We start from the raw sequence: 57,671 nt of genomic DNA on the forward strand, positions 1-57,671 counted from the left end.
CGTCGATCGCACCGATCGCGGTCGACATCCCGAACGCACCCGCGGTCGCGGCGGCCACCAGCACACCACCGAAGCCGATCGTCAGCGAGCTGGTCAGCGCGTCGGAGATCTGCAGGCTGGCGCTGTTGCGGCCGCGGTCGGCGTCGGTGGAGTTCTCCAGCAGCAGCACCGACAGCGACGGCATCACCAACCCCATGCCGATCCCCCCGAAGATCCAGGCCGGGAACGCCACCCACGCCGAGCCCGGCACCCAGGCCACGACCGCCATCGACGAGCTCGCGATGCCGACGGCGACCATGCCGGTCCCGACCGCCACCGAGCGCGGCAGGTTCGGGTAGCGCCCCTGCAACCAGGACGCGCCCGACCAGCCGAGCGCGCCGAACGTCAGCGGAAGACCGGCGGCGACCGCGCTCCAGCCGTGCACCGAGCTGAGCGTCAGCGGCACCAACGTGTCCACCGCGAAGAACGAACCGGCCGCCAGCCCACGCATCAGCACCACGGCCGGCAGCCCGGCGGCCGCGGACGCCACTCCCACCGGCAGCAGCCGCCGCACGGCCACCACGACCGACACCAGGCCGACCAGCGCGACCGGGATCGCGACGAGGTCCAGCCGCTCCCCGGCCAGCTGCAACAGCACCACGCCGACGCCGGCCAGCAGCGCGTAGGGCCAGCGGGCCGCCGCACCGCCGCGGTAGGCGTTGGACGGCGGCGCCGGAACCGGCGCGGCAGCCGCGGACGGCGCTCGCCGCAGCCCGGGGACGATCAGCAGCGCGCCCAGGATCACCAGCGGTAACAGCCCGAGGAACACCAGTCGCCAGTGGGCGTGCTGGGCCAGCGAACCGGCCACGACCGGGCCGAGCAGCCCCGGCATCACCCAGCCGATCGCGGTCAGCCCGAACACCCGCGGGTGCAGCGACGGCGGGAAGCTGACGCCGATCAGCACGTACATGACGACGATCAGGATGCCGCCGCCGAGCCCCTGCACCAGGCGCCCGACGATCAGCTGCACCATCGTCGTCGCGGTGCCGGCGACCAGCAGGCCCAGCGCGAACGCCACCAGGCCGACCACCATGGGTCTGGTGGGGCCGAGCTTGTCGGCGAGCTCACCGGCCAGCACCATGCCGAGCAGGTTGGCGACCATGAACGCGGAGAACGGCCACGCGTAGTAGGCCATGCCGTCGAGCGACTCGACGACGATCGGCATCGCGGTGACGACCGACATCGCCTCGAACGCCACGATCGAGACGATCAGCAGCAGGCCGATGCTGGTGCCGCGGTACTGCTTGCCGAAGACGGAGACCGGCTCAGGTCGTGCGTCAGTAATCGAGTCGGTCACCCGGTGAACGTTACGACGTGGAAACGATGAATTTTCCGAACTGTTCGCACGATCACTCGACAAACCCTCGATCAGGTCGCTCATGACCTGACGCTATGACCTCAACCGCGCTTCACATCAAGACGGCCGGGCCCCCCACGGGGAACCCGGCCGTCCGAGCGCGGAAGGCTCAGCCCTTGCGCTTGCGTACCTCTTCGGCGGCCTGCGGGGCCACCGCGAACAGGTCACCGACCACGCCGTAGTCGGCGAGCTCGAAGATCGGCGCCTCGGCGTCCTTGTTGACCGCGACGATCGTCTTCGAGGTCTGCATGCCGGCCCGGTGCTGGATCGCGCCGGAGATGCCGAGCGCGACGTAGAGCTGCGGCGACACGGTCTTCCCGGTCTGCCCGACCTGGAACTGGTGCGGGTAGAAGCCGGAGTCGACCGCGGCCCGGGACGCACCCACCGCGGCACCCAGCGAGTCGGCCAGATCCTCGACGACCTTGAAGTTGTCGGCGGAACCGACGCCCCGGCCGCCCGACACGACGATGTTCGCGTCGGTGAGCTCCGGGCGGGAGCCGCTGGACTCCACCACCCGGTCCAGGATCTTCGCCTTGGTGGCGGCCTCGTCCAGCGAGACGTCCACGGCGACGAGTTCGCCCGCGGCCGGGGCAGCGGCCGCGTCGACCGCGCCGCCCTTCAGCACGAGGATCGGCGTCCCCGACGTGACCTGCGACTTCACGATCCACTGCCCGGCGAAGATCGCCTGCGTCGCGACCCCGTCCGCGCCCAGGTCGACGACGTCGTAGAGCAGACCGGACTCGAGCTTCACGGCCAGCCGGCCGGCGATCTCCTTGCCCTCCGCGGTCGCCGCGATCAGGATCGCCGCCGGACTGGCCGAGGCAGCCAGCGACGCCAGGATCGACGCCTTCGGCGCCACCAGGTACGACAGCACGTCCTCGGACTCGGCCGCGTAGATCTTCGCCGCGCCGTACTCCTTCAGCGTGTCCGCGTAACCGGCCGCGGTGCCCGGCGTGCCGACCACGACGGCCGACGGCTCGCCGAGGGCGCGCGCCGCGGTGAGCAGCTCGAGCGAGATCTTCTTGACGGCGCCGTCGACGTGCTCGACGAGAACCAGAACTTCAGCCATGAGTTGGGTCCTCCTCAGACGATCTTCTCGGCGGCCAGGTACGCGACCAGCTTGGAGCCGGCGTCGCCCTCGTCGGTGACCTTCTCACCGGCGGCGCGCGGCGGACGCGGAGCGGCGTCCACGACCTTCGACGTCGCGGCACCCAGGCCCACCTCGGCCGCGTCCACCCCGAGGTCCGCGAGGGACTTCGTGTCGACCGGCTTCTTCTTCGCGGCCATGATGCCCTTGAACGAGGGGTACCGCGGCTCGTTGATCGTGTCCCAGACGCTCACGATCGCCGGGGTCTGCGCCTCGACGACCTGGTAGCCGTCCTCCAGCTGACGCTCGATGGTGAGCGTGGTGCCGTCGACGGTGAGCTTGCGGGCACCGGTGAGCCCGGCGACGCCGAGCCGCTCCGAGAGCATCGACGCCATCGCGGCGGCGCGCCCGTCGGTCGACTCCGCCCCGGCGATCACGAGGTCCCACTCCAGCCCCTTGAGCGCCGAAGCGAGCACCTTGGAGGTGGCGAGGGAGTCCGACCCGTGCAGCGCGGGGTCGTTCACGTGCACCGCGCCGTCGGGACCCATCGAGAGCGCCTTGCGGATCGACTCGGTGGCCTTGTCCGGTCCCATCGTCAGGATGGTGACGGTGCCGCCGACGGCTTCCTTGACCTTGAGCGCCTCTTCGATCGCGTACTCGTCCATCTCGTTGATGACGAGATTGGCCGAGTCGCGTTCCACGGTCTTGTCGTCTGCGCGCAGCGACCGTTCGGTACCGGAGTCCGGAACCTGCTTGACCAGTACGACGATGTTCATGGGTCTGTTCAGACCTCCTGCTCAGATCGTCCTCGGACTCGTGCGTCCGCGCGCACGCTGGGTAAAACAGTCACCGTTGATGTTACCCGCCGGTAGAATCGCCTGCACCCGGCGTTCACCACGGAGCTTGTTAGCCATATCACCACGTCTGGGGACATCAGTCAGCATGGCGCCGGTCACGGTCGGCGGTCTCCACGCGTGCACTAATGTCCGCGCGGTGGAGTTGACGCTGACGCGCCCCGTTGATTCGGCCGAGAACTACTGGTTCCGGCGGCACGAAGTCGCCTACCTCGCGGCCCGCCCGTGGCTCCGCGGCGCCACCGTGCTGGAGACCGCGGGCGAGGGGCACGGCGCGGGCATCCTGGCCCGGGTCGCCCGCGAGGTGATCACGACCGGGTCGAACGTGGCCGACCACAGCGTCGACGTGGTGGTGAGCCTGCAGCTTCCCCCGGACGTCACCGAGTGCGCGCGGGTGCTGCGCCCGGCCGGCACGCTCATCGTGAGCACGCCGACCCGTCCGGGCGGAGCCGACGAGCTCACCGCCGGCCTCGCACCGCACTTCCGCGTCGACCGCCTGTACGGGGTCCGCCACCGGGGACGGCTCCGCCGGCTCGACCGCCGGTTCGCCGACGGGTTCGCGGCCGAGGTCGCCTCGCCCGCGGCCACCTGGCACCCCGCCCTGCGCCGCGAGGTGGTCCGGGTCACCCACCGCGACTTCACCTTCACCGAGGACGACGTGGACACCAGCCTCGACCTGTTCGCCGTCGCGATCGCCCGCTGACGTGGACGCCCGGCTACGCGCGCTCGCGGACCTGGACGTGGCCGGCACCCGCGAGGGAGCCGGCCGGCACGAGTACGACGGCATCGCCCAGGACCTCTCCCCCGACGCGATCCGGCGAGCGCTGCACGCCGTCGGGAACGGCCCCACGTACGACGACCCGCACGACGAGGCGCACGTGGCCGCGTTCGAGCGGAGCGCCCGGGTGAGCTACGCGGAGCTCCAGCTCCACCGCCGCAACCCGGTCCCGCACCTCAACAACCTCGACCTGGCCTGCTACGACCGCGACTACGCCCCGGCCGAGGAGCGGGCCGCCGCCAAGGCCCGTCACCTCGCCGCCTGGCCGGACGCGATCGACGCGAGCATATCCGCGCTGGACGCGGTGCCGCCGGACGTCGCCGACGCGTGCCTTCCCGGCGCGATCGGCCTGGCCGCCGGGCTCGACCCGGACGAGCACGCCGGGCCGCTGGCCGCGCACGCCCGGCTGGTCGAGCACCTGCGGACGAAGACCGACGCCCCGGTCGAGCTCGGCGCACCCGCCCTCACCGCCCTGCTGAGCAGCGCCGAGGCGCTCGACGTCGACCTGGGTGCGCTCGCCGCCGACGGCGAGCGCGAACTGGCACGCATGCGTGCGCTGCTCGACGACGCCTGCGCACGCATCGCTCCCGGTCGGACCACGGCCACCACGGTCGCCGAGCTGCTCGCCGACCATCCCGACGCCACCGGCGTGCTCGCCGAGGCCCAGGCGCTGACCCACGAGGTGATCGCCTGGAGCAACGCGTCCGGGTTGATGCCCGACACCGACGGCGAGTGCCTGGTCGGGCCGGCGCCGGAGTCGCGGCAGTGGGCGATGGCCATGATGGACTGGGCCGCGCCCTACGAGCGCGACGCGCCGTCCTGGTACCACGTGACGCCGCCGGACCCGTCGTGGCCGCGTTCGGAGCAGGACGAGTGGCTCTCGGTGTTCAACCGGTCGAGCCTGCCCGCGATCACCGTGCACGAGGTGGCTCCCGGCCACTACACCCACGGCCGGGCGCTGCGCCGCCTCGACTCCGACGTCCGGCGTCTGCTGCTCTCCGGCGCGTTCGTCGAGGGCTGGGCGCACTACGTCGAAGAGCTGGCGCTGGAGGAGGGCTTCCGGGAGGGCGACCCGCGCTTCCAGGCCGGCGTCGCGCTGGAGGCGCTGGTGCGCGTCGTCCGCCTGCTCTGCGCGATCGGTCTGCACAGCGGCGCGATGACGGTGGCGGACGCCACCGCCCGGTTCACCGCCGACGCGTTCCTGTCCGGGCCGGCCGCGGTCTCCGAGGCCCGGCGCGGCACGTTCGACCCCACCTACGGCCGCTACACCTGGGGAAAGCTCGTCCTGCGCGATCTCCGCGAGCGCGCCGGGACCACGCCGCGGCGCTTCCACGAGGAACTGCTCGCGCTCGGCGCGCCGCCGCTCGGCCTCGCTTGCGCGATCGTGCCAGGCTCCTGACCATGGGATCGATCACGACCGGCCAATTCATCTCCCTCGACGGCGTCATCGAGGCGCCGGAGACCTGGCACTTCCCGTACTTCGACGACGAGATGGGCGCCGCGGTCGGCGCGCTGATGGACAACGACGCGATGTTGCTCGGCCGCCGCACCTACGACGGTTTCGCCGAGTACTGGCCGAAGGCCGACGCCAACGACCCGATGACCGCGCAGATGAACGCCGCGCGCAAGTACGTCGTCTCGAACACGCTCACCACGGCCTCGTGGGAGAACTCGACGATCATCAGCGGCGACGAGGCAGCCGTCGCCGCCGAGCTGACGAAGCTGAAGGCCGACCAGCGGCTCGGCATCACCGGCAGCGCGGGCCTGGTCCAGTGGTTGCTGCAGCACTCGCTCGTCGACGAGCTGCACCTGCTGGTGCACCCGATCATCGTCGGCAAGGGGCAGAAGCTGTTCTCCGACGGCGCCTCGGTGCCCCTGAAGCTGCTCTCGTCCACGACGTTCGGCACCGGCGTCGTGCACGCGGTCTACGGCCCGGCCGACCAGCGGGTGTCCGGCCGGCCATGAGAGCGGGACACGTGGCACGAGTGTCGGCGTAGGCCCGGGAAGCTGTCGGGCCAGGAGACCGTGCCCTAGAGCGCCTTTCGCCGGGCGGTCAGGAAGTCGCGCTCGGCGGGGTTGTCCGCCAGGGCGATCGCCGCGTCGTACGCGCTCGCGGCCTCGCCCGGCCGGCCCAGGCGTCGCAGCAGGTCGGCCCGGGTGGCGTGCCAGGCGTGGTAGGGCACCAGGTCGAGCGCGTCGACCTCGGCCAGCGCCGCCGCCGGACCGTCGACCTCGGCCAGCGCGACCGCCCGGTTCAGCGCCACCACCGACGACGGCGCCACGATCGTCAGCTGGTCGTAGAGCGCGAGCACCTGGCGCCAGTCGGTCGCCGGTCCGTCGGTGTGCACGGCGTTGATCGCGGCCAGGATCTGGTAGTGACCGGGGCGCTGCCGGCGCAGGCATTCGCGGACCAGCTCGTGGCCCTCGGCGATCAGCGGCCGCGCCCACCGGCCACGGTCCTGCTCGGCCAGCGGCACCAGCGTCCCGCCGTCGAACCGGGCCGGCCGCCGCGCGTCGGTGAGCAGCAGCAGCGCGAGCAGCCCGAGGACCTCCGGCTCGTCGGGCAGGAGCCGGCGCAGCAGCCGGGCGAGCCGGATCGCCTCGTCGCAGAGTTCCTCGCGCACCGGGACGTCGCCCGTCGTGGCGAAGTAGCCCTGGTTGAAGACCAGGTAGATGACCGCGGCCACGGAGCTCACCCGGGCCGGGAGGTCGTGCGCGAACGGCACGCCGAACGGGATGCGCGCGGCCTTGATCTTGCGCTTGGCCCGGGTCAGGCGCTGCGCCATCGTCGTCTCCGGGGTGACGAACGCCGCCGCGATCTCGGCCATCGACAGCCCGGCGACCAGGCGGAGCGTGAGCGCGACCCGGGCCTCGACGGCCAGCGCCGGGTGACAGCACATGAAGATCAGGCGCAGCCGGTCGTCGTCGACCGCGCCGAGCGGATCGGTGGATTCCGGCGTCAGCACCAGGGCCTCCTTCTGCCGGGCGTCGCGGACCGACTCGCGCCGGATCCGGTCGATCGCCCGGTTGGCCGCCGTCGTGACGAGCCAGCCGCCGGGGTTCGGCGGCAACCCGTCCCGGCGCCAGCTCCGTACCGCGACGAGGAGCGCCTCACCGGTCGCCTCCTCGGCCAGGTCGAGGTCGCCGAACCGCCGGACGAGCGTGGCGACGACGCGCCCGTACTCGGCCCGGACGATTCGGTCGACCTCGGCGTCGATGACCGTCATTCGCCCTGGAAGGGCCGCACCTCGACCGGGCTGGCACAGGCTTTGGACGCCTTGGAGGCCCAGTTCAGCGCCTCGTCGAGGTTCGCGGCCTCGATGACCCAGAAGCCGCCGAGCACCTCCTTGGTCTCCGCGTACGGCCCGTCCACGAGCACGGTCTCCGCGCCGGTGCCGTCCACCAGCGTCGCGGTGTCACGCGGCATCAGACCGCCGCCGAACACCCACTTCCCGGCCCCGGTGATCTCCTTGTTGAACGCGTCGACCGCGGCGAACTGCGCCTGCATCTCGTCGGGGTCCACCTCGGGGTATCCGCCGGTGTGGTGGACCGAAAGCATGTACTGGGGCATCGTGTTCACTCCTCGATCTGTTCTTTGCCGTCCACCACGGTGTATCCGGCGGTGGCGTACGGTACCGGCTCCAGCGTCAGCGCGGTGACCCCCTTCGACGTGGTCTCGGCGCTCACCGTGCGGAACCCGGTCGGGGGTCCGTCCGCTCCGAACAGCCGCTTGCCGTCACCGACCACCAACGGGAAGACCATGATCCGGTAGACGTCGATCAAGCCGGCGTCGTGCAGTGCGCGGGCGAGTCGCGCGCAGCCGTGCAGCTGCAGCTCCTGGCCCGGCTGCTTCTTCAGGTCGCGGATCGCGGCCAGGAAGTCGCCGCTGAGGATCGTCGAGTTGTTCCAGGTGGCCTCGGTGAGCGTGTTCGACACGACGTACTTCGGCCGCGTGTTGAGCGACGCCGCGACCCCGTTCTCCGGGTCGGTCACCTGCGGCCAGAAGGCGGCCATGATCTCGTAGGTGAGGCGGCCGTAGAGCAGGGCCTCGGTCTGCTGGAAGTAGCCGTCGACGAAGCGGCCGAGGTCGTCGTCGAAGAGCGGCGCCACCCAGCCACCGCGGGTGAACCCGCCGGAGGTGTCCTCGTCGGGGGCTCCGGGGCTCTGGACGACCCCGTCGAGGGTCATGAACATGTTGACGCTGAGCTTCACCGCGCGCTCCGTTCGTAGGGTGCCTTCACCCTCCCCACGAAGCGCGCGGCCGCCCTACGACACCACGCCGGAAAAAACTTTTCAGGCGAGGTTCGACGACCGGGGATAGGCGTCCGCCGGGTCGGTGAGCACGTTGACCAGATAGGGCACACCGGCGTCGAAGGCGCGGCGGAGTGCGGGGCCGAGGTCACCCGGCTTCTCCACGGTCTCCCCCGCACCACCGAGCGCGCGGACCACGTCGTCGTAGCGGAGGCCCGGCTGCAGGTCGGCCGCGACGTCGTACCCGTAGACGGCCTGCATCGGGTGCTTCTCCAGCCCCCACACCCCGTTGTTGCCCACGACCATGACCACCGGCAGCTGCTGGCGCACCAGCGACTCGACGTCCATCAGCGAGAACCCGGCCGCTCCGTCGCCGAACAGCACGCAGATCTGCGCGTCCGGCCGCGCCACCCGGGCGCCGATCGCGTACCCGGCGCCGGTGCCGAGGCACCCGTACGGCCCCGGGTCGAGCCAGCAGCCCGGCGTGTACGAGTCGAGGTAGCGCCCGCCGTACGAGACGAAGTCACCGCCGTCGCAGATCACGACCGCGTCCCGGTCGAGCACCTGGCGCAGCTCACCGTAGATCCGGGCCGGCTTGATCGGGTCGGTGTCGGCACGCAGCAGGTCGAGGTCCTTCGCCCGGGCGGCGTTCTCGAGCTCACGCAGCGACGCGATCCAGTCCTCGTGGTCGGTGCGCGCGCCGGTGTGGTCCGCGAACGCGGTGAGGATCGTGGCCAGGTCACCGACCGGCGCCGCGGCCGTGGTGACGTGCCCGGCGCGCTGCGTCGGCGAGTCGACGACGTGCACGACCTGCGCGTCGCCGAACGTGCCGAAACCGAGCCGGAAGTCCAGCGGCGTGCCGATCACGACGACGACGTCGGCGGACTTGAACGCCGCTCCGCGGGCCCGGGCGAACGCCAGCGGGTGGTCGGCGGGGATGCAGCCGCGGCCCTGGCCGTTGCTGATCACCGGCACGCGCAACGCCTCCGCCGCCGCCACCAGCGCGAGCTCGGCCGAGCCCGCGTAGACGTCGGAGCCGGCGACGAGCACCGGCCGCCGGGCCGACGCGATCAGGTCGGCCGCCCGGGCGACCTCGGACGGATCGGCCTCCAGCAGCACCGGCACCTCCGGCGGCTCGATCCGGGACGTCGCCCGGTCGAACACCACGTCCATCGGCAGGTCGAGGAAGACCGGGCCGCGGTGCGGGCGCAGCGCCAGGTCGGCGGCGGTACCGACGTCGGCGGCCAGCGCATTGACGTCGGTCACCGTGGCCGCGTGCTTCGTGATCGGCGCCAGCACCGGGACGTGGTCGAACTCCTGCAGCGAGCCGGCGCCCCAGCGCATCTGCGGGGCCCGGCCGCCGAGCACGACCACCGGCGACCCGTTGAACTTCGCCGACGTGACCCCGGAGATCCCGTTGGTGACGCCGGGCCCCGCGGTCAGCACCGCGAGCCCGGGACGGCGGGTGAGCTTCGCGGTCGCCTCGGCCGCGAAGACCGCACTCTGCTCGTGCCGGACGTCGATGAGCGGGAAGCCGGTGGTGTGCGCCGCGTCGTACAGCGGGAACACGTGCCCGCCGGAGAGCGTGAACATCGCGCTGACCCCGCGGGCCCGCAGCGCGGCCAGGGCGAGTTCGCCGCCGTGGCCCTCCATCTCGGTACCGGTTTCGCTCATGGTTGCCGACCCTACTTGTCGGTAACCGCGGGCGTCAGCGAATCGTCCGCCAGAACTGCTCGATGGCGGCCGCGTCGCTGCTGGTCGCGTAGATCTCGCCGGAGACGGGCTTCCCGGGGACGTCCCAGTACGAGTAGCGGTTGTTGTCGCTGGTGTTGTGTCCGGTGATGTAGTTGCCCTGGCGCACCTGCTTGTCGTCGGTCCAGAACGTGTCCCCGTCGACGACGAGCGAGTCGTCGGAGAAGCCGGTGCGCGCCGACTGGGCGTACGAGTCGCGGTCGGTGAGCGTCTTGTAGCGCAGGAAGTAGACCTGGTAGTTCGAGCTGTAGAGGCACTTCACCGCCTCGGCCGCGTTGTTGCCGGCCGGGATCGTCGACGTGATCACCTCGCAGCGGTCGGACTCGCCGGCCGCGCGCCGGGCGAACTCACGCAGGTCGGGGTCCTTGAACTGGGCGAGCTGCGCGGGGTCGGTCGGGGAGACCGACGGGGCCGGCGACCGGCTCGGCGGGGCCGCGGTCGCGGTCGGGGTGGGATTCGGCTCGTCGGACAGCAGCGCCCAGGCGCCGATCGACCCGGCGATGACCAGCAGCACGACGGCACCGGCCACGATGCCGAGGATCAGGCCGGTGCGGCTCTTCTTCGGCGGCGGCACCGGCGGGTACCCGCCGTAGCCGGCGGCCGGGTAACCGGAGGTCGGCGCACCGGGATACCCGGAGGTCGGTGCACCCGGGTAACCGGACGTGGGCGCGCCCGGGTAGCCGGACGTCGGGTACCCGGACGTCGGGTACCCGGACGTCGGCGCGCCCGGCGGGTAGCCCGACGTGGGGGCGTTCGGGTAGCCCGGCGGTAACGGGCCCGGTTGCGCCGGCTGACCGGTGGTGGGGTCGTAGGCGGGCTGGTACGTGCCCGGTTGCGCGTAGGGATCGCCGTAGCCCCCGCCGTTGGGGTCGTAGCCGCCTGGTTGCTGCTGCCACCCTTGCGGGTCCTGTGGGTACGTCATCCCGCTCTCCTCCACCGGTACCGTGCGCACACGCTCGGCGCCGTCAGGGTAGGCGACACCTGTGAATCAGGGCACCGGGGGTCGGAAAACCGACCGCTCCGGGTTCGCTCACCGCCGTCGGTGGATACCTGAGAGCGGTGAGCTCGACACCCCTCGCCGAATCACGGCCGCGCCCCGGCACCACGTTCCCGTCCGCCGCAGGCCGGTTCCGGCGCTGCTCCGAACTCGACGTCCTCCGGTTGCTCGCCGCCCTCTCGGTCGTCGGGTTCCACTGGTTGTTCCGCTCGGCCACCGGCTCCGACCCGCTGGCCACCACCGGTTTCGAGGGCGTCGCCGAGTACTTCCGCTACGGCTACCTCGGCGTCGACGTGTTCTTCGTCATCAGTGGCTTCGTGATCCTGCGCAGCGCGTGGGGCCGCTCCCCCGGGGTGTTCCTGCTCAACCGCGCCGGGCGTCTCTACCCGGCGTTCTGGGCGGCGTGCACGCTGACCGCGCTGGCGGTGACCGTGCTGCCCGGCGACCGGCACGCGGTGACGTTCGGCCAGTGGGCCGCGAACCTCACGATGGGCAGCGAGGCGTTCGGTGTCACGTACGTCGACGGGGTGTACTGGACGCTCCTGGTCGAGTTGGCGTTCTACGGGCTGGTCGCGATCGGGGCGGCGTTCGGGCTGACCGCGAACCGCGTGCTGGCCGGGGCCGGGATCTGGCTCGCGATCTCGGTCGCGCACCACTACGCGCCGATGTCGACGGGCTGGGGCCGGCTGTTCGTGCCGGAGTGGGCGCCGTACTTCGTCGCCGGGGTCGGGTTCGCGCTGCTGGCCACCGACGGGCCCGGGACCGACCTGTCCCGCCGCCAGCGCTGGGCCGCCGTCGTGCTGACCGTGCTCTCGTGCGTGTGGGCCGTGCGGCTCGGGGTGTCGTTCGCCGGGTCGCTGACCGCGAAGTACGACGTCGAATTCTCCGGCGTGGTCGTCGCGTCGGTGCTGCTGGCGACGTTCGCGGTGTTCGTTCTGCTGGTCAACGGCGTCACCGTGCCGGGAGCGGCGCGGGTGGCGTTCCTGGGCGCGCTGACCTACCCGCTCTACCTGGTGCACGAGAACATCGGCTACTCGCTGCTGACCCTCGGCAACGAGCGGCTCGGGCTGAACCGCTGGGTCGTGCTGGTGATCGTCGCGGCGCTGGTCGTGGCGCTGGCCTCGGCGCTGCACCGGTTCGTCGAGGACCCGGCCGGCCGCCGGGTGTCCGGCTGGACCAAGCGTCTGGCCAAGCGCCGCCGGCAGCACACCCGGCGGCCCAGCCTCCCGGACCTCTGGCGACGCACCTGGCGCGCCGTTCCCACCGCCGCCCCGCGACGCACCGGGCACACCCTGCCCGCGGTCGCCCCGGTCAGCCCCGCACTACCCGGCTCGGCGGCGCTGCGGCCGGGGCCCGAGGGCGCGGCCGCGCCCGAGCCGCGGGAGCTGGCGGCCTACGCCGGGTTCACGGCGGTGAGCCGGACGCTCTAGGCGCCGGTGAACTTCGCCTTGCCCGGACCGCTGGCGAGGAACGACTCCATGCCGATGCGCTTGTCCTCGGTGGCGAACAGACCGGCGAACAAGTGGCTCTCCAGCCGCAGCCCGGTCTCCAGGTCGACGTCGAGGCCACCGTCGATCGCGGCCTTCGCGGCACGCAACGCGTAGGCCGGCCCGTTCACGAACGTCGACGCCCACTCGACCGACGCCGCGTACACGTCCTCGGCCGGTACGACCTTGTCGACGAGCCCGATCGCGAGCGCCTCGGCGGCGTCCACGAAGCGGCCGGAGTAGATCAGGTCCTTGGCCTTCGACGGGCCGACCAGACGCGTCAGCCGCTGGGTGCCACCCGCGCCGGGGATGATGCCGAGCAGGATCTCCGGCTGGCCGAGCTTCGCGTTCTCCCCCGCCACCCGGAAGTCCGCGGTGAGCGCCAGCTCGCACCCGCCGCCGAGCGCGTACCCGGTGACCGCGGCGATGACCGGCTTCGGGATGCGCGCGACCGCGCTCAGCGACCCGGTGAGCGCCTCGGCCCGCGACACCATCTGGGTGTAGGAGGTCTCGGCGAACTCCTTGATGTCCGCACCGGCCGCGAACACCTTCGGCCCGCCGTAGAGCACGACCGCCCGGACGTCGTCGCGGCGCGTCGCCTCCTCGGCCGCGGCGCGCAGCTCACCCTGCACCTGGGTGTTGAGCGCGTTCATCTTCGGCCGGTCGAGCCGGATCGTGCCGACCCCATCCGCCACCTCGAGGTTCACGAACTCACCGGTCATCCGCTCCGACCACCCTTCGACGACGCCGTTCGCCGCAGCCTACCGGCGGGTAGCCATCCGGGTCTCAGGCCGTGAGCGAGAGCACGGTCACCGTGTCGGACTCCCGGTTGGTCACGTAGCCGGTGCGCCCGTCCGGAGAGACCGCGACCACGTACGGGTCGACGCCCAGCTTGATCGACGCCGTCTGCTTCATCGTCGTCGTGTCGAGCACGGTGAGCGTGTCGTCGCCGGTCACCGCGAAGTACGCGTGCTTGCCGTCGGCGGAGACCGCGACGCAGCGCGGGTTCGTGCCGACCTTCGCGTCCGGACCGATCCTCTTCCTGGTCTTCGTGTCGATCACCGACGTCGTGCCGTCGTCGTAGTTGGCGGTGTAGACGCGGCTGCGGTCGGGGCTGGCCGCCACGCTGTGCGGTGCCGCGCCGACCGGGATCGTGGCCGCCACCGAGGTCTTCTTCGTGTCGACGACCGACACCTGGTTCGACTCGTGGTTGGCCACGTAGGCGGTGCTCCCGGCGAACGCCACCGAGTGCGGACGCGGGGCCACCGCCAGCCTGCTCGCCAACTTGTTCGTCGCGGTGTCGATGACCAGCACCACTTCGCGGTCGTGGTCGGGCACGTAGAGCAGCGACCCGTCCGGCGACACCGCGAGCGCGTAGGGGTGCGAGTCGGTCGCCTGCTCGACCGCGATGCTCGTGACCACCGTGGACTTCACGGTGTCGATCACCACGATCGCGTTGCCGCCACCGTTGTCGTTGTGGGTCGACACGTAGAGCCGGTCCAGGGTGGGGCTGGCCGCGACGTACTGCGGCTGGTTGGGCGTCCGGATGACCCGGGTCGCCCGGTGGTCCTCGTTGTCGACCACCGACACCGAGCGTTCGTTGCTGTTGGCGATGTAGACGCGCCTGCCGTCCCGCGAGAACGCGATGCCCTGGGGGCCGTTGCCGACCTTCACCTGCGCGAGGACGGTCGGCTTCGCGACGCTGGCCGGGATGCTGGGGCCCGGGGCCGCGGACGCCGACGGGGTCCGCGACGGGGCGGCCGTGACCGCGCGGTCGGGGCCGTCGGGGCGGAGGATCCAGAAGCCCGCGCCGCCGGCGAGCACCACCAGGGCGACGAGCCCGGCGACGAGCGCGATGCGGCGGGGACGGTCGGGCGCGGCCGGCGGCTCGGGGTCGCGGCGGTGGCTCACCAGCGTGGGTGGCGAATCCCGCTGCGCGATCGCCTCGGCGCGGGCCCCCGACGGGCTCTCGACCACGGTGGGCTCGACGAGGGCGGGTTCGACCACCGTGGGTTCGACCACCGTGGGCTCGGCCCGACGCGGCGAGGGCCCGGGTTCGGACGACACCGGCCGTAACGCCAGCGCCTCCTCCAAGCTCTCCCCCGACGGCGGCACGGGCCCGGCCGCCGGCGGTGTCGCCTCGCCGGACGCTTCCGGCGGGCCGGACGGCCGCGGCGGGAGGCTCGCCGGCCGGGTCGCCGCGGCGCCGGGCGGCTCGGCCGCCACCGGCGGAACCGCACCGGCGGGAGGCCCGGAGGGCGTGCCCTTGACCACCGTCGGGGTGTCGTCGGCCGGTTCGCTGACGTAGCGGTCGCGGACACCGGCGACCTTCCCCGGCCGGTCGGCCAGGCGGAACGGAATCTGCGCGGCCAGCCCGAACGCGTCACGCAGCTGCCCGACGAGCGCACCGCAACTGTCGGGCCGCGCGCTCGGCTCCTTCGCCATCGCCGACTGGATCACCGCGTCGACCGCGGGCGGCACGTCCGCGAGCACCTCCGACAGCACCGGCGGCGGCGAGCTGATGTGCGCCCACAGCATCGCCACGTAGTCGTCCCGCGCGAACGGCGCCGCGCCGGTCAGCACGTGGTACAGCACGCACCCCAGCGAGTACACGTCGGCGCGGTGGTCGACGGCCTGGCTGGCGATCTGCTCCGGCGCGACGTACGCGATCGTGCCGAGGAACTGGCCCGCGGTGGTGAGGCCGGTGACGTCGGCGCTGCGCTTGGTGAGCCCGAAGTCGGTGAGGTAGATGTGCCGCGCGACGAGGTTCATGTCGCCGTCGTCGCTGTCCTGGCCGGTGAGCAGGATGTTGCCCGGCTTCACGTCGCGGTGCACGAGCTGGCGCGCGTGGGCCGCGTCGAGCGCGGCGCCCACGGCCGTGAAGATCGTGATCGTCTCGTCCGGCGTCAGGCGGCCCCGGCGGCTCAGCACCGTGTCGAGGTCCTCGCCGTCGACGAAACGCATCGCCGTCCACAGCATCCCGTCGAGCTCGCCGGCCTGGTAGATCGGCAGCACGTTCGGGTGGTCGAGGGAGGCCGCGAGCTCGCTCTCCCGGGTGAACCGCGCCCGGAACGTCGTGTCGGCCGCGAGCTCGGGCGCGATCAGCTTGAGCGCGACCGGGCGCCCGAGGCGTCGGTCACGTGCTTTGTAGACGACAGCCATCCCGCCGCGGGCGATGAACGACTCGACGCGGTACCCGTCGACGTCCTCGCCGATGTCGAGGACCATCTGGTCGTGCCGGCCCATGGGTGTGCGCTCCCCGAAGATCTCCCGGTGTCCACTGTAAAGGGGTCACGCGGTAGCCGATCAAAGGGTTCTGTCACATTTCCGCCAGAACCGCACCCCGTTACTGTGCGCGAGCAGCGTACCGGTCGTCGACACGGTCGAGGCGGAGGGCCAGGCCGAACGTGCTCGACAGCGTCCGCGCGGTGAGCGCCTCAGCCAGCGGCCCGGCCGCGACGACCTTGCCCCCGCGCAGCAGCAGCGCGTGGGTGATGCCCGGCGGGATCTCCTCGACGTGGTGCGTGACCAGCACCAGCGCGGGCGAAGCGGGGTCGCTGGCCAGGATCGAGAGCCGGCGTACGAGGTCTTCCCGGCCGCCCAGGTCGAGCCCGGCGGCCGGCTCGTCGAGCATCAGCACCTCGGGGTCGGTCATCAGCGCACGGGCGATCTGGACGCGTTTGCGCTCGCCCTCACTCAGCGTCCCGTAGAGCCGGGACGCCAGGTGCTCGACGCCGAACTGGGCCAGCAGCGAGCGGCCGCGGTCGGCGTCCAGACCGTCGTACTGCTCGGTGAAGCGGCCCACGACGGCGTACGCGGCCGTGACCACCACGTCGGCGACCGTCTCGTCGGACGGGATCCGCTCGGCCAGCGACGCCGACGAGAGCCCGATCCGCGGCCGGAGCTCGAAGACGTCCACCTTGCCGAGCTGCTCACCGAGGATCGCGACCCGGCCGCGGGTGGGGTGCAGACGCGCGGCCGCGACCGAGAGCAGCGTGGTCTTGCCGGCGCCGTTCGGGCCGAGCACCACCCAGCGCTCGTCCTCCCGGACCTGCCAGTCGATCTCGTCCAGCAGGTCGTTGCCCGAGCGCGTGACCGTGACCCCGGCCAGGTCGAGCACCGCGTCCGGGTCGGGCTCGGGGTAGGTCCGCGGCGCCGGGGCGGCCGGCTTCGGCTTCGGACGCGACGCGGGCGTCGGCAGCGCCGAATCAGGCAGGACCGAGACGCCGCGGGTCACGGAGAAGACCGGGGAGACGGAGGGCACGCTCGCGCGGCCGACGGCGGAGGGACGAGAAGCGTCAGGCACGTACCCATCCAACAACACGCGGGCCAACCACGGACGTCCTCCCCCGCCCCGGCGCGCCGCTTGGTACCCAGGAGAACCAGGCGCTGGGCTACATCTCGGGAGGTCTCGGTACGGTTTCCCCGCGCAACCCCCTAATCTGTGCACAACAGGCTGCTTGGGGGTGCCATGAGCGTCGATGTCGATGGTCCCTGGCCCGGTCATCCGTTTCCGCTCGGAGCGACCTGGGACGGCGACGGCGTCAACTTCTCGCTGTGGAGTCCGCACGCGATCGGCGTCGACCTCTGTCTCTTCGACGAGGCCGGCCACGAGCGGAGGCTCCTGCTCGAGGAGAGCACCTACCACGTCTGGCACGGCTACGTGCCCGACGTGGGGCCGGGTCAGCGGTACGGCTTCCGGGTGCACGGCCCGTGGAACCCGCTCGGCGGGCACCGGTTCAACCCGGCCAAGCTGCTGATGGACCCGTACGCACGGGCCTACTCCGGCCAGGTCGACTACGACCCGTCCCTCTACGGCCACACCGGCGACGCCGCCCGCGGCTGGCCCGACCCGCGCGACTCCGCACCGCACACGCTGCGCTCGGTCGTGCTGGCCCGCTCCACCGGCCTCTCCCACACCCGGCCCCGGGTGCCCTGGGAGGACACGGTCATCTACGAGCTGCACGTGCGCGGCTTCACGATGCGCCACCCGGAGGTGCCCGAGCACCTGCGGGGCACCTACTCCGGCCTGGCCCACCCCGCCGTCATCGACCACCTGGTGAAGCTCGGGGTGACCAGCGTCGAGCTGCTGCCGGTGCACCACATGGTCACCGAGCCGACGATCGCCGCCCGAGGCCTCCCGAACTACTGGGGCTACAACACGCTCGGCTACTTCGCCCCCGACTCCCGCTTCTCCTCCCGGGGCGACGCAGGCGGCCAGGTCGAGGAGTTCCGCGACATGGTGGCCGCGCTGCACGCGGCCGGTATCGAGGTCATCCTCGACGTCGTCTACAACCACACCGCCGAGGGCGGGGCGGACGGGCCGACGCTGAGCTTCCGCGGCATCGACAACCGCGGGTACTACCGGCTCGCCCAGGACGACGGCAGCCGTTACGTCGACTACACCGGCTGCGGCAACACGCTCGACGCCCGGCAACCGGCGATGCTGCAGATGCTGATGGACTCGCTGCGTTACTGGGCGCTGGACATGGGCGTCGACGGCTTCCGGTTCGACCTCGCGTCGGCGCTGGCCCGGTCCATGCACGACGTCGACCAGCTCTCGGCGTTCATGGCGGTCATCCACCAGGACCCGGTCGTCAACCAGCTCAAGCTGATCGCCGAACCGTGGGACGTCGGCGCCGGCGGGTACCAGGTGGGCAACTTCCCTCCGCTGTGGACGGAGTGGAACGGGCGCTACCGCGACGCCGTACGCGACCTCTGGCGCGGCGCCGGCGGCCTCGGCGAGCTCGGGTACCGGCTCTCCGGCTCGTCGGACCTGTACCAGGACGACGGCCGCCGCCCGTTCGCGTCGATCAACTTCATCACCGCGCACGACGGCTTCACGATGCGTGATCTGTTCACCTACAACCACAAGCACAACGAGGCCAACCGCGAGGAGAACCGGGACGGCACCGACGACAACCGGTCCTGGAACTGCGGGGTCGAGGGCGAGACCGACGACGGCGCGGTGCTCGCGCTGCGCAACCGGCAGATCCGCAACGCGCTGGCGACGCTCGTGCTCTCGGCCGGCGTACCGATGCTCACCGCCGGCGACGAGATGCGCCGCACCCAGCACGGCAACAACAACGCCTACTGCCAGGACAGCGAGATCTCCTGGATGGACTGGAAGCTCGATCCGGAAGCGGAGAGCCTGCTCGCGTTCACGTCCCGGCTGATCGCGCTGCGGGGCAAGGCGCCGGTGTTCCGGCAGCGCTCGTTCTTCGTCGGCGCGCCGAACGACGTCGAGAACCCGGTGAGCGACCTGGCCTGGTTCCGGCCGGACGGCGGCCTGATGGGCCCGGACGACTGGAACCGCCACGACGCCCGGACGCTCGGCATGTTCCTCAACGGCGACCAGATCCGGAACCGGACGCTGCGTGGCGAGCGCATCGTCGACGACTCGTACCTGCTCTGGATCCACGCCGCCGACGGTGACCTCGAGGTGCGCCTGCCCGGACCGCCCTGGGCCGAGCGGTACCAGGTCGTGTTCGACACCGCCCGGCCCGACCTGCCCGACGGCAGCGAGACGCTCGACGGCGGCACGTCCCGCCCGCTCTCGGCCTGGTCGACGGTGCTGCTGCGGGCGACGTCGGGCTAGTTGGTGCTGGCGGTGCCCAGCGCGACGCCGAGGATGAAGATCAGGAAGAGGATTCCGCCCCCGACGAGTAACCAGAGGGCCGTGGTACGTCCGAAGAAGCCACGGTTCTCGGTGGTGATCTCGCGGTAGCCGTCGGACGTGTTGCCGGCCGGTGGTTCACGCAGCGCGACCCGGCGGGGACCGCGACCGAAACCGCCGCCGAAGCCGCCGAGCCCGGTGGGCGGGCCGCCGTCGACGAGCGTCTCGTCGGTCGCGCGGGCCGGCGCCGGGCCGGTGACGCTCTCCAACTCGCCGAAGATCGTCGCTTCCCGCTTGCGCAGCACGGTCAGCTCGCCGTTGAGCGCCCACAGCGCACCGAACGCGTGCCAGGCGGCGATGCCGACGATCGGGAGCGCGACGACGGTCAGCGCGCTGAACAGCATGCCGACCCCGCGGTCGCCGGACGTGAACGACACCGCCGCGAGGCCGGCGACGACGATCAGGCCGACGAACGCCAGCCCGAAGCCGAGCAGCCCGAACACGTCGATCGCGGAGCGCATCCGCGCCTTGACCTGGTCGATTCGGGTGTGGACGACCCGCAGTTCGTCCTCGAGGCCGGACAGACCCCGCCCGTCCGCCGCGGACTCGGGGGAGCCCGCGGCGGACCGCTCGGTACCGCCTGCTATCGCCATGCGTGAATTATGATCCAGAACTGATTCAGGCGGTCGTCACTAGCCCGAGCTCCACCGGATCCGTCAGCAACTCGTGGGTCGGGAGTACCCGCACGGTGTAGCCGAACGGCCCGGCCTGCTCCAGCGGGATGTCGGCCTCGTACCGGTAGGTGTCACCGCCGTTGCCCAGCGAACGCATCGGAACGGTGTGGACGTCGTGCAGGACGTCGTCCAGATCGACCGTTCCGTAGCAGGCCTGCACCGCCACCGCGTCCGGGCTCAACCCGCCGAGGTTCACCTCGGCCCGGATGTTCACCGACGCGCCTAGTTCGGGCGTGTCGCCGATCCCGGACGACTCCACGTGCGCCACCTTGACGCCGGTCCAGTGGTCGGCGACCCGGCCACGCCACTCGGCCAGCTCACGCGCGCCCGCGTAGTCGTTCGCGAGCACCCGGGCCGAGCCGCGCGCCGCCGGTGCGTAGAGCCGCTCGACGTACTCGGCCACCATCCGCTCCGCGGTGAGCTTCGGGCCGAGCGAGCTGAGCGTGTGACGCACCATCTCCAGCCAGCGGGCCGGAACGCCGTCCTCGCCGCGGTCGTAGAACAGCGTCCGGACGTGGGTGGTCAGCAGGTCGTAGAACGCCGCCGCCTCCAGGTCGTCGCGCCGGTCGGGGTCGATGACGCCGTCGGCGGTGGGGATCGCCCACCCGTTCTCACCGTCGAACATCTCGTCCCACCAGCCGTCCCGGATGGACAGGTTGAGACCGCCGTTGAGCGACGCCTTCATGCCGGACGTGCCGCAGGCCTCCAGCGGGCGCAGCGGGTTGTTCAACCAGACGTCGCAGCCCCAGTACAGGTACCGGGCCATGCCGATGTCGTAGTCGGGCAGGAACACGATCCGGTTGCGGACGGCCGGGTCGTCGGTGAAGCGCACCATCTGCTGGATCAGCATCTTGCCGCCCTCGTCGGCGGGGTGGCTCTTGCCGGCGATCACGAACTGCACCGGGCGGTCCTGGTCGAGCAGCAGCGCGCGCAGCCGCTCGGGGTCGCGCAGCATGAGCGTGAGCCGCTTGTAGGACGGCACCCGGCGGGCGAAGCCGATCGTCAGCACGTCGGGGTCGAAGACCTGTTCGATCCAGCCGAGCTCGGCGTCGGTGTGCCCGCGGCGCAGCGACGACTCACGCAGGCGGCGGCGGACCTCGCCGACCAGCTTCGCGCGGAGCGTCCGCCGGGTGGACCAGATGTCCTTGCCGGGCGCCTGGCCGATCGCGGCCCAGAGGTCGTCGTCGATCCGGCCGGTGCCCAGCTCCGCGGTCTCGCGCGCCACCCACGTCGGCGCGTGGACGCCGTTGGTGACCGAGGTGATCGGCACCTCGCCCGACTCGAACCCGGGCCACAGGTTGTTGAACATCTCCCGGCTGACGATCCCGTGGAGCTTGCTCACGCCGTTGGCGCGCTGGCCCAGGCGCAGACCCATGTGGGCCATGTTGAACACGCCCGGGTCGTCCTCGGCGCCGAGCGCCAGCAGCCGGTCGATCGGCACGCCGGGCACGTCGGCGAGCACGCCGGCGCCGAACACGTGCGCGATCAGGTCGCGGGAGAAGCGGTCGATGCCGGCCGGCACCGGGGTGTGGGTCGTGAAGACGGTACCCGCGCGCACGGCGTGCAGCGCCTGGTCGAACGTCAGTCCGGACCCCTGGACGAGCTCGCGGATGCGCTCAACGCCGAGGAAGCCGGCGTGGCCCTCGTTGGTGTGGAACACCTCGGGAGCGGGCTCCCCGGTCAGCGCAGCGTAGGCACGCAGCGCCCGGACGCCACCGACCCCGAGCAGGATCTCCTGCAGCAGCCGGTGGTCGGCGCCGCCGCCGTACAGGCGGTCGGTGACGCCCCGCTCGGCCGGGCCGTTGTCCTCGATGTCGGAGTCGAGCAGCAGCAGCGGAACGCGGCCGACCTGCGCCTTCCAGACATGCGCGTGCAGCACCCGGTGCTCGGGCAGGTTCACCGAGACACGCAGCGGCAACCCGTCGGCGTCCGCGAGCCGCTGCAGCGGCAGGCCGTGCGGGTCCAGCGGCGGGTAGTGCTCGGCCTGCCAACCGTCGGCGGTGAGCGACTGACTGAAGTATCCGGATCGATACAGCAGCCCGACGCCGACGATCGGCGCGCCGAGGTCGCTCGCGGCTTTGAGGTGGTCGCCGGCCAGGATGCCGAGGCCGCCGGAATACTGCGGCAGCACCTCGGTGATGCCGAACTCGGGCGAGAAGTACGCGATCGAGGTCGGCAGCGGCTCGCCGGAGTCGGCTCCTTCACGCGCCCGCTCCTGGTACCAGCGCGGCTCGGTGAGGTAGCGCTGCAGGTCGGCGTGGGCCTCGTTCAGGCGCGCCAGGAAGCCGTCGTCGGCCGCCAGCGCCTCCAGGCGATGGCCCGAGACCTCACCCAGCAGCCGCACCGGATCCTGCCTGACCTGGTCCCATAGCTTCGCGTCCACGGAGGCGAACAAGTCGACCGTGGGCGGATTCCACGACCACCGCAGGTTCATCACGAGTTCGCCCAGCGGGGCCAGTGGTTCGGGCAGCTTGGCCCGCACGGTAAAACGACGTAGGGCTCTCACGGCCCGCACCCTACAGACGCCGGGGTTGGTTCCCGTGTCACGGGCGCGAACATTGCCTCCGTGTCCCGCAAGTATTTTTACTTCGGGGCGGCTATACCTCCACAGGGACTCTCACGCATCGTGCACAGGGGACCCTGGGTCGGGGGCACCTGACCGTAACCGCGACCGTCCCTCTGACTCGATACGGTAGGCCTTGATGACCGGACGCTTCGCGATCGAAGACATCACCCCCGTCGTGGCCGCGGGTTTGTATCCCGCCCGCGCCGTCGTGGGTGAACTCATGCCCGTCTCCGCCACGGTCTTCCGTGAAGGCCACGACGCGGTCGGGGCGAACGTGGTGTGGACCGCCCCCGATGGGCGTCGAACACCGTTCGCTCCGATGGTGCGGGGTGAGAACGATCGGTGGCACGCGTCGGTGGTTCCGGACAGCCCGGGCCGCTGGACGTTCGTCGTCGAGGCCTGGGGCGATCCCTACGAGACGTGGCACCACGCCGTCGAGGTGAAGATCGCCGCCGGACAGTCCGCGGTGGAGCTCGCCAACGACCTGGAGACCGGCGCGCGGCTGCTGCTCAAGGCCGGCCGGTTCGCCCCCCGCCAGCGGCGCGACGAGCTGTTCGAGGCCGCCGCGGCGCTGCGCGACACCACCAGGCCGCTGGCCGAGCGGGTCGAGCAGGGCCTGGCGCTCGCCGACGTCATGCGCGAGCGGCCGGTCCGCGACCTGGTGACCCGCTCCCCCGCGTTCAGCGTCTGGGTGGACCGGGAGCGCGCGCTCTACGGCGCCTGGTACGAGTTCTTTCCCCGCTCGGAGGGCGCGGTCGTCCCCGAGGCCGGTTCGGACGCCGTCGGCGCGCCGACGCACGGCACGTTCCGCACCGCGGCCCGCCGCCTGCCGGCGATCGCCGACATGAACTTCGACGTCGTCTACCTGCCGCCGATCCACCCGATCGGCCGGGTCAACCGCAAGGGCAAGAACAACACGCTGACGCCGGGCCCGGAGGACGTCGGCTCGCCGTGGGCGATCGGCTCGGCCGAGGGCGGGCACGACGCGATCCACCCGCAGCTGGGCACGTTCGAGGACTTCGACGCGTTCGTCGCCCGCACCCGCGAGCTGGGCATGGAGGTCGCGCTCGACCTCGCCCTGCAGTGCGCGCCGGACCACCCGTGGGTCACCGAGCACCCGGAGTGGTTCACGACGCTGCCCGACGGCACGATCGCCTACGCGGAGAACCCGCCGAAGAAGTACCAGGACATCTACCCGCTCAACTTCGACAACGACCGGAACGGCATCTACGCCGAGATGCTCCGCGTCGTACTGCTCTGGGTCTCGCACGGCGTGAAGATCTTCCGGGTCGACAACCCCCACACGAAGCCGACCGACTTCTGGCACTGGCTGATCTGGGAGGTCAAGAAGGTCGATCCGGACGTGCTGTTCCTAGCCGAGGCCTTCACCCGCCCGGCGATGATGCACCACCTGGCGAAGATCGGCTTCACCCAGTCGTACACCTACTTCACCTGGCGCACGGCCAAGTGGGAGATCGAGGAGTACGGCCGCGAGCTGGTCGAGTCCGGGCACTACATGCGCCCGAACTTTTTCGTGAACACCCCCGACATCCTGCACGCGTCGCTGCAGTACGGCGGTCCGGCGATGTTCGCGATCCGCGCGGTGCTGGCGAGCATGATGTCGCCCACCTGGGGGGTCTACTCCGGCTACGAGCTCTACGAGCACGTCGCGGTGCGCCCTGGTTCCGAGGAGTACCTGGACTCGGAGAAGTACCAGCTGCGTCCCCGCGACTGGAAGCAGGCCGAAGCGGAGGGGCGTACGCTGGCTCCGTTCCTGGGTCGGCTCAACGAGTTGCGCCGTGCCCACCCGGCGCTGCACCGGCTCACGAACCTCCGCTTCCACCACGTCGACAACGAAGCGCTGCTCTGTTTCTCCAAGCAATCGGGGGACGACACCGTCCTCGTGGTGTGCACGCTCGACCCGCACAACACCCACTGGGGCAACACAGCGCTCGACATGCCGGAGCTCGGGTTCGACTGGCACGAGCGGTTCCGGGTAGTCGATGAGCTCACCGGGGCAAGTTTCGATTGGGGACAGCACAACGCTGTCCGCCTCGACCCGTACCAGCAGGTCGCGCACGTGTTCTCGATCCACCGCCAGACGTCCTGAGGGCGCACATGACCATTTCACTGCCTCACCCGCCCAGACTGCGGGCCCACACGCCGGACCGGTCCGTCGAGACCGCCGCGGCGCACCCGCACACCGCTGACGGGCATCTCGTCGAACCCCAGTCCGAGAGCTTCAAGCACGCGCGGCAACTGCCGCTCGATCCGGACTGGTACAAGCGCGCGGTCTTCTACGAAGCGCTCGTGCGGGCCTTCTCCGACTCCGACGGGGACGGCACCGGCGACCTGGACGGTCTGACCGCCAAGCTGGACTACCTGGCCTGGCTCGGCATCGACTGCATCTGGCTGCCACCGTTCTACGACTCGCCCCTGCGCGACGGCGGCTACGACATCAGCGACTTCCGAGCCGTGCTGCCGGAGTTCGGGACGGTCGAGAACTTCGTGACGCTGCTGGACGAGGCGCACAAGCGCGGGATCCGCATCATCACCGACCTGGTCATGAACCACACCTCGGACCAGCACCTCTGGTTCCAGGAGTCGCGGCGGGACCCCGAGGGTCCGTACGGCGACTTCTACGTGTGGAGCGACGACGACTCGAAGTACGCCGACGCGCGGATCATCTTCATCGACACCGAGTCGTCGAACTGGACCTACGACCCGGTCCGCGGGCAGTTCTACTGGCACCGGTTCTTCAGCCACCAGCCCGACCTGAACTTCGAGAACGAGGCCGTCCAGGAGGCCATGCTCGACGTCCTGCGGTTCTGGCTGGACCTCGGCATCGACGGTTTCCGCCTGGACGCCGTGCCCTACCTCTTCGAGGAGGAGGGCACCAACTGCGAGAACTTGCCGCGCACCCACGAGTTCCTCAAGCGGTGCCGCAAGGTCGTCGAGGACGAGTACCCGGGGCGCGTGCTGCTCGCCGAGGCCAACCAGTGGCCGGCCGACGTCGTCGAGTACTTCGGGGACGCGTCCGTCGGCGGCGACGAATGCCACATGGCGTTCCACTTCCCGCTGATGCCGCGCATCTTCATGGCGGTGCGCCGCCAGTCCCGCTTCCCGATCTCGGAGATCCTGGCCCAGACGCCGGAGATCCCCGACGGCGCGCAGTGGGGCATCTTCCTGCGTAACCACGACGAGCTGACGCTCGAGATGGTGACCGACGAAGAGCGCGACTACATGTACACCGAGTACGCCAAGGACCCGCGGATGCGCGCGAACGTCGGCATCCGCCGCCGGCTCGCCCCGCTGCTCGACAACGACCGCAACCAGATCGAGCTGTTCACCGCGATGCTGCTCTCGCTGCCCGGTTCGCCGGTGCTGTACTACGGCGACGAGATCGGGATGGGCGACAACATCTGGCTCGGTGACCGCGACGGCGTCCGGACGCCGATGCAGTGGACGCCGGACCGCAACGCGGGCTTCTCGGTCTGCGACCCGGGCCGGATCTACCTGCCGGTGATCATGGACCCGATCTACGGCTACCAGGTCACGAACGTCGAGGCCCAGCTCGGCGCGAGCGCGTCGCTGCTGCACTGGACGCGGCGGATGATCGAGATCCGGCAGCAGCACCAGGCGTTCCCGCTCGGCTCGTTCACCGACCTCGGTGGATCGAACCCGACGGTGTTGGCCTATGTTCGTGAATACGTCGGCGCCGACGGGGAACACGACATAGTGATATGCGTAAACAACCTGTCGCGGTTCCCGCAACCGGTCGAACTCGACCTCGGGCGGTTCCGCGGCTGCACGCCGGTGGAGCTCACCGGCCGGGTGCACTTCCCGCCGATCGGCGAGCTGCCGTATCTGCTGACCCTCCCCGGCCACGGGTTCTACTGGTTCCAGCTCACCCCGCACGAAGAGCGCGGCTGAGCTGATCAACGCACGACGGCGTCGGGTCGGTGGGGTCCGGCCCGACGCCGAGCATTGCCGTACGCGTGCTGCTTTACCGGGAGGAGTCGCATGACAACGATGGTCACGCACGCCGAGGCGCTCACCGGTCTGCTCTCCACGTGGCTGCCCAAACAGCGGTGGTTCGGTGACAAGCAGAGCGAGATCGACGACGTGCGTGTGGTCTCGGCCGCGCTGTGGTTCGAGGACGCCGCCGCGCGTCTGGAACACGTCGTGGTCGGGGTCGCGTCCGGCGGCCGGGTCGAGCGTTACCAGCTGCTCGTCGGCCTCCGCGCGGAGCTGCCGGAGCGGCTCGAGCACGCGCGCATCGGCGACGTCGAACCCGGCCTCACCGCCTACGACGCCGCCCACGACCACGAGCTCACCGGCGAGGTCCGCGACCTGATCGCCGCGGACGCCGACCGGGAAGGCGTCCGGTTCCGGCACGAGCCGGGCGTCGAGATCCAGACCGACCTCGCCAGCCGGCCGATCTCGGCCGAGCAGAGCAACACGTCGGTCGTCTTCGGCGGCGAATACATCATGAAGCTGTTCCGGAAGCTCGACCGCGGGGTCAGCCCCGACCTCGAGCTGCACCGGGCGCTGCGCAGCGTCGGCAGCGAGCACATCGCCGACCTCTACGGCGCGATCGAGGGCGAACTGCAGGACGCTCCGGTCACCTATGGCCTGCTGCAGAAGTTCTTCGCGAACACCGCCGACGGGTGGGCGATGGCCACCGCATCGGTGCGTGACCTGATCAACGAGCCCGAGACGCCGCTGGAGGAGCTCGGCAGCGACTTCTCCACCGAGGCCTGCCGGCTCGGCCAGGCGGTCGCCGCCGTGCACGCCGACCTGGTCACCGCGCTCGGCACCGAGGTCGTGGCGGTCGACCGGCTCGACAGCGTCGTGGCCGGGATGAACGCACGCCTGGACGCGGTGCTGCGCCGGGTGAGCGGGCTGGCGCCGTTCGAGCCCGGCATCCGCCGGGTGTTCGCCGAGGTGGCCAGCCACGGCGAGCCGGTCATCGTCCAGCGCATCCACGGCGACCTGCACCTGGGCCAGGTGCTGCGCACCCTGCAGAACTGGGTGCTCATCGACTTCGAGGGCGAGCCGGCCCGGCCGCTGCCGGAGCGGGTGGCGAAGATGTCTCCGCTGCGTGACGTCGCCGGGATGCTGCGGTCGTTCGACTACGCCGCGCACCACCTGCTCGTCGGGCACGTCGAGTCGGAGGAGATCGCGCCGATCGTCGACGCGCGCGTGGTGGAGTGGGCCGACCGCAACCGGGCCGCCTTCATCGAGGGCTACTCCAAGGACGGCGTCACGCTCGCCGACCCGGAGGCCAACCCGGCCCTGCTCCGCGCGCTGGAGCTGGACAAGGCCGTCTACGAGGTGGCCTACGAGTACGACAACCGGCCGAGCTGGGTCGACATCCCGCTGCGCTCGATCGCCCGGCTGGCGACTACCTGACCATTCCACCGGGAAACCAAGGGGCCATGAGCATCCATCCCGAGCTGTCCGTGAGCCGTACCGAACTGGATCAGTTGATCCGCGGCGAGCACCACAACCCGCACGGGATCCTCGGCGTCCACCGCCTGGAGAACGGCAGCTGGGTCGTGCGGACGCTGCGGCCGGAAGCCGCCGTCGTCACGCTGGTCTCCGGCGACGAACGCCGGGAGATGACCCGCATCCACGACGGCGGCGTCTTCGCCGTGGACTTCGACGAGCAGCCGGCCGACTACCGGCTCGAGGTGAGCTACGAGCACGGTCCCGGTCACGGCGCACACCTCGTCGACGACCCGTACCGCTGGCTGCCGACGCTCGGCGAGGTCGACCTGCACCTGATCGGCGAGGGCCGCCACGAGCGGCTCTGGGACGTGCTGGGTGCGCACGTGCAGCACTACGCGACGCCCAGCGGGCCGGTCACCGGCGTCAGCTTCGCGGTCTGGGCGCCCAACGCCCGTGGCGTGCGGGTCACCGGCGACTTCACGTTCTGGGACGGCCGCGGCCTGCCGATGCGCTCGATGGGCTCCAGCGGGGTCTGGGAGCTGTTCGTGCCCGACGTGACGGTCGGGGCGCGCTACAAGTTCCAGATCCTCGGCCCCGACGGGCACTGGCGCGAGAAGGCCGACCCGCTGGCGTTCGCCACCGAGGTGCCGCCGGCCACCGCCAGCGTCGTCACCGAGTCGTCGTTCGAGTGGAGCGACGCGGAGTGGGTGGCCGAGCGCGACCGGGGCGGCTGGCACGCCAAGCCGGTGAGCATCTACGAGGTGCACCTCGGCTCGTGGAAACAGGGCCTCTCCTACCGTCAGCTGGCCGACGAGCTCGTCGACTACGTCACCGAGACCGGCTTCACCCACGTGGAGTTCCTGCCGGTCGCCGAACACCCGTTCGGCGGCTCCTGGGGCTACCAGGTCACCGGCTTCTACGCGCCCACCTCCCGCTTCGGCGTCCCGGACGACTTCCGCTACCTCGTCGACCGGCTGCACGCCGCCGGGATCGGCGTCCTGGTCGACTGGGTGCCCGCGCACTTCCCGAAGGACGCCTTCGCGCTGGCCCGCTTCGACGGGACGCCGCTCTACGAGCCGGCCGACCCCCGCCGCGGCGAGCACCCCGACTGGGGCACGTACGTGTTCGACGTCGGCCGCAACGAGGTGCGCAACTTCCTCGTGGCCAACGCGCTCTTCTGGCTGGAGGAGTTCCACGTCGACGGCCTGCGTGTCGACGCCGTGGCCTCGATGCTCTACCTCGACTACTCCCGCAAGGACGGGGAGTGGCTGCCGAACGAGTACGGCGGCCGGGAGAACCTCGACTCGGTGAAGTTCCTGCAGGAGCTCAACGCCACCGTCTACCGGTACCACCCCGGCACGATGATGGTGGCCGAGGAGTCGACGTCCTGGCCGGGCGTCAGCCGCCCGACCCACGTCGGCGGGCTGGGCTTCGGGTTCAAGTGGAACATGGGCTGGATGCACGACACGCTCGAGTACCTGAGCCGGGACCCGATCCACCGCCAGTACCACCACCACCAGATGACGTTCTCGCTGGTGTACGCGTGGAGCGAGAACTTCGTGCTCCCGCTGTCGCACGACGAGGTCGTGCACGGCAAGGGGTCGCTCTACGGGAAGATGCCGGGTGACCGCTGGCGCAAGCTCGCCCAGCTGCGTGCCCTCTACGCCTACATGTGGGCCCACCCGGGCAAGCAGCTGCTGTTCATGGGCGGCGAGCTGGCCCAGGAGTCGGAGTGGTCGCAGGACCGGTCGCTGGACTGGTGGCTGCTCGACAACGCCGACCACGCCGGCGTCCAGAAGCTCGTCGGTGACCTGAACCGGGTCTACAAGGACACCCCCGCGCTCTACACCCAGGACGTCGACCCGGCCGGGTTCTCCTGGATCGACGCGAACGACGCGGCCGGCAACGTCTTCTCGTTCCTGCGCTACGGCGCCGACGGGTCGACGCTGGCCTGCATCGCGAACTTCGCCGGCCACCCGCACCACGACTACCGGATCGGCCTGCCCCGGGCCGGCACCTGGGAAGAGGTCGTCAACACCGACGCCGGCGTGTACGGCGGCTCGGGGGTGGGCAACCTCGGCGCGGTCGAGGCCGAGGAGCGCCCCTGGCACGGCGAGCCGTCCTCGGCGGTCGTCACGCTGCCGCCGCTCGGCGTCATCTGGCTCCGCCCCACCGGTGCCGCGGCCGAGCCGGTGGCGCTGCCCGCGCAGGTCAGCGAGCCGGCCGACGTCCCGGCGGTGACCGGTCCGCCACGGGTGGTACGGACCGAGCCGGTGTCCGGCGCCGCGGCCGAGAGCGGCCCGGGTGCCGCCGCCGGGCGCGACCCCGGGGTCGAACCCACGTCCGAGGAGGACTAGTTCGGGTGAGCCGGTTGCAGACGTCCCCTACCTACACGGCATGATCACAGTCGATGCCACACGATCGGATCCACCACGGCTTCCAGTGCCGTCATGTCAATATCGCCTTGCCCGAGGGGCCGGGCCAGGACCGGATACCGGACCTGCTACGGGCAGCCGCGGCGACCATCGAGGAGATGGAGACCGACGGCCCAATCGGCGTGATGGACGTGTTGCTGCACTACGACCTCGAGGCCGGCGCCAACCGTCCGCACGTCACGCTCTACTACTACTTCCCTGAGGAAGACGAGGAACTGCTGTAGGTCGACCGCGTCTACACACCCACGAGACTCGTGTGTAGACGCGGTCGGCAGAATGGCCGCATGCTGATCGACCGCACGGAGATCGAGCGGGTCTTACCGGGCTACGAGATCGGCGGCCAGATCGGGCGCGGCGGTTTCGGCCTGGTGTTCACGGCCCGCCACCGGCGTCTCGACACGATCAGAGCCGTGAAGGTCATCGCGACCGCCGAGGTCGACGAGCTCGAGCTGAGCCGCCGCTTCCTCGCCGAGGCGCAGATGATGACCGAGCTCGACCATCCCCACCTGGTCCGGGTGTTCGAATACGCCGAGGACGGCCCGCTGCACCTGCTGGTCATGGAGTACCTGGCCGGTGGCACACTCACCCAGCGGCTCCGCACGACCGTGCACCCCCGGGAGGCCTGCGCGTGGGGGCTGGCGCTCGCCGACGCCCTGCAGGCCGTGCACGACCGCGGCGTCGCCCACCGCGACATCAAACCCGACAACGTGCTGTTCACCGCGGCCGGCGCCCCGAAGCTCGCCGACTTCGGCATCGCGAAGGTGATGGAGGGCACCGCGATGCCCACCAGCGGCCTGCTCGGCACGCCGCTCTACATGGCTCCCGAGCAGTTCCTCGGCGCCCCGGTGGGGCCACGCACCGACGTGTACTCGCTGGCCGCCACCCTCTACCGGACGCTGTCGGGCCGCGCGCCGTTCGGCCCCGACCTGTCGCTCGCCGCGATCGTGCGGCACCAGCTGGAGATGCCACCGGCCCCGTTGGAGGACACTCCCCCGGCGATCGCCGCGGTCGTCGTCCGTGCGCTGGCCAAGGACCCCGCCGATCGCCCCGCGTCCGCGCACGCGTTCGCGGTCGAGCTGGCGCGGGCCGCGCGCGAGGACTTCGGATCCGGCTGGATCGCCGCGGCGGGGGTGCCGCTGCGCGTCGCCCCGGAGCTGCTGCTCGACGAGCCGACGCCGCCGGAGCCGGTCACCGAGGTGGTCCAGGAACCGCCCACGGTGGCCGTCGGAGGCGCGAGGAGGTCGCGGCGGCGCCTCTGGCAGCTGGTGGCCGCCGGGGTCGCCCTCGTCGCGCTGGTGCTGACCGCGGGCTACGCCGGTGCGCTGATCGCCGACCGCGGCGAGGTTCCGGTGACCGCTCCGCGACCGGCGTCGGCGAGCCCGACCCCGAAGGTGGCCACGATCGCCAAGCTGGTGCACACGTTCACCGGCCACACCGACTCGGTGTACGGGGTCGTCTACGACGGGGCCCACAACCGGCTGGTGTCGGCCGGGAACGACCGGTCGGTCCGCTACTGGAACCTCACCACCGGCGCCGCGGCCGGCCCGGCCCGCCCGGGCCAGCACGAGTCGGTGCTGGGCCTGGCGGCCAGCTCCGACGGGCGGGTACTGGCCTCGGGCAACGGTGACCACACCGTGCAGCTGTGGGATCCGGACACCGGGCGGCCCCGCGGCCGGCCGCTGACCGGCCACACCGACCAGGTGAACTCGGTGGCGGTCACCGCGGACGGCCGCCGGGTGGCGTCGGGGGGCGGTGACCACACCGTGCGGATCTGGGACCCGGCGACCCGCCGGCCGGTCGGCAAACCGCTCGTCGGTCACACGAAGCCGGTCGTCTGGGTGGCGTTCAGCCCCGACGGCACGCTGCTGGCCTCGGCCGGCGCCGATCGCACGGTCCGGCTCTGGGACGTCGCCACCGGCACCCAGGTCGGGGCGCCGCTGCTGGGCCACACCGACGAGGTGCTGACGGTCGCGTTCAGCCCCGACGGCAAGCGCCTGGCCAGCGGCGGCCGGGACACCACGGTCCGGCTCTGGGACGTGGAGACCCACCAACAGATCGGTGCCGCGATCAACGGGCACACGACGAAGGTGACCACGGTGGCGTTCAGCCCCGACGGTTCACTGCTCGCCTCGGCCGGCGGCGACGTCGCACTCGGGCTGTGGGATCCGCACACCGGAGCACCGATCAGCCTGGTCGCCACCGACCACCGCGACACGATCTTCGCGATGGCGTTCAGCCCCGACGGCAGGCAGCTGGCCACCGCCAGCGCGGACGACACCGTGAAGCTCTGGGAGCTGACCTAGGCCTTCCACCAGCTGTAGGACTTCAGGTACGGGTCGGGGGCGATCGGGCGGCCGGAGTTGCGCAGCTCGTCGATCAGGCCGTCGGCCGAGATCACGCCGATCCGCGCGGTCCGGGAGACGTGGTGGGTGTCGCCGTCGACGGTCACCCGGCCCTCCGGCGCGTCGTACGACAGCCCGCTCAGCGCGGTGCGGACGTCGACCACGTCGGTCGAGCCCGCCTTCGCGACCGCTTTCGCCCAGAGGTGGACGCCGACGTACGCGGCCTCCATCGGGTCGGACGTCACCTTGTCGTCGCCGAACTTGGCTTTGTAGGCCTGGACGAACTTCGCGTTCGGGCCGCCGCTCGTCGTCTGGAAGTAGTTGCGGGCCACCAGGTGGCCGGCCAGGACCTCCGGGCCGATCGTGCGGACCTCCTCCTCGGTGACCGTGAGCGACAGCACCGGGAGGGCGGACGAGGTGAACTTGGCCCGGTTGAGCGCGGCGAAGAACGCGGCGTTGCTGTCGCCGGTCAGCGTGTTCACTATCGCGTGCGGCTGGGCCGACTTGATCTTCGCGACGATCGCGGCGAAGTCGGCGCTCCCCAGCGCCCGGTACTGCTCACCGACGATCGTCAGCCCGTTGGCCGCGGCGAAGCTCTTGATCTCCTTGTTCGCCGTCCGCGGGAAGAGGTCGTCGCTGCCGACCAGGAAGATCCGCCGGCTGCCCTGCGCCTTCAGGTAGTCCATGGCCGGGACGACCTGCTGGTTGGCGGTCGCCCCGGTGTACACGACGTTCGCCGAGCTCTCCAGCCCCTCGTAGGGCGCCGGGAAGAAGAGCAGCGCCTCGTGCTCGGCCAGCGTCGGGAGCACGGCCTTGCGGCTCGTCGACGACCACCCGCCGAACACGACCGGCACGTGGTTCCACTTCACCAGTTCCTTGGCCTTCTTGGCGAAGCGGACCGGGTCCGAGCCGCTGTCCATCACGATCGGGTCGATCTTCTTCCGCGTGCCGTCGACGGTGATGCCGCCGGCCGCGTTGATCTCCTCGATCGCCATCTTCTCGGCGTTGACGAGCGCGGTCTCGCTGATCGCCGTCGTCCCGGTGAGCGAGTGCAGCAGACCGACCCGGACCGTGCTCGAGGACACCGCGACCGGGGGCTCGCTCGCGCACCCGGCCAGCGCGAGGACGGCGACGACCAGAACCGCGAGCGGACGACGCATGTCAGCCGGCATGCGCCGCGGACGCCCGGACCACGGTCCGGATCTGACGCAACACGACGGTGAGCGTCGCGAGGTCCGACGGCGCGTCCTCCGCGAGCAGTCCCAGCGTGGTCAGCGCCCGGCTGATGTTGTCGGCGTTCGCGTCCGCCCAGCGGCTCACCCTCTCCTCGGCCGGCAGGTCGCCCGGCACGCGACGCAGCACTTCCCGGGTGAGGCTGTCCAGCGTGCTGTACAGGTCGTAGCGCAGGGCCAGCCGGGCCAGCGCCTGCCAGCGGTCGGCCCGGGGCAGCGCCGAGATGCGGTCGAGCATCTCGTCGATCCGGAAGCGCTCGGACAGCGTGTAGTACAGCGTCGCGACCTCACGCCGGGGCAGCTCGGTGTGGCGCGCCAGCTCGACGACGTCGAGCAGGCCGAAGCCGTAGAGCGTGGACGTGACCCGGTCGGCCAGGTCGGTGGGCACACCTTCGCTCTCCAGCTCGGACGCGAAGCTGCGGTAGCGCTCCGCCTCCCGGCCGAGCATGAGCCCGCCCATCTCCGCGGTCAGCTCGGACATGCCCGGCTTCAGCCGCTCGATGTCGGCCTCGACGTCGATCGTCCCGCTGCGGCTCTGCAGCAGCCAGCGGACGCCACGGTCGAGCACCCGGCGGGCCTGCACCATCACCGCGGTCTGGGCGGTGGCCGGCACGCTCGCGTCCAGTTCGTTCGCGGCCTTCCAGAGCTTGTCGAGGCCGAACACGTCCCGGATCACCGCGTAGGCGCGGACGATGTCGGCCTGGGTGGCCCCGGTCTCCTCCATCGCGCGGTAGACGAACGAGATGCCACCGTGGTTGACGACCTCGTTGACGACCGCCGTCGTGATGATCTCGCGGTGCAGCGGGTGCTTCTCGGCGTACAGCGCGTACTTCTCACGCAGCGGGGTCGGGAAGTAGTCACGCAGGATCGGCCGGCACCACGGGTCGTCCGGCACACCGCCGGCGAGGACGTCGTCGGCGAGCGTGATCTTCACGTAGGCCAGCAGCACCGACAGCTCGGGCGAGGTGAGCGACTCCCGGCTCGCCGCGGTCTCGTCGTCGGGCAGGAACTCCAGCGCCCGGTTCAGGCGGCCGGTGCGCTCGAGCTCCGACATCAGCCGGCGGTGCACGCCGAACAGCCGCGGCGCGAGGTGCCGGGCCAGCGACAGGGCCTCGTTCTGGCTGTAGTTGTCGGCCAGCACGAGGTGGGCGACCTCGTCGGTCATCTCGGCGAGCAGCGCGTTGCGGTCCGCGGTGTCCAGCTCGCCGGCGTGCACGGCCTGGTCGAGCAGGATCTTGATGTTGACCTCGTGGTCGGAGGTGTCGACGCCGGCCGAGTTGTCGATCGCGTCGGTGTTGACCCGCCCGCCCGCCAGCGCGTACTCGATCCGGCCGCGCTGGGTCAGGCCGAGGTTGCCGCCCTCCCCCACGACCCGGACGCGCAGCTGCTTGCCGTCGACCCGGACCGCGTCGTTCGACTTGTCCCCGGCGTCCGCGTGCGTCTCGTCCGACGCCTTGACGTACGTCCCGATGCCGCCGTTCCAGAGCAGATCGACGGGCGCGAGCAGGATCGCCTTCATCAGCTCGTTCGGGCTGAGTTTCTGCGCGGTCTCCGGCAGCCCCAGCGCGGTACGCATCTCCGGCGTGAGCACGATCGCCTTGGCGGTGCGCGGGAACACGCCACCACCGGCGGAGATCAGCGAAGCGTCGTACTCGGCCCAGCTCGAGCGGGGCAGGTCGAACAGGCGCCGCCGCTCGGCGAAACCGATCGCCGCGTCCGGGGTGGGGTCGACGAAGATGTGACGGTGGTCGAACGCGGCCACCAGCCGGATGTGCTCGGAGAGCAGCATGCCGTTGCCGAACACGTCGCCGGACATGTCGCCGACGCCGACCACCGTGAACTCCTCCGCCTGGGTGTCCAGGCCGAGCTCGCGGAAGTGCCGCTTCACCGACTCCCAGGCACCGCGGGCGGTGATGCCCATCGCCTTGTGGTCGTAGCCCACCGAGCCACCGGACGCGAACGCGTCGCCGAGCCAGAAGCCGTACTCGGCGGCCACCTCGTTGGCGATGTCGGAGAACGTCGCGGTGCCCTTGTCGGCGGCGACGACCAGATAGGAGTCGTCCCCGTCGTGCCGGACGACGTCGGGCGGCGGCACCACCGTGCGGCCGTCGCGCAGGTTGTCGGTGACGTCGAGCAGGCCGCGGATGAACGTGCGGTAGCACTCGATGCCCTCGGCCATCAGCGCGTCCCGGTCGCCACCCGGCGGCGGGTTCTTCACCACGAACCCGCCCTTGGAACCCACCGGCACGATCACGGTGTTCTTGACCATCTGCGCCTTGACCAGGCCGAGGATCTCGGTGCGGAAGTCCTCGCGCCGGTCGGACCAGCGCAGGCCACCGCGGGCGACGGCACCGAAGCGCAGGTGCACGCCCTCGACGCGCGGCGAGTACACGAAGATCTCGAACGCCGGCCGCGGTGCGGGCAGGTCGGGCACGGCCCGTGGGTCGATCTTGAAGCTCAGGTACGGCTTGTGCCGACCGGTGCGGCCGCGCTGGAAGTGGTTGGTGCGCAGCGTCGCGCTGATCAGCGTCAGCACGCTGCGCAGGATGCGGTCGGCGTCCAGGCTCTGCACCGCGTCGAGGGCTTCGTCGAGCGTGGTCTTGAGCGCGTCCGCGGCCGCCGCGCGCGCACCGGCGTCGCCCCGGAAGTTCGGGTCGAAGCGGGCCGTGAACAGGTCGACCAGCTGACGCGCGATCGTCGGGTGCTCGGCCAGCACCCGCTCGACGTACTCCTGCGACCAGCGGCTCCCGGCCTGGCGCAGGTACTTCGCGTAGGCGCGCAGGACGACGACCTCGTCCCAGGCCAGACCGGCCGAGACGACGAGCGCGTTGAACCCGTCCACCTCGCACTCGCCCCGCCAGCAGGCGGCGAACGCGTTCTCCATCGCCGAATGCACCCGGCGGATGTCGACCGGGCCGGGCGCGGCGAGCGGGCCGGACTCGGTGATCGCGCGGCCGACCGGGCCGCCGACGTGCGGGGCGTCGTTGCCCGAGCGCACCCGCAGCCCGAAGTCGTACACCCAGGTGGGTCGGTCGTCGGTGCGCTGCACCCGGTACGGGCGCTCGTCCACCACCTCGACGCCGAGCGAGTGCAGCACCGGCAGCACGTCGGAGAGCGCCATCGCGTCGCCCAGGCGGTACACGGTGAAGCGGAGCCCGCGGTCGGCGGAGCGGTAGAGGCTGACGCCGAGGTCGCCGTCCTCCTCCAGCACCTCGATGCGCGACAGGTCCTCGACGGCCTCGGCCGGCGTGTGCTCGGCCTGGTAGGCGGCGTTGAACGCGGTGCCGTAGCGGCGCAGCAGGCGGGTGGCCTGCTCCTCGCCGATCTCCCGGCGGATCTCGGCCGCGAACTCGTCGTCCCAGCTGCGGGTGGCGAAGCCCAGCCGCTGCTGCAGCGCGTCGACGTCGATCGGGCCGACCGACGTATTGGGGTCGGTGCGCACCACGAACTTCACCCGGGCGAGCACCGACTCGGTGACCCGGGTGGTGTAGTCGACGCCGACGCCGTGCAGGGCGTCCATCAGGATGTCCTGCATGCGCAGCCGGTTCTGCGTGGTGTAGCGGTCCCGCGGCAGGTAGACGACGCAGGAGATGAACCGCCCGTAGGCGTCGCGCCGGACGAACAGGCGCAGCCGGCGCCGGCCGCCGAGCCGCAGCACGGCCATCACGGTGTCGAACAGCTCGCTGGTGGCGATCTGGAACAGCTCGTCACGCGGGTAGGTCTCGAGGATCTGGAGCAGGTCCTTGCCGGAGTGGCTGCTGCGGGAGAGCCCGGAGCGCGCCAGCACCTCGTCGACCTTGCGCGAGATCACCGGCAGCGAGCGGACGCTGTCCAGGTAGGCCGCGGACGAGAACAGACCGAGGAAACGGCGTTCCCCGGTGACGTTGCCCTCGGCGTCGAACGTCTTGAACCCGACGTAGTCCAGGTAGGCCGGTCGGTGGACGGTCGAGCGCGAGTTGGCCTTGGTGATGATCAGCAGCCGCTTCTCGAGGATCTTGTCGCGCACCTCGGGGGCCATGTCGGCCAGGCGCCGCTCCCGGCCCGAGGTCTCGCGCAGGATCCCCAGACCGGTGCCGTCCACCGGGACCAGGCTGCGGTCGTCGTCGGCGGGCTCCAGGCGGTACTCGCGGTAGCCCAGGAACGTGAAGTTGTCGTCGGCCAGCCAGCGCAGCAGCTCGCGGGCGTCGGTGACGTCCTTGTCGGGCACCGGGAGCGTCTTGTGGGTGAGCCCGTCGGCGATCGTGAGCGCGCGGGCGCGCATCTCCTCCCAGTCGCTGACCGCGGCCCGGACGTCGGCGAGCACGCGGGCCAGATCGGTCTGCAGCGCCTCTTCGGCGCCGCGGTGCGAACGCCTGTCGATCTCGATGTGCATCCACGACTCGACGACCTCGCCCGCGACCGGGGAGTCGGGGTCACCCGAGGGGCGGACGTCGGTGAGCGTGCCGTCCTCGTCGCGCACGACGACCATCTGCGGGTGCACGAGCAGGTGGACGCCGAGCTCGTGGCGGGCCAGCTCGGCGGTGACCGAGTCGACCAGGAACGGCATGTCGTCGGTGACCAGCTCGATGACCGTGTGCCCGCCGCACCAGCCGGTGCGGCCGCTGGGCGTGAGCACCCGGAGGTTCAACCGGCCGGGGAGCCGGACGGCGGCCAGCTCGCGGTGCGACTCGGCGGCGGCCACCAGGTCGCCCGGCGAGCGGTTGAGCAGCTCCTCGGCCGGCACGTACCGGTAGTAGACCGGCAGCGCGGCCGCGACGAACGGGTCCTCGACGCCGCCGGCCGCCTTCGCGATCAACGCGTCTTTGCTGTTCTCGACCTCATCCACCGAGGCCAGCAGGTCGCCTTCCGGAACGGGTCCGGTCAGCCCCAGCTGCGGGTCGACGATTGGCTCCAAGCCGGAGTCCTCCGTTTGCCGGGCGGACAGCGCACGCCGCTCCATTTACCGCTCCTCCGTTGGCCGCGACACTGCGGTTCCACCGCCGGATCGCACGCGGGACGGTGACGCCCGGTTACGCAGCGGTGCCAGCGGCCACCCTAACCCGTGGCGACATCCCGTTCGGGTCCGCAGGTGGGTGGAGAAAAGCGGCGAGGGGGCCATTTCTGGCCCCCTCGGTACCTCAGAACAGCGCGTTCGTCAGGTCGCGGCGCGCCTTGTTCACCACCGGATCGTCCGGCGGCGCGATCGCGAACAACTCGAGCAGGTGGGTGCGGACCCTGTTCCGGTCGTCGCCGGACGTCCGCCGCACCAGCGCGACCAGGCGGGCGAACGCCTGGTCGGCCAGGCCGGAGACGAACTCGACGTCGGCGGCCAGGGTCTGGGCGTCGATGTCGGCCGGGGCCGCCTCGGCTTTGGCCAGCACCTCGCGGCCGTCGGTGACGCCCTCCAGGCGGCGCATCAGCGCGATCTGGGCCAGGCCGCTGGTGGCGTTCCCGTCACCGGGCGTCTCGGCCAGCATCGCCTTGTACGCCGCCTCGGCGCCGTCGAGGTCGCCCGCCTGGAGCTTGTCGTCGGCGTCGGCCAGCCGCGGGTCGGCGGGGAGTTCCGCTTCGCCGCCGGCGGCCTTGACGACCGCGGCGAGCCACTGCCGGAGGTTGGCCTCCGGCTGCACGCCGGCGAACGCGTCGACCGGCTGGCCGTTCACGATCGCCATCACGAACGGAATGCTCTGGACGCGGAACGCCTGCGCCAGGCGCGGGTTGGCATCGATGTCGATCTTGGCCAGGATCCAGGCCCCGTCGGCCTCACCCGCGAGCTTTTCGAGCACGGGTGAGAGTTGCTTGCAGGGCTGACACCACTCGGCCCAGAAGTCGATGACCACCGGCGTCTGCAGGGAGCGCTGGAGGATCTCGTTCTGGAACGTCGCCTCGGTGACGTCGATGACGTAGGGCGAGCTGCCGGCCGCGGCCGGCGTCGGGGCTCCCGCCGGTTCGCCACCGGCCGGCGCAGCCGCGGGCGTACTGGAACGCAGTGCGGAGAGATCGACGGCGCCGGCCAGCGAGGCGGCCGTCATGCGGGGATTCGGCTGTCGCATGAGTTCTAGTCTTCCACTCCCGCGGCGGTTCTCAGACGCCCGCGGGCTCCAACGTGCGATCAGCGGCCTTCTTCGCGGCCCAACGCTCGAAGAACAGGGTGCCGAACGGCGGGATCGACGCGATCAGACCGACGAGCGTCGCGCGGACGCTCCAGCCCGCCACCGGCCGCGTGAGCAGCACGGACACCAGGTAGAGGATGAACAGGGCGCCGTGGATGGGCCCGAAGATCTTGACCCCGATCTCGTTCTCCACCACGAGGTACTTGAAGACCATGCCGATCAGCAGGCCGGTCCAGGACACGGCCTCGGCGAACGCCGCCAAGCGAAAGAATCGGAACGTGTTCGGCACCGTCGGGCTCCACTCCTGCCGGGTCTTTGTCGACACAGCGTAGACGAGTGGCGCGCGAGGCGGTAAGGCGACCCTCAGGCGGGTACGGAAGCCCGGCGGCCGACGGCCGGGCGGACCCGGTAGACGCCCGGGCCGATGCGCTCGGAACGCCGCCGCATCGCCGCGGCGAGCGGGCTCGGCCACCGGGTCCGGTCGGACCAGACGACCGCGGACAGGTCGGCGCCGCGGAGATCGGCCTCGGACAGCACGGCGCCGCTCAGGTTCGCGCCGGTGAGGTCGGCCCCGGACAGGTCGGCCCCGGCCAGCACCGCGTCGTCCAGAACGGCACGGCGCAGGTTCGCGTCGGTGAAGCGGGCCCGGCGGAACGTCGCCGTCGACGCGTCGGCACCCGGCAGTTTCGCGCCGTCGAAGCGGGCGCCGTCGGCGTCGGCACCGACGAGGTGGGCGGTGCCCAGATCGGCCTCGCGCAGATCGGCCCCGGCCAGGTCGGCCGCCACCAGATCGGCGCGCCGCAACCGGGCGCGGACCAGATCGGCGTCGGCGAGGCGGGTCGAGCGCAGGTTGGCGTCGCTCAGGTCGGCCTCGCGGAGCGACGCGCCGCGCAGGTCGGCGCGGGCCAGACAGATCTCACGCAGGTCGACGCCGGACAGCGCGGCCTTCTCGAGCTCGGCGTCGCGCAGGTCGGCACCGCGCAGGTCGACCCCGTCGAGCTGACCGGCGCGCAGGTCGGCGTCGGACGGGAGCAGGCGTACGTCGAGGGCGGTACCCACCTCGACGACCATCGTGGTGACCTGACGATCGACCCAGCCGGCCTGGGCCTCGGGAAACGCGGAGTCGAACAGCTCCCGGCTCAGCTCACGGAAACTTCCCCGGGCGGGACCATGGTCCATGAGCCCTCCTCTAACGGGAGTTCGCCATCGCGGGCTGCGGGCAGATGGGACACCGTCCCTGGCGTGCCATCTTGTTCAAGAGTAGCGCGGATGCGCGAACCGCTCGACGGATCGCGAGTTCTCCGGACACATTGGGTTTCACGATGTCGGTGTCGAGCACCCGAGCGACCACGATCTCCCAGTGCGCCTGGGCGGCGCGCCAGCCGACCGCGTGGATGGCGACGAACGTCGGCACGAATTCGGTGGGGACGCCGGGCCAGCCGTCCGGAACGGGCACGAAACTGCGCCGCGTTCCTTCGGTTCCGGCCAGCTCGGCCAGGAGCGGGATCAGTTCACTCATCGCCGAGTTCCCGCAGGATGTCGCGGAGCTCGTCCTTGGAGATCTGCGGGAACTGCTCGTCGAGCGGCCGGGAGCGGCGGGAGGCGATCGAGTCGCTCACGACGTAACCGGCGACCGCGCCCGCGACGCCCGGCATGACCAGCCACCCGGCGACCGAGAGGAACCAGGCCAGCACCGGCGCGCTGGTGTCGGCCGGCGACTCGATGCCGAGGCTCACGTCGTAGGCGTCCCGCCAGCCGACGACGAACCCGGTGACGACGTAGAGCACGACGAGCCCGGCCAGTACCGGAGCACCGCGGAAGAATAACCAGTACCGCAGGTTGCGCTGATGGCCCCGGGAACGCCACCAGCGGCGCACCAGGTCGCGCCGTCGTTCGCGCACGACGACGGGAACCGGGAGAGGGAAGTCCGCCGGGAGGTCGGCGCCCGGTGACCGAGCCATACCGACAAACTACGGTGTGCGGCCCTCGCCGCGCTTCTCAGTTGCTCGTCTCGGCGAGCAGACGGTCCGCGGCCGTGAAGGGGTCCGCCGCTCCGGTGGCCACCTGCTCGGCGAGGGTGTCCAGCGCCGCACCGCCGCGCACCTCGCCGATCCGGGCGCGGAGGGCGGCCACGGCGATCGCTTCGATCTCGCGGGCGGCCCGGAGACGGCGGCGGTCGCGCAGTTCGCCGGTGCGCTCGAGGTGGTCCCGGTGGGCGTCGATCGCCGCGACCACGTCGTCGATGCCCTCACCGCGCGCGGCCACGGTTTTCACGATCGGCGGACGCCACGGCCCGTGCTCACCCGCCAGCGCGAGCGCGCCGCGCAGGTCCCGCACGGTGGTCGCCGCGCCCGCGCGGTCGGCCTTGTTGACGACGTAGACGTCCGCGATCTCCAGGATGCCGGCCTTCGCGGCCTGGATGCCGTCGCCCATCCCCGGCGCGAGCAGCACGATCGTCGTGTCGGCGAGCGACGCGATCTCGATCTCGGCCTGCCCGACGCCGACCGTCTCGACCAGCACCACGTCGAACCCGGCGCCGTCGAGCACCCGGATCGCCTGCGGCGTGCCCCAGGACAGCCCGCCCAGGTGCCCCCGGGACGCCATCGACCGGATGAAGACGCCGGGGTCGGTGGCGTGCTGCTCCATCCGGATCCGGTCCCCGAGCAGCGCGCCGCCGGAGAACGGCGACGACGGGTCCACCGCGAGAACGCCGACCGTCTTCCCGCGCGCGCGGAGCGCCCCGACGAGCGCGTTGGTGCTCGTCGATTTCCCGACGCCGGGCGAGCCGGTCAGCCCCACGACGCAGGCCCGGCCGGTGTGCGGTGCGAGCGCCGCCGCGACCTCGCGCAGTGCGGGCCCGGCGTTCTCGACCATGCTCACCAGCCGTGCCACCGCCCGGGGAACGCCGTCGCGGGCCTGCGCGACGAGTTCCCCGACGTCCGCGGCCGTCGTGGCCGCCCGGCGAACGGAGATCAAGCCTTCGGGACCCGCACGATGAGCGCGTCGCCCTGGCCGCCGCCGCCGCAGAGCGCCGCCGCACCCACGCCGCCACCGCGCCGCTGCAGCTCCAACGCCAGGTGCAGCGCGATCCGGGTGCCGGACATCCCGATCGGGTGCCCCAGCGCGATCGCCCCGCCGTTGACGTTGACCTTGGCGTCGATCTCCTCGGCGGAGAGCCCGAGCGCACGGGCCGAGTGCACACCGACGGCGGCGAACGCCTCGTTGATCTCGATCAGGTCGAGGTCGGCGACGGTCAGGCCCTCCTTGCCGAGCGCGTGCTGGATCGCGTTCGACGGCTGCGGCAGCAGCGAGTTGTCGGGCCCGGCGACGTTGCCGTGGGCACCGATCTCGGCCAGCCAGGTCAGCCCCAGCTCCTCGGCCTTGGCCTTGCTCATCACGACGACCGCCGCCGCGCCGTCGGAGATCTGCGACGACGAGCCCGCGGTGATCGTCCCGTCCTTGGCGAACGCGGCACGCAGCTTGCCCAGCGTCTGGGTGGTGGTGTCGGCACGCACGCCCTCGTCGGTGGCGAAGCTGATCGGGTCGCCCTTGCGCTGCGGGATCTCCACCGGCGTGATCTCGGCGTCGAACACGCCGTTCTTCGCCGCGGCCGCGGCGCGCTGGTGGCTGCGCGCGCTGAACGCGTCCTGGTCCTCGCGGGTCAGCCCGGCGAGGCCGGCGAACTTCTCGGTGGACTCGCCCATCGCGATCTTCTCGAACGAGTCGGTCAGACCGTCGTGGGCCATCGAGTCGAGCACCTCGATCGAGCCGTACTTGTATCCCGCGCGCGACTTCGGCAGCAGGTGCGGCGCGTTGGTCATCGACTCCATGCCGCCTGCCACCACGACGTCGAACTCGCCGGCGCGGATGAGCTGGTCGGCCAGCGCGATCGCGTCGATGCCCGAGAGGCACACCTTGTTGATCGTGATCGACGGGACCGACTGCGGGATGCCGGCCTTGATCGCCGCCGGGCGGGCCGGGTTCTGACCGGCGCCGGCCTGCAGCACCTGCCCCATGATCACGTACTGCACCTGCTCGGGCGTGACCCCGGCGCGCTCGAGCGCGGCCTTGATCGCCACCGCGCCGAGGTCGGAGGCGGCGAAGTCCTTCAACGAGCCCTGGAGCCGTCCCATGGGGGTCCGCGCGCCGGCGACGATTACCGAGGTCATGGGATACGCCTCCGATAAGTAACGATTACGGGGATGTCACGTCACCATACCGATGGGTAGCTTGGTTCGACCCGTGAGAGACGCCACAGCTTTTCGCAGGTCGCATGCGTACCTTCGCGGTCACGCTGAGAGGAGGCCACCGATGGCCATTCGCCGGATCGACCACGTCGGTATCGCCGTTCCGGACCTGGACGAGGCGCTCGCGTTCTACCGGGACAACTTCGGCCTGGTCGCCGAGCACGAGGAGATCAACGAGGAGCAGGGCGTCCGGGAAGCGATGCTGGTGCCGGCCGGCGGCGACCCGTCGACCGCCCGGCTGCAGCTCCTCGCGCCGCTGCGCCCGGACTCCGCGATCGGCAAGTTCCTCGACCGGTCCGGGCCGGGCATCCAGCAGATGGCGTACACGGTCGACGACGTCGAGGAGACGAGCGCCGAACTGCGGGCCAAGGGCCTGCGCCTGCTCTACGACGCCCCGCGCCGCGGCACCGCGGGCTCACGCATCAACTTCGTCCACCCCAAGGACGCCGGCGGCGTCCTGGTCGAACTCGTCGAGCCCGGTGGACTGGGTCACAGCTGAACTTTCTGAATCGCTACTGGTAAGTAACATCGGCCGCCACCGACCCCCCGTGATCTTGGAGGCGCCGACCGTGAAGCAGATCCTCGAAGCGATCCTGTCTGACGAGCTGGACGCCGTAGGCGGTCTCGAGGTGCCGGAGTCCTACCGCGGCGTGGTGGTCCGGAAAGACGAAGTGGACATGTTCGCCGGGCGCGCCACCCGCGACAAGGACCCGCGCGAGTCGCTGCACGTCCAGGAGGTGGCGACGCCGGAGCTCGGACCGGGCGAGGCGCTCGTCGCCGTGATGGCCAGCGCGGTCAACTACAACACCGTCTGGACGTCGATCTTCGAACCGCTCTCGACGTTCGGGTTCCTGGAGCGCTACGGCCGGCTCTCGCCGCTGACCAAGCGGCACGACCTGCCGTACCACGTCGTCGGGTCGGACCTGGCCGGCGTCGTGCTGCGCACCGGGCCCGGAGTGAACCTGTGGAAGCCCGGCGACGAGGTCGTCGCGCACTGCCTGTCGGTGGAACTCGAGTCGCACGAGGGCCACGACGACACGATGCTCGACCCCGAGCAGCGCATCTGGGGATTCGAGACGAACTTCGGCGGGCTGGCCGAGCTGGCGCTGGTGAAGTCCAATCAGCTGATGCCCAAGCCGGCGCACCTGTCCTGGGAAGAGGCGGCGTCACCGGGGCTGGTCAACTCCACCGCCTACCGTCAGCTGGTCAGCACCAACGGCGCCGCGATGAAGCTCGGTGACACCGTGTTGATCTGGGGCGCCTCCGGGGGCCTCGGTTCGTACGCCACCCAGATGGCGCTGGCGTCGGGGGCGACCCCGGTGTGCGTGGTCTCGAGTCCCGACAAGGCGGACATCGTCCGCTCGATGGGCGCGGAACTGGTGATCGACCGGACCGCGGAGAGTTACCGGTTCTGGAAGGACGAGAACAACCAGGACCCCCGCGAGTGGCGCCGTTTCGGCGCGAAGATCCGAGAACTGACCGGGGGCAAAGACCCCGACATCGTGTTCGAACACCCGGGCCGCGAGACATTCGGCGCGAGCGTCTTTGTGGCCCGAAAGGGCGGAACGATCGTCACGTGTGCGTCGACGTCCGGATATCTCCATCAGTTCGACAATCGTTACCTGTGGATGAACCTGAAGCGCATTATCGGATCGCATTTCGCGAACTACCGAGAGGCGTATCTCGCTAACGATCTGATCGCCACCGGGAAGATTCATCCGACGCTGTCGAAGGTGTACCCGCTCGAGCAGACCGGGCAGGCCGCCTACGACGTCCACCAGAACCTGCACCAGGGGAAGGTCGGCGTGCTCGGCCTGGCCCCGGAGGAGGGTCTCGGGGTCCGGGACGAGGAGAAGCGCAGCCGGTACGTGGACGCGATCAACCGGTTCCGCTCCCGCTGATCGGGTCGTGCCACCGGCCGTGACGAGCACCTCGTCACGGCCCTGGCATGTCCGGCCAGGGGCCGTGCGTCGGTTCGGTCGAGTCACCTATCAGCCGAACCGCCGTACGGTGTGTCGCGTGGGAATTTCGCGTCGAATGTGAGACAGGGTTCGCTAGATGCGGCCTTGCCGGTCTGCGATAGTGGGCGGCATGCAGCCGACCCCCACCGACAACAACATGTCGTTCTTCGACTCCTCGAACACTGATCCCGGCTTCACCATCGCGCTGCGGGGGTACGACCGGCACCAGGTGAACGAGCACTTACAGCGGCTCAACACCGAGCTGAGCCAGCACCAGTCGACGAAATCCGAGGCCGAGCAGAAGCTCGCCGAGGCCCAGCACCGCGTGCGCGCCGTCGAGCAGCAGCTCACCGCGCTGCAGCAGCAGATGCGCAGCCAGCAGAAGCAGCTCCAGGAGAACTCGAAGCCGACGCTCTCCGGCCTCGGCACCCGGGTCGAGCAGCTGCTGCGTCTGGCCGAGGAGCAGGCCAACGAGCACCGCACCGAGGCGGAGAAGAAGGCCGAGGAGACGCTGTCGGCCGCTCGCCTCCAGGCGCGTGAGCTCACCGAGAAGGCCCGCGCCGAGGCGCAGGCGGTCAAGGTCGGGGCCGAGCGGGACGCCGCGGGGGTCAAGGAAGGCGCCGAGCGCGAGGCCGCCGAGATCCGCGGCGAGGTCAACCGCGAGATCGAGAGCAACCGCGCCACCGCCGACCGCGAGGTCCGGCAGGCCCGGTCGACGGCCGACCACGAGGTCGCCGAGCTCAAGGCACGGGTGCACCGCGAGGTGGCGCAGCTGCAGGCCACCGCCGAGCGGGAGGCCACCCAGCTGCGCGCCGCGGCCAAGCAGGAGACCGAGCAGCTGCGCAACAAGGTCAAGGCCGAGACCGAGCAGCTGCGCACCACCGTGCGCCAGGAGAGCGAGCAGCTGCGCACCGAGGCCACCCGCGAAGCCGAGCAGAAGCGTGGCGAGGCGAGCCGCATCCTGGCCGAGGCGCGCGAGAAGCGCGACAACGACCTCCAGGAGCTCGAGCTCAACCTGGCCGAGCGCCGCGAGCGGGCCGAGCAGGAAGAGTCGCAGCGGCACGCCGCCGCGGTCGCCGAGACGCAGAAGCTGGTCGGCGAGGCCGAGCAGCGCGCCCGCGTCGCCGAGACCCGCGCCCGCGAGGTCGAGGCCCACACCGAGTCCCGCCGGAAGGCCGCCGAGGCCCAGGCCAAGGACATCGTGGAGAAGGCACGCGCGCTCGCCGAGAAGACCGTCAACGAGGCACGCGCCGAGGCCGACCGCCTGGTGTCCGACGCCACCGCGAACGCCGAGCACAACACCACGCAGGCCAAGCGTCAGGTCGCGGAGCTCACCACGCAGCGCGACGCGATCACCACCCAGCTGGGTCAGCTGCGCGAGATGCTCGCCGGCCTGGTCGGTGGCGGCGCGGCGGCGGCCACGGTGGCGAAGGCCGCCGAGGCGGCCAAGGTCGAGCCGGCCGAGGCCCCCAGCGCCAACGGGCGGGGCTGATCGCTTTCCCGGCTGTCCGGGTGGCTGACCACGGCGTCGTGGTCAGCCGTTCGGTGGTGGCTGCACACCCGAGCGGTGCGGTGGCCCGGCGTTCTGGCCGGGCCACCGACACGATCCGCCCGGGCGTGAAACGATGTGCCGATGAGTCTCGCTTCACAGGCGATTCCCATCACCCTGTTGCAAGGCGCCTGACCGCCGTAGTGGGGGTCTGGCCCGGAACGATGCGAGTATGACTGCATGTCGCAGGAGGACGGGCACGGCCTTCTCCCAGTGAGCGGCGGCGAACCATTGCCGTCGTTCGAGGTGGTGCTGCGCGGATACGACCGACGTCAGGTCGAGGACGCGTTCAGCCGCCTGGAAGGTGAGCTGAGCGCGGTCGCAGCCGACCGCGACGCCGCCTACGGCAGATCCGACGCGTACGCCGCTCAGGTGGAGCGTCTGCACAACGAGATCGAGCACCTGCGCGGCGAGATCTACCACCTGCGCCAGCAGCTCGAGTACGCCGTGCGCAACCCGCACGCCGAGGTCAGCGCACGCGTCCAGCAGATCCTCGACCTGGCGGAAGCCGAGGCCAACGAGATCCGCGCGACCGCGCAGAACGAACTGGTCGGCGCACGCAACACCGTGCAGCGGGCGGCCGCAGAAGCCGAGGCCGCGGCGCACCGCGTCCTCGACGACGCCGCGCGCGACGCCCGCGGGCTGCTCCGCGACGCCGAGCTGGAGATGACCCGCCAGCGCGAGGAGGCCGAGCGCGAGCTCGTCGATCACCTGATCGGCTTACGCGAGGAGATCTCCCGCGCGCAGGAGGTCATCGACGAGAACGAGGCCGAGGCCCGCCGCCGGGCCGAGTCGATCCTCGCCGACGCCCAGGAGCGCGCGACCGCGATCCCGGTCGACGCCGAGGCCTACGCCGACGAGGTGCGCACCGGCGCCGACGACTACGCCGGAGCCACCCGCGACGAGGCCGACGCGTACTCGGCACGCACCCGCGCCGACGCCGAGTCCTACGCCAACCAGCTGACCGCGGCCGCGAACGAGCGCCTCTCGGCTGCCGTGAACGAGGCCGAGGAGCAGGCCGAGTCGCTCGCCGCCGAAGCGCGCGAACTCGCGAGCGCGATCGAGGCCGAAGCCCGCGAACGGGCCGACGCGCTCGTCGCCGAGGCCGAGAAGCGCGTGTCCGAGGCCGACCAGCGGATCGCCGACGCCGAGACGACGGCCGCCGCGGCGATCAAGAAGGCCGACAACCACGCCGAGAACATCGCCCGCGAGGCCGACGACTACGCCCGCAGCACCCGGCAGGGCGCCGACGAGTACTCGAAGACCACGCGCAAGGAGGCCGACGACCACGCCGAGCGGGTCGCCCGGCTGGCCGACGACCACGAGAGCACGGTGCGGCTCGCGGCCGACGAGTACTCGGTCAGCACGCGCCGGGAGGCCGACACCTACGCGTCGACGGCGCGGGCCGAGGCCGACGCCTACCAGGTCTCCACGCACCAGACCGCGGACGAGTACCAGGCGTCCACCCAGCAGGCCGCGGACGAGTACTCGGCGAACACCCGGCGCGAGGCCGACGAGCACGTCGTCTCCGCCCGTCGCCAGGCCGACGACCAGGCCGAAAGGGTCGCCCGGGAGGCCGACGACTACTCCGCGGACATCCGCAAGGGCGCCGACGACTACGCCGCGCGCACGAAGTCCGACGCCACCGCCGAGGCCACCCGGCTCACCGAGGAGGCCGCGGCCGAGGCGGCCCGGGTCACGAGCGAAGCGAACACCGCGGCCGAACGCGTCACCGGCGACGCCGCCGCCGAGGCCCAGCGGCTCACCACCGACGCCCAGCGCCGGGCCGCCGAACTCACCGCGGAGGCCGAGGCGCACCGCACCGCGGTCACCGCCGAGGCCGGCGACGAGGCCAACCGCATCGTCACCGAGGCACAGCGGTCCGCGTCCGCGCTCACCGCGCAGGCCGACGAGCAGGTCCAGACGATGATCGACGCGGCCGAGCAGCAGGCCGCCGCGGTCACCCGGGAAGCCGGAGAGAACGCCGAGAGCACCGTCGCGCAGGCCCAGGACCGGGCTCGCACGATCATCTCGGTCGCCGAGGCCCGGGGCCGGGACCTGGTCTCCAACGCCGAGCGTCGCGCGCAGGAGATGGTCGCCGACGCCGAGCGGCACGCCGCGAAGGTGCGCACCACCGGCGAGGAGAAGGCGTCGTCGCTCGTCGCGAAAGCCGAGGAGCGCGCACGCGCACTGCAGGCCGACGCCGAGCAGCGGGCCGAGGCCGTGCTCACCGAGGCCGACGAGCAGGCCAGCCAGGCCGCCGCCGACGCCGCCGAGGCGACCGCCGACGTGTTCCGGCGGGCCCGCGAGGCCGAGGACAGCGCCGCGAAGGCCGTCGCGGACGCCGAGGAACTGGCCGCCCTCACGCTCACGGAGTCGGAGGAGAAGGCCGCCGAAGTTCTGCGCTCCGCGCAGGAGAAGGCCACGGCGCTCCGCAAGGAGGCCGAGGAACTCGCGCGCAAGGCCGAGGAGGACCGCGACGAGTCGGCCTCGCTGCTCCGCGACGCGCAGGAGAAGCTGAACGCCGCCGAGCAGGAGTCGGCCACCACGATCGCCGGCGCGAAGATGGTGGCCCGGCGCAAGGCCGGCGAGCTGATCGCGGAGGCCGAGAAGCAGGCCACCGAGACGACGTCCACGGCCGAGACGCTGGCCAACGAGACGATGAAGGCCGCGGACGACCACGCCGAGCGGGTCGCCCGGGAAGCCGACGACTACGCGAACACCACCCGCCGCGGCGCCGACGAGCACGACACGACGGTCCGCGGCGAGGCCGACACCTACGCGGCGTCCACGCGCCGGGAGGCCGACGAGCACGCCACCCGGGTGAAGACCGAGGCCGACACGCACCGCGCCACCGCGGAGAAGGCCGCCGCCGACGTGACCGCGAAGTCGCAGGCCACCGCGGCCGAGCTGGTGTCGACGGCGGAGGCGAAGGCCGCCAAACTGCTCTCCGAGGCGACGCAGGTCGCGACCGCCGCGACCACCGAGGCCGACGAGTACGCCGCGCGTGTGCACGCGGAGAGCGAGGAGATGTCGCGGTCGGCCACCGAGGAGGCGGCGACGCGCTCGGAGCGCATCATCCAGGAGGCGATCTCCGAGGCCGAGCGCATCACCGCGGACGCGAACACGAACGCGAAGCAGACGATCGAGAACGCCCGCTCGCAGGGCGCGACGATGAAGCGCGACGCCGAACTGCGGGCGCGCAACACGAAGGAGAAGGCCGGCCTCGAGGCGCACAGCACGATGCGCAAGGCCCGCGAGGAGGCGGAGAAGACCGTCGCCGGAGCGCGTAAGGAAGCGGCGCGCCTGAAGGCCGAGGTCGAGGCGCTGATCGAGCGCCGGGAACAGATCAACGGCGAGATGAACCGTCTGCAGGACGCGTTGTCGGGGCTGGGGGGTGGCCTGTTCGCGAATCTGTCGGCGGTGACGGCCGCGGTGGCCCAGTCCGAGCCGACGCCCACGCCGAAGGCCGACGTGACGTCGGGCGACGAGGGCAAGGCGTCCACCGCGTCGGCGGCGGCTCCCACGTCTTCTGGCGGCGAGAGCCCCGATCGCGGAGCTTCCGATCGCGGAGTCGCGGAAAGCGGAGCCGCTGGACGCGCCGATGCCGAGGGCGAGACCGCCGGAGGCGACGGTGCCGGGCGCGAAGATGCCGGGCGCGACGGTGCCGGGCGCGACGGTGCCGGGCGTGGGCGGGTTGAGCGTGGGGCGGCCGGGCGTGATGACGCCGGAGTGACGAGTGGTGTCTCGGTGATCGACGCGCTGGGCGGGGCGGATCGCTCCCGGGACGAGGTCGCGCCGAAGTCCGGGTCGCCGGCCGAGCCGACCGGAAACGGTGCGGCGCCTCCGGCCACGCCGACGGTGCGACTGGCTCGCAGCGAGCCGGGTCTGACCCCGCCGAGCGAGGCCCAGAAGGCGGAGAACACCGACGCGCCCCGGACCGGCCGGGCCGGCTCGGACGAGCCGCGAACGCCCCGACCCCGGGCCGCGGATCATGACAAGTCGGACTCCGGAAAGCCAGGGCCCGCAACGTCCGAGTCCGCACCCGCGGCTTCCGCACCCGCGGCTTCCGCACCCGCGGCTTCCGCAAACCCAGCCTCCGAAAATCCGACCTCTGGAAACTGGGGCTCCGCAAACTCGGGCTCTGGAAACTCGGGCTCCGCAAACCTTGGGTCCGGGAAACCTGAGTCCGGGAAACCTGAGTCCGGAAACAGGGCCGCCGGAAGTGCGGCGTCGGGCAAGCCGGGGATCGAAAAGCTCGTGTCCGGAAAGCCGGCCTCCGGGAACTTGGAGTCGGGGAAGCCCGCGTCGGGAAACTTTGAATCCGGGAAGTCCGAGTCCGGAAACCCGGAGTCCGGGAAGGCCAAGTCGGGAAACACGGTGTCTGGGAACCCCGTGTCCGGCAGGCCGGAGTCCGGAAAGTGGGAGTCCGGAGCCTCCGGGTCCGGAAAGCGGGAGACCGGAGACTCCCAGTCCGGAAAGCCGGAGACCGGAGACTCCCAGTCCGGAAAGCCGGAGACCGGAAAGCCGGAGACCGGAGACACCGAGTCCGGGAAGGCCGAGCGGGGACAGTCGGCGGGAAAGCAGCAGGCCGGGAAGCCTGGGTCCGGGAAGCCGGAGACCGGGAAGCCGGAGACCGCCCGGGCCGACTCGCAGTCGGACAGGTCCGAGCCGGTCAAGCCCTCCGCGCCCCGGCAGACCCTGGGCGCACGGCTGGCCGCCAGCCCCACCCATGTGCCCACCTCACCGGCACGCCCGCCGGTCCTGCCCGCCCCTGCTCCCCCGCCGGCCGCGGAGCGCACCTCCACCGGCACGAGCCCCGCCGGATCGGCACCTGCCCGCTCGGCGAGCGCATCCTCGGGGGAGGCCACTCAGCCCACTTCCCCGGCGGCCGGGAACCGCACTCCTGGCTTCCCGACCGCCAGGGCACCGCTCGCGGACACCCAGTCGCCCGGTAACCAGACCTCCGGCTTCCCGACGGCCCAGGCACCGGTCGCCGACTCCCAGTCGCCCGCGAACCAGACCCACGGCTTCCCGACCGCCAGGGCACCCCGCGCGGACACCCAGCCGTCCGCACCCCAAAACCGTCGGAACCAGGCGGCCGGCAACCAGCACTCCGGAAGCCAGCACCCCGGCAACCAGGCCCCCCGAAACCAGGCCGCTGGTAACCAGCCCCCTCGCAGCCCGGGTGCTGGACGCCAGGCACCCGAGAACCACGCACCGCGGAACTACACACCCGCGAACTACGCGTCCGGCTACCAAGCACCACGAAACCAGGCGCCCGGCAACCAGGCGCCCGGCAACCACGCACCCGGCAGCCAGGCGCCCCGTAATCAGGCGGCAGGGAACCAGGCGCCGGGCTCACCGGGGACCAGGACGCCGGCCGCGGGATCCCCGGCACCCGGGAACCAGCCGACGGGCTCCCCCACCGGGCGAACATCAGTGTCCGCTCCCCCGGCCGCCGGTCACCCGGCCGCCGGTCACCCAGCCGCCGGTCACCCCGCCGCCAGCCACCCCGCCGCCAGGACTCCGGCCGCCGGCTCCCAGGCACCGGGTAACCAGGGCCCCAACTCGGCGGCCGGCCCGCCGGCGGGCGGCTCCCCGGCGTCGGCCGGGAAGGACGGGGCACCGGGCAACGGACGAGGACCCAGCGACGACGGCGACCGCGGCAACCGGTCGCGGTCGATGCTCGGGCTGGTCGACGAGGATCGCGCGGCGGTCAGGGTCGGCCCCACCCTCGACCTCACCTGGCGCGCGGACCGCGGCAACGACCGCCGCGACGGCAAGCCCGCCTGACTACCAACCCCCAGCACCCACGGCCCGCGAACGCCTACCGGCCCCCACGGTCCCCACCACAGCTCAGACGCGGGCCAGAAGCGTCCGGATCGCGCCGTCGAAAGCCGTTGGATCCTCGATCGCCGTCATGTGCCCGGCGTGCGGAATCTCCACCACCTTCGCGTCCGACAATGCCGACGCCATCGCCTCGACGTCCCGATCGGTGATCAGCGCGTCCTCCTCGCCCGAGATGATCAGCGCGGGCACGTCCGCCGAGCGCAGCACGTCGAGCGAGTCGGCCCGGGAGGCCATCGCGTACTCGGCCCAGGCCGCGGCGTCCGGCGGGGCGGCCCGGATCGCGGCTTTCACCGCGTCGGCCACCGCGGGTTTCGCCGACCGGGTGGTCTCTCCGAGCAGGTTCGTGAACACGTTCTCGATCAGCGGCTCGGCTGAGTGCGTGTGCTCCAGCGCGTGCGCGATGCCGATCCGGTTCGCGGCGGCTTTGTCGTTGTCGGCGGTCGCTTTGGTGTTCGCGAGCACCAGCCCGCGCACCCGCTCCGGGTACCGGCGCAGGAAATGCATGGCGACGTACCCACCCATCGACGCCCCGCCGAGCACGATCCGGTCGAGTTCCAGGTCGTCGAGGAGCAGCGCGAGGTCGTCGACGAGCACATCCATCGACGGTTCCTCGTCCCCGAGCGGCGAGTCGCCCCACCCGCGCTGATCCGGCGTGATCACCCGGCACGTGTCGGCCAGCAGCCAGTGCTGGGTGGCCCACATCGCCGAGGAGAGCGGGAACGCGTGCAACAGCACCAACGGTGTGCCGTGTCCGCTCTCCTGGTAGGTCAGCTCGACCGTCACGGTTCCCCCCTGCGTTATTCGGCCTGCGGCGATGGACGAGGCACGTCCGCGAACGCCGCCACGGTCTGGTCGGCGTACTGGCTCGCGTCCCCAGTCTCTATCGGGCCGTCGTATTCACGTGGGAGCGGGACCGCGTCGGGCGACACGACCCGCGCGACGATCTCGTCCAGCACGCGTTCGGCATAACCCACCCAGAGGTGTTTCGCACCGGCCACGGGGACTATTTCCGCCTGCTTCAGCGGCGCGAACCGCGAAACCGCCTCGGCGGGCCGGAGGAAGTCGTCGAACTCCGGGACCAGCGCCGTCACCGGCTTTCCGGAGGAAGACCAGGTCTCCAGGTCCGAAGCGCGGGAGAACCGCAGCGGCGGCGAGAGCAGGATGGCGCCGACGATCCCGGGATCGCACCCGTACATCAGCGTCAGGTCGGTGCCGAACGACCAGCCCAGCAGCCACGGCGACGGCAGTTCCTCGAACTCCGCGTACTCGATCGCGGCGCCCACGTCGAACCGCTCGCCGTCCGCGTTGTCGAAGGAACCCTCGGAGACACCCCGCGCCGACGCCGTCCCCCGCGTGTTGAAGCGCAACACGGCGACGTCGGCCAGCGCGGGCAGGCGCCAAGCGGCTTTGCGGAAGAGGTGGCTGTCCATCATGCCGCCGTGCGTCGGCAGCGGGTGCAGGCACACCAGCGTGGCGACCGGCGGCCGCGAAACCGGCAGCGCCAGCTCCCCGACGAGCGTCAGGCCGTCCGCGGTGTGCAGCGTGATGTCCCGGCGGTCGGCCGGCAGAACGGAGTTCGAAACGATGCGAGCCACGTGCTCATCGTCGTCGGTGTCGCGCCGCCCAACAAGGTGAGTGCCAGTGGCGGCGGTCGTCGGGGGTGGCCTGCCCGGCCCAGGCGCCGGACTCCGGCCACACCACGACGTGCGCCGTCCCGGGCCGGACCTCCTGGTCGCAGCCCGGGCAGCGGTACGTCTTGGTGCTGGACGTGCCGGCCAGGTGCCGCACGACCCACCCGTCCTCGACCGTGTCGACGACCGGGACGTACGGGTCTCGCGGACCGGGGTCGCGGCGCCGGGAACGATTGTGACGTGGGCTCACGCCCTCAAAACTACTTGCGCGCGTAGTCGCGGAAGCCCCGGGACGTCTTGCGGCCCAGGTAGCCGGCGGCCACCAGGTGCGACAACAGCGGCACCGGCTCGAACCCGGGCTCGTGGAACTCCGCGTGCAGCTCCTTCTGGATCGCCAGCGACACGTCCAGACCCACGACGTCGAGCAGCGCGAACGGCCCCATCGGGTACCCGAAGCCGAGCGTCACCGCGGTGTCGATCTCGTCGGCGTCCGCGTAGTGCGCGTCGAGCATCGCGACCGCGTCGTTCAGGTACGGGAACAGCAGCGCGTTGACGATGAACCCGGCCCGGTCTCGGCAGTCCACCGGGTGCTTGCCCAGCGACGTCGTCACCGCGTGGGCGGTCGCCACCACGTCGGGCGCGGTGGAGACCGTCGACACGATCTCGACCAGCTTCATCACCGGCGCCGGGTTGAAGAAGTGCAGGCCGACGACGTCGTGCGGGCGCTTCGTCGCGGTCGCGCACTCGATCACCGGCAGGCTCGACGTCGTCGTGGCGAGCACCGCGCCGGGCTTGCAGACCGCGTCGAGCGTCGCGAACAGCCCACGCTTGACCGCCAGGTCCTCGACAACTGCTTCGACCACCAGGTCGACGTCGCTCACGTCGTCGTGAGTGGCGCTGCCGGTCACGCGGCTGAGCACCGCGTCACGATCGGACGCGGTGAGCTTCCCCTTGGACACGGCCCGGTCCAACGACTTCGTCAGCGCGGCGAGTACCCCGGCGCTCTTCTCCGGGGATCGGGTCACGAAGACGACGTCGTACCCGGCTTTCGCGAACACCTCGACGATCCCGGTGGCCATCGTCCCGGAGCCGATGACACCGACTTTCCGCACGGTCCGCCGGGTCGCGGGCACCGCGTCGGAGCCGGCGTCGGCGACCGGTTCCCCGTCGACGTAGGTGTAGAACCCCCGGCCGCTCTTCACGCCCCGTAACCCGCCCGCGATCATCTGCTTGAGCAGCGGTGCCGGCGCGTGCCGCCGGTCGCCGCTCTGCGCGTGCAGCACGGTGAGCACGTCGAACGTGGTGTCCAGCCCGATCCGGTCGACGACCGTGAGCGGCCCGGACGGCAGCCCGCAGCCGAACCGCATCGCGGCGTCGACGTCGTCGCGGGTGGCGTACCCGGACTCGACGAACGACACCGCCTGGTTGAGGTACGCGAACAGCAGCGAGGACGTGATCCGGCCCGGCCGGTCCCCGACGACGAGCGGGTTGCGGCCCAGGCGCTCGCTCAGCAACGCCACCGCGTCGTCGACGACGTCGGGATCGGTGAACACCGTCCGCACGACCTCGACCAGCGCGTCGCCGATGAAGTGCAGGCCCACCACCCGGTGCGGATGCGAGGCCGCGACCGCCAGCTCGGTCACCGACAGCGCCGAGGCCGCGGTGGCCAGCACGGTGTCGGGCCGCACCACCGTCCCGAGCGACGCGAACACCTGCTGCTTGAGGTCGGACCGCTCCGGAACCGCCTCGATCACCAGGTCGACGTCGGCCAGGGCGTCGAGGCCGGCCGACACCGGCACGCCCACCCGGGCCCGGGCCGCCTCGTCCGGGTCGACCCCGACCACCTCGACGCCGGCGCGGGCGAATGCCTCCGCGAGTCCGGCTCCCAACGTTCCCAGTCCGACGATTCCGATGCGCGCGAAGTTCCTGGACACGGTCGCCCCTCTCCTAGCTGGCCGTGAGGTTCGCCGAGTTTTCCATACTCATCAGTAACTTGGACCGGACCATGGTCCGCATCACACCCCTTGCGGGCCCTTGCCCGCATCTGAACCGAGTCACCTGGGTTACTCGCGAGTCAAGTTCGCCTTACCCGCGAGTCAGATCGGTCCTAGACTCACGCCGAGCCCCACCCGACCAGGGAGGTCCCGATGACCGTGACCGAGCGTCCCGGCACCCCCACGTTCACCGACGGCTTCCTCGTGTCGTCGAGCCCCGCCACCGGAGCCGAGGTGGGACGCGTCGCGGTGACCGACCCGGGCGACGTCCGCGCCGCCGTCCAGACCGCCCGCGCGGCGTCCACCTGGTGGGCCGGTCTCGGGTTCGGCGGACGTCGCGCCCGGCTGCTGGCCTGGCGGGCG

The 57,671-nt window shown here is 71.5% G+C and carries 42 protein-coding genes (2 of these 42 cut by a window edge); 16 read left to right on the forward strand and 26 right to left on the reverse strand.

Going from position 1 to position 57,671, the window contains the following annotated elements:
* The 3 genes from CRYAR_RS33615 to CRYAR_RS33625 all read right to left on the reverse strand — a co-directional run.
* A protein-coding gene (locus tag CRYAR_RS33615) for an MFS transporter (RefSeq protein WP_051571292.1) crosses the window boundary here: on the reverse strand, nt 1-1,336 show its 5' portion. It extends 71 nt beyond the left edge of the window; 1,336 of the gene's 1,407 nt are visible here — the first part of the coding sequence; it begins with the start codon at nt 1,334-1,336; its stop codon lies off the left edge, out of view.
* A 169-nt stretch (nt 1,337-1,505) separates the two neighbouring features.
* Nucleotides 1,506-2,465, reverse strand: a complete 960-nt coding sequence (locus CRYAR_RS33620) for an electron transfer flavoprotein subunit alpha/FixB family protein (protein WP_035857203.1) — start codon at nt 2,463-2,465, stop codon at nt 1,506-1,508.
* 14 nt (nt 2,466-2,479) lie between these two features.
* Nucleotides 2,480-3,259, reverse strand: a complete 780-nt coding sequence (locus tag CRYAR_RS33625; protein WP_035857204.1) for an electron transfer flavoprotein subunit beta/FixA family protein — start codon at nt 3,257-3,259, stop codon at nt 2,480-2,482.
* 217 nt (nt 3,260-3,476) lie between these two features.
* Between CRYAR_RS33625 and CRYAR_RS33630 the strand changes: the two genes are divergently transcribed.
* Genes CRYAR_RS33630 through CRYAR_RS33640 form a run of 3 tightly spaced genes read left to right on the forward strand, consistent with a single transcriptional unit; the run spans nt 3,477 to nt 6,080 of the window.
* Nucleotides 3,477-4,040: a class I SAM-dependent methyltransferase gene (locus tag CRYAR_RS33630; protein WP_035857205.1), complete on the forward strand. Its 564-nt coding sequence runs from the start codon at nt 3,477-3,479 to the stop codon at nt 4,038-4,040.
* A 1-nt stretch (nt 4,041) separates the two neighbouring features.
* Complete coding sequence (locus tag CRYAR_RS33635) at nt 4,042-5,514, forward strand: DUF885 family protein (protein ID WP_035857206.1); 1,473 nt, start codon at nt 4,042-4,044, stop codon at nt 5,512-5,514.
* A gap of 2 nt (nt 5,515-5,516) precedes the next feature.
* Entirely contained in the window at nt 5,517-6,080 is a 564-nt protein-coding gene (locus tag CRYAR_RS33640; RefSeq protein ID WP_035857207.1) for a dihydrofolate reductase family protein, read from the forward strand.
* Nucleotides 6,081-6,145: 65 nt separating this feature from the next.
* Here CRYAR_RS33640 and CRYAR_RS33645 read toward each other — a convergent pair whose 3' ends face one another.
* From CRYAR_RS33645 to CRYAR_RS47710, 5 genes are all read right to left on the reverse strand, one after another.
* Complete coding sequence (locus tag CRYAR_RS33645) at nt 6,146-7,342, reverse strand: RNA polymerase sigma factor (protein WP_035857208.1); 1,197 nt, start codon at nt 7,340-7,342, stop codon at nt 6,146-6,148.
* Complete coding sequence (locus CRYAR_RS33650; RefSeq protein ID WP_035868789.1) at nt 7,339-7,686, reverse strand: YciI family protein; 348 nt, start codon at nt 7,684-7,686, stop codon at nt 7,339-7,341. Before CRYAR_RS33650 ends, CRYAR_RS33645 begins: the two co-directional genes overlap by 4 nt.
* A 5-nt stretch (nt 7,687-7,691) precedes the next feature.
* Complete coding sequence (locus CRYAR_RS33655; protein WP_035857209.1) at nt 7,692-8,327, reverse strand: dihydrofolate reductase family protein; 636 nt, start codon at nt 8,325-8,327, stop codon at nt 7,692-7,694.
* Nucleotides 8,328-8,408: 81 nt separating this feature from the next.
* Entirely contained in the window at nt 8,409-10,040 is a 1,632-nt protein-coding gene (locus tag CRYAR_RS33660) for an acetolactate synthase (protein WP_035857210.1), read from the reverse strand.
* A gap of 34 nt (nt 10,041-10,074) precedes the next feature.
* On the reverse strand, nt 10,075-11,040 hold the full coding sequence (locus CRYAR_RS47710; protein ID WP_051571293.1) for a hypothetical protein: 966 nt from the start codon (nt 11,038-11,040) through the stop codon (nt 10,075-10,077).
* A 137-nt stretch (nt 11,041-11,177) separates the two neighbouring features.
* On the opposite strand from CRYAR_RS47710, the gene CRYAR_RS33670 reads away from it, so the two are divergent.
* Nucleotides 11,178-12,545 carry an acyltransferase family protein gene (locus tag CRYAR_RS33670; RefSeq protein ID WP_051571294.1) on the forward strand — a complete coding sequence of 456 codons (1,368 nt, stop codon included), beginning with the start codon at nt 11,178-11,180 and terminating at the stop codon, nt 12,543-12,545.
* On the opposite strand, the gene CRYAR_RS33675 is transcribed toward CRYAR_RS33670, so the two are convergent.
* The 3 genes from CRYAR_RS33675 to CRYAR_RS33685 all read right to left on the reverse strand — a co-directional run bounded on the left by CRYAR_RS33675 (nt 12,542) and on the right by CRYAR_RS33685 (nt 16,818).
* On the reverse strand, nt 12,542-13,324 hold the full coding sequence (locus CRYAR_RS33675; RefSeq protein WP_035857211.1) for an enoyl-CoA hydratase/isomerase family protein: 783 nt from the start codon (nt 13,322-13,324) through the stop codon (nt 12,542-12,544). The two genes, CRYAR_RS33670 and CRYAR_RS33675, sit on opposite strands and share 4 nt — an antisense overlap.
* 64 nt (nt 13,325-13,388) lie before the next feature.
* Entirely contained in the window at nt 13,389-15,848 is a 2,460-nt protein-coding gene (locus CRYAR_RS44705; protein ID WP_063725806.1) for a protein kinase domain-containing protein, read from the reverse strand.
* Nucleotides 15,849-15,948: 100 nt separating this feature from the next.
* The gene (locus CRYAR_RS33685; RefSeq protein WP_051572319.1) at nt 15,949-16,818 is read right to left on the reverse strand and encodes an ABC transporter ATP-binding protein; all 870 of its coding nucleotides are present in this window, start codon (nt 16,816-16,818) and stop codon (nt 15,949-15,951) included.
* A gap of 255 nt (nt 16,819-17,073) precedes the next feature.
* Here CRYAR_RS33685 and glgX point away from each other — a divergent pair, with 255 nt between their 5' ends.
* Nucleotides 17,074-19,200: a glycogen debranching protein GlgX gene (gene glgX, locus CRYAR_RS33690; RefSeq protein ID WP_035857212.1), complete on the forward strand. Its 2,127-nt coding sequence runs from the start codon at nt 17,074-17,076 to the stop codon at nt 19,198-19,200.
* Here glgX and CRYAR_RS33695 read toward each other — a convergent pair.
* Complete coding sequence (locus tag CRYAR_RS33695; protein WP_035857213.1) at nt 19,197-19,871, reverse strand: hypothetical protein; 675 nt, start codon at nt 19,869-19,871, stop codon at nt 19,197-19,199. The two genes, glgX and CRYAR_RS33695, sit on opposite strands and share 4 nt — an antisense overlap.
* Nucleotides 19,872-19,896: 25 nt before the next feature.
* The gene (glgP, locus tag CRYAR_RS33700; protein WP_035868800.1) at nt 19,897-22,458 is read right to left on the reverse strand and encodes an alpha-glucan family phosphorylase; all 2,562 of its coding nucleotides are present in this window, start codon (nt 22,456-22,458) and stop codon (nt 19,897-19,899) included.
* A 196-nt stretch (nt 22,459-22,654) separates the two neighbouring features.
* Between glgP and CRYAR_RS33705 the strand changes: the two genes are divergently transcribed.
* The 6 genes from CRYAR_RS33705 to CRYAR_RS33730 all read left to right on the forward strand — a co-directional run bounded on the left by CRYAR_RS33705 (nt 22,655) and on the right by CRYAR_RS33730 (nt 32,710).
* On the forward strand, nt 22,655-24,628 hold the full coding sequence (locus CRYAR_RS33705; RefSeq protein ID WP_035857214.1) for an alpha-1,4-glucan--maltose-1-phosphate maltosyltransferase: 1,974 nt from the start codon (nt 22,655-22,657) through the stop codon (nt 24,626-24,628).
* A gap of 8 nt (nt 24,629-24,636) precedes the next feature.
* Nucleotides 24,637-26,451, forward strand: a complete 1,815-nt coding sequence (gene treS / locus CRYAR_RS33710; RefSeq protein WP_084701298.1) for a maltose alpha-D-glucosyltransferase — start codon at nt 24,637-24,639, stop codon at nt 26,449-26,451.
* Between the two features lie 90 nt (nt 26,452-26,541).
* On the forward strand, nt 26,542-27,933 hold the full coding sequence (locus CRYAR_RS33715; protein WP_035857215.1) for a maltokinase N-terminal cap-like domain-containing protein: 1,392 nt from the start codon (nt 26,542-26,544) through the stop codon (nt 27,931-27,933).
* Nucleotides 27,934-27,959: 26 nt separating this feature from the next.
* Entirely contained in the window at nt 27,960-30,329 is a 2,370-nt protein-coding gene (gene glgB, locus CRYAR_RS33720) for a 1,4-alpha-glucan branching protein GlgB (RefSeq protein ID WP_084701300.1), read from the forward strand.
* Nucleotides 30,330-30,382: 53 nt separating this feature from the next.
* On the forward strand, nt 30,383-30,631 hold the full coding sequence (locus tag CRYAR_RS33725) for a hypothetical protein (RefSeq protein ID WP_051571295.1): 249 nt from the start codon (nt 30,383-30,385) through the stop codon (nt 30,629-30,631).
* Between the two features lie 60 nt (nt 30,632-30,691).
* Nucleotides 30,692-32,710, forward strand: coding sequence for a WD40 repeat domain-containing serine/threonine protein kinase (locus tag CRYAR_RS33730; RefSeq protein ID WP_035857216.1), 2,019 nt, complete (start codon nt 30,692-30,694; stop codon nt 32,708-32,710).
* On the opposite strand, the gene CRYAR_RS33735 is transcribed toward CRYAR_RS33730, so the two are convergent.
* From CRYAR_RS33735 to CRYAR_RS33775, 9 genes are all read right to left on the reverse strand, one after another.
* Nucleotides 32,707-33,909 carry a transporter substrate-binding protein gene (locus CRYAR_RS33735; RefSeq protein ID WP_035857217.1) on the reverse strand — a complete coding sequence of 401 codons (1,203 nt, stop codon included), beginning with the start codon at nt 33,907-33,909 and terminating at the stop codon, nt 32,707-32,709. The two genes, CRYAR_RS33730 and CRYAR_RS33735, sit on opposite strands and share 4 nt — an antisense overlap.
* 1 nt (nt 33,910) lies before the next feature.
* Entirely contained in the window at nt 33,911-38,920 is a 5,010-nt protein-coding gene (locus CRYAR_RS33740) for an NAD-glutamate dehydrogenase domain-containing protein (RefSeq protein ID WP_051571296.1), read from the reverse strand.
* 178 nt (nt 38,921-39,098) lie between these two features.
* On the reverse strand, nt 39,099-40,013 hold the full coding sequence (locus CRYAR_RS33745; protein WP_035857218.1) for a tetratricopeptide repeat protein: 915 nt from the start codon (nt 40,011-40,013) through the stop codon (nt 39,099-39,101).
* Nucleotides 40,014-40,044: 31 nt separating this feature from the next.
* Nucleotides 40,045-40,362, reverse strand: coding sequence for a DUF3817 domain-containing protein (locus CRYAR_RS33750; RefSeq protein ID WP_035857219.1), 318 nt, complete (start codon nt 40,360-40,362; stop codon nt 40,045-40,047).
* A gap of 74 nt (nt 40,363-40,436) precedes the next feature.
* Entirely contained in the window at nt 40,437-41,252 is an 816-nt protein-coding gene (locus tag CRYAR_RS33755) for a pentapeptide repeat-containing protein (RefSeq protein ID WP_051571297.1), read from the reverse strand.
* Nucleotides 41,253-41,262: 10 nt separating this feature from the next.
* Nucleotides 41,263-41,592 (reverse strand): DUF6313 family protein, encoded by a 330-nt coding sequence (locus tag CRYAR_RS50410; RefSeq protein ID WP_035857220.1) that lies wholly within the window; start codon nt 41,590-41,592, stop codon nt 41,263-41,265.
* Complete coding sequence (locus tag CRYAR_RS50415; RefSeq protein WP_051571298.1) at nt 41,585-42,034, reverse strand: DUF6313 family protein; 450 nt, start codon at nt 42,032-42,034, stop codon at nt 41,585-41,587. Before CRYAR_RS50415 ends, CRYAR_RS50410 begins: the two co-directional genes overlap by 8 nt.
* A 37-nt stretch (nt 42,035-42,071) precedes the next feature.
* A complete protein-coding gene (gene meaB / locus CRYAR_RS33770; RefSeq protein WP_245620554.1) occupies nt 42,072-43,049 on the reverse strand; it encodes a methylmalonyl Co-A mutase-associated GTPase MeaB in 978 nt (325 codons plus the stop codon).
* On the reverse strand, nt 43,046-44,242 hold the full coding sequence (locus CRYAR_RS33775; RefSeq protein WP_035857221.1) for an acetyl-CoA C-acetyltransferase: 1,197 nt from the start codon (nt 44,240-44,242) through the stop codon (nt 43,046-43,048). The genes meaB and CRYAR_RS33775 overlap by 4 nt, the downstream gene beginning before the upstream one ends.
* Nucleotides 44,243-44,384: 142 nt before the next feature.
* Between CRYAR_RS33775 and mce the strand changes: the two genes are divergently transcribed.
* The 4 genes from mce (at nt 44,385) to CRYAR_RS50420 (ending at nt 53,626) form a co-directional block, all read left to right on the forward strand.
* On the forward strand, nt 44,385-44,819 hold the full coding sequence (gene mce, locus CRYAR_RS33780) for a methylmalonyl-CoA epimerase (RefSeq protein ID WP_035857222.1): 435 nt from the start codon (nt 44,385-44,387) through the stop codon (nt 44,817-44,819).
* 70 nt (nt 44,820-44,889) lie between these two features.
* Complete coding sequence (gene ccrA / locus CRYAR_RS33785; protein ID WP_035868817.1) at nt 44,890-46,221, forward strand: crotonyl-CoA carboxylase/reductase; 1,332 nt, start codon at nt 44,890-44,892, stop codon at nt 46,219-46,221.
* 190 nt (nt 46,222-46,411) lie between these two features.
* Nucleotides 46,412-47,773 (forward strand): coiled-coil domain-containing protein, encoded by a 1,362-nt coding sequence (locus CRYAR_RS33790; RefSeq protein WP_035857223.1) that lies wholly within the window; start codon nt 46,412-46,414, stop codon nt 47,771-47,773.
* A gap of 237 nt (nt 47,774-48,010) precedes the next feature.
* Nucleotides 48,011-53,626, forward strand: a complete 5,616-nt coding sequence (locus tag CRYAR_RS50420) for a hypothetical protein (RefSeq protein ID WP_035857225.1) — start codon at nt 48,011-48,013, stop codon at nt 53,624-53,626.
* Between the two features lie 63 nt (nt 53,627-53,689).
* Here CRYAR_RS50420 and CRYAR_RS33800 read toward each other — a convergent pair whose 3' ends face one another.
* Genes CRYAR_RS33800 through CRYAR_RS33810 form a run of 4 tightly spaced genes read right to left on the reverse strand, consistent with a single transcriptional unit; the run spans nt 53,690 to nt 57,248 of the window.
* Nucleotides 53,690-54,466 carry an alpha/beta fold hydrolase gene (locus tag CRYAR_RS33800; RefSeq protein WP_051571299.1) on the reverse strand — a complete coding sequence of 259 codons (777 nt, stop codon included), beginning with the start codon at nt 54,464-54,466 and terminating at the stop codon, nt 53,690-53,692.
* A 14-nt stretch (nt 54,467-54,480) separates the two neighbouring features.
* The gene (locus tag CRYAR_RS33805; RefSeq protein ID WP_035857226.1) at nt 54,481-55,278 is read right to left on the reverse strand and encodes an alpha/beta hydrolase; all 798 of its coding nucleotides are present in this window, start codon (nt 55,276-55,278) and stop codon (nt 54,481-54,483) included.
* A 4-nt stretch (nt 55,279-55,282) separates the two neighbouring features.
* Nucleotides 55,283-55,564 carry a hypothetical protein gene (locus CRYAR_RS46270; RefSeq protein ID WP_084701302.1) on the reverse strand — a complete coding sequence of 94 codons (282 nt, stop codon included), beginning with the start codon at nt 55,562-55,564 and terminating at the stop codon, nt 55,283-55,285.
* 10 nt (nt 55,565-55,574) lie between these two features.
* The gene (locus CRYAR_RS33810; RefSeq protein WP_035857227.1) at nt 55,575-57,248 is read right to left on the reverse strand and encodes a 3-hydroxyacyl-CoA dehydrogenase family protein; all 1,674 of its coding nucleotides are present in this window, start codon (nt 57,246-57,248) and stop codon (nt 55,575-55,577) included.
* 213 nt (nt 57,249-57,461) lie between these two features.
* Between CRYAR_RS33810 and CRYAR_RS33815 the strand changes: the two genes are divergently transcribed.
* Nucleotides 57,462-57,671, forward strand: partial view of an aldehyde dehydrogenase family protein gene (locus CRYAR_RS33815; protein WP_035857228.1) — the start only. Its footprint extends 1,305 nt past the window's final position; only the first 210 of its 1,515 coding nucleotides appear in the window; the start codon lies at nt 57,462-57,464; its stop codon lies beyond the right edge, outside the window.

The organism is Cryptosporangium arvum DSM 44712 (genome assembly GCF_000585375.1).
Classification (GTDB): Bacteria; Actinomycetota; Actinomycetes; order Mycobacteriales; family Cryptosporangiaceae; genus Cryptosporangium; species Cryptosporangium arvum.

Excerpts from the sequence above, each read along its gene's own strand:
- CRYAR_RS33755 (WP_051571297.1), bottom strand. The coding sequence starts at position 41,252 with ATGGACCATGGTCCCGCCCGGGGAAGTTTCCGTGAGCTGAGCCGGGAG.
- CRYAR_RS33715 (WP_035857215.1), top strand. The coding sequence starts at position 26,542 with ATGACAACGATGGTCACGCACGCCGAGGCGCTCACCGGTCTGCTCTCC.
- CRYAR_RS33725 (WP_051571295.1), top strand. The coding sequence starts at position 30,383 with ATGCCACACGATCGGATCCACCACGGCTTCCAGTGCCGTCATGTCAAT.
- CRYAR_RS33660 (WP_035857210.1), bottom strand. The coding sequence starts at position 10,040 with ATGAGCGAAACCGGTACCGAGATGGAGGGCCACGGCGGCGAACTCGCC.
- CRYAR_RS33650 (WP_035868789.1), bottom strand. The coding sequence starts at position 7,686 with ATGCCCCAGTACATGCTTTCGGTCCACCACACCGGCGGATACCCCGAG.
- CRYAR_RS33730 (WP_035857216.1), top strand. The coding sequence starts at position 30,692 with ATGCTGATCGACCGCACGGAGATCGAGCGGGTCTTACCGGGCTACGAG.
- CRYAR_RS50410 (WP_035857220.1), bottom strand. The coding sequence starts at position 41,592 with ATGAGTGAACTGATCCCGCTCCTGGCCGAGCTGGCCGGAACCGAAGGA.
- glgB (WP_084701300.1), top strand. The coding sequence starts at position 27,960 with ATGAGCATCCATCCCGAGCTGTCCGTGAGCCGTACCGAACTGGATCAG.
- glgX (WP_035857212.1), top strand. The coding sequence starts at position 17,074 with ATGAGCGTCGATGTCGATGGTCCCTGGCCCGGTCATCCGTTTCCGCTC.
- CRYAR_RS44705 (WP_063725806.1), bottom strand. The coding sequence starts at position 15,848 with ATGGGCCGGCACGACCAGATGGTCCTCGACATCGGCGAGGACGTCGAC.
- CRYAR_RS33775 (WP_035857221.1), bottom strand. The coding sequence starts at position 44,242 with ATGACCTCGGTAATCGTCGCCGGCGCGCGGACCCCCATGGGACGGCTC.
- CRYAR_RS50415 (WP_051571298.1), bottom strand. The coding sequence starts at position 42,034 with ATGGCTCGGTCACCGGGCGCCGACCTCCCGGCGGACTTCCCTCTCCCG.
- mce (WP_035857222.1), top strand. The coding sequence starts at position 44,385 with ATGGCCATTCGCCGGATCGACCACGTCGGTATCGCCGTTCCGGACCTG.
- CRYAR_RS47710 (WP_051571293.1), bottom strand. The coding sequence starts at position 11,040 with ATGACGTACCCACAGGACCCGCAAGGGTGGCAGCAGCAACCAGGCGGC.
- CRYAR_RS33620 (WP_035857203.1), bottom strand. The coding sequence starts at position 2,465 with ATGGCTGAAGTTCTGGTTCTCGTCGAGCACGTCGACGGCGCCGTCAAG.
- CRYAR_RS33640 (WP_035857207.1), top strand. The coding sequence starts at position 5,517 with ATGGGATCGATCACGACCGGCCAATTCATCTCCCTCGACGGCGTCATC.
- CRYAR_RS33740 (WP_051571296.1), bottom strand. The coding sequence starts at position 38,920 with ATGGAGCGGCGTGCGCTGTCCGCCCGGCAAACGGAGGACTCCGGCTTG.
- CRYAR_RS33790 (WP_035857223.1), top strand. The coding sequence starts at position 46,412 with ATGCAGCCGACCCCCACCGACAACAACATGTCGTTCTTCGACTCCTCG.
- CRYAR_RS33705 (WP_035857214.1), top strand. The coding sequence starts at position 22,655 with ATGACCGGACGCTTCGCGATCGAAGACATCACCCCCGTCGTGGCCGCG.
- CRYAR_RS33675 (WP_035857211.1), bottom strand. The coding sequence starts at position 13,324 with ATGACCGGTGAGTTCGTGAACCTCGAGGTGGCGGATGGGGTCGGCACG.
- CRYAR_RS33735 (WP_035857217.1), bottom strand. The coding sequence starts at position 33,909 with ATGCGTCGTCCGCTCGCGGTTCTGGTCGTCGCCGTCCTCGCGCTGGCC.
- CRYAR_RS33745 (WP_035857218.1), bottom strand. The coding sequence starts at position 40,013 with ATGCGACAGCCGAATCCCCGCATGACGGCCGCCTCGCTGGCCGGCGCC.
- CRYAR_RS33695 (WP_035857213.1), bottom strand. The coding sequence starts at position 19,871 with ATGGCGATAGCAGGCGGTACCGAGCGGTCCGCCGCGGGCTCCCCCGAG.
- CRYAR_RS50420 (WP_035857225.1), top strand. The coding sequence starts at position 48,011 with ATGTCGCAGGAGGACGGGCACGGCCTTCTCCCAGTGAGCGGCGGCGAA.
- CRYAR_RS33625 (WP_035857204.1), bottom strand. The coding sequence starts at position 3,259 with ATGAACATCGTCGTACTGGTCAAGCAGGTTCCGGACTCCGGTACCGAA.
- CRYAR_RS33645 (WP_035857208.1), bottom strand. The coding sequence starts at position 7,342 with ATGACGGTCATCGACGCCGAGGTCGACCGAATCGTCCGGGCCGAGTAC.
- treS (WP_084701298.1), top strand. The coding sequence starts at position 24,637 with ATGACCATTTCACTGCCTCACCCGCCCAGACTGCGGGCCCACACGCCG.